This window comes from Streptosporangium sp. NPDC003464 (assembly GCF_053588315.1).
The window spans coordinates 1-46853 of sequence record NZ_JBSFPS010000036.1; the positions used below are offsets into that span (position 1 = coordinate 1).

The 46853-nt window shown below is 72.2% G+C and carries 37 protein-coding genes; 12 read left to right on the plus strand and 25 right to left on the minus strand.

Annotated elements, in window-relative coordinates:
- Positions 1-230: 230 nt before the first annotated feature.
- From ACWDS7_RS11040 to ACWDS7_RS11060, 5 genes are all read right to left on the minus strand, one after another.
- Positions 231-1100 carry a bile acid:sodium symporter gene (locus ACWDS7_RS11040; protein WP_451929117.1) on the minus strand — a complete coding sequence of 290 codons (870 nt, stop codon included), beginning with the start codon at positions 1098-1100 and terminating at the stop codon, positions 231-233.
- Positions 1101-1152: 52 nt separating this feature from the next.
- Positions 1153-2484, minus strand: coding sequence for a Dyp-type peroxidase (locus tag ACWDS7_RS11045; protein WP_451929118.1), 1332 nt, complete (start codon positions 2482-2484; stop codon positions 1153-1155).
- 24 nt (positions 2485-2508) lie between these two features.
- Positions 2509-3537, minus strand: coding sequence for a hypothetical protein (locus tag ACWDS7_RS11050; RefSeq protein ID WP_451929119.1), 1029 nt, complete (start codon positions 3535-3537; stop codon positions 2509-2511).
- A gap of 45 nt (positions 3538-3582) precedes the next feature.
- Positions 3583-4116: a hypothetical protein gene (locus ACWDS7_RS11055; protein ID WP_451929120.1), complete on the minus strand. Its 534-nt coding sequence runs from the start codon at positions 4114-4116 to the stop codon at positions 3583-3585.
- Between the two features lie 214 nt (positions 4117-4330).
- A complete protein-coding gene (locus tag ACWDS7_RS11060; RefSeq protein ID WP_451929121.1) occupies positions 4331-5485 on the minus strand; it encodes a methyltransferase in 1155 nt (384 codons plus the stop codon).
- Between the two features lie 151 nt (positions 5486-5636).
- On the opposite strand from ACWDS7_RS11060, the gene ACWDS7_RS11065 reads away from it, so the two are divergent.
- Positions 5637-6188 carry a DinB family protein gene (locus ACWDS7_RS11065; protein ID WP_451929122.1) on the plus strand — a complete coding sequence of 184 codons (552 nt, stop codon included), beginning with the start codon at positions 5637-5639 and terminating at the stop codon, positions 6186-6188.
- Between the two features lie 250 nt (positions 6189-6438).
- Here the strand turns inward: ACWDS7_RS11065 and ACWDS7_RS11070 are convergent, their stop codons facing one another.
- The 3 genes from ACWDS7_RS11070 to ACWDS7_RS11080 form a co-directional block, all read right to left on the minus strand.
- Positions 6439-7731 (minus strand): erythromycin esterase family protein, encoded by a 1293-nt coding sequence (locus tag ACWDS7_RS11070; protein WP_451929123.1) that lies wholly within the window; start codon positions 7729-7731, stop codon positions 6439-6441.
- 1068 nt (positions 7732-8799) lie between these two features.
- A complete protein-coding gene (locus ACWDS7_RS11075; protein WP_451929124.1) occupies positions 8800-9336 on the minus strand; it encodes an AAA family ATPase in 537 nt (178 codons plus the stop codon).
- A gap of 229 nt (positions 9337-9565) precedes the next feature.
- Positions 9566-9952 carry a DUF190 domain-containing protein gene (locus ACWDS7_RS11080; RefSeq protein WP_451929125.1) on the minus strand — a complete coding sequence of 129 codons (387 nt, stop codon included), beginning with the start codon at positions 9950-9952 and terminating at the stop codon, positions 9566-9568.
- A gap of 296 nt (positions 9953-10248) precedes the next feature.
- Here ACWDS7_RS11080 and ACWDS7_RS11085 point away from each other — a divergent pair, with 296 nt between their 5' ends.
- The 4 genes from ACWDS7_RS11085 to ACWDS7_RS11100 all read left to right on the plus strand — a co-directional run bounded on the left by ACWDS7_RS11085 (position 10249) and on the right by ACWDS7_RS11100 (position 13914).
- Positions 10249-10503 carry a hypothetical protein gene (locus ACWDS7_RS11085; RefSeq protein ID WP_451929126.1) on the plus strand — a complete coding sequence of 85 codons (255 nt, stop codon included), beginning with the start codon at positions 10249-10251 and terminating at the stop codon, positions 10501-10503.
- A gap of 312 nt (positions 10504-10815) precedes the next feature.
- The gene (locus ACWDS7_RS11090; protein WP_451929127.1) at positions 10816-12057 is read left to right on the plus strand and encodes an extracellular solute-binding protein; all 1242 of its coding nucleotides are present in this window, start codon (positions 10816-10818) and stop codon (positions 12055-12057) included.
- A gap of 67 nt (positions 12058-12124) precedes the next feature.
- On the plus strand, positions 12125-13030 hold the full coding sequence (locus ACWDS7_RS11095; protein WP_451929128.1) for a carbohydrate ABC transporter permease: 906 nt from the start codon (positions 12125-12127) through the stop codon (positions 13028-13030).
- Positions 13030-13914: a carbohydrate ABC transporter permease gene (locus ACWDS7_RS11100; protein WP_451929129.1), complete on the plus strand. Its 885-nt coding sequence runs from the start codon at positions 13030-13032 to the stop codon at positions 13912-13914. Before ACWDS7_RS11095 ends, ACWDS7_RS11100 begins: the two co-directional genes overlap by 1 nt.
- A 12-nt stretch (positions 13915-13926) precedes the next feature.
- Here ACWDS7_RS11100 and ACWDS7_RS11105 read toward each other — a convergent pair whose 3' ends face one another.
- Genes ACWDS7_RS11105 through ACWDS7_RS11135 form a run of 7 tightly spaced genes read right to left on the minus strand, consistent with a single transcriptional unit; the run spans position 13927 to position 21499 of the window.
- Complete coding sequence (locus tag ACWDS7_RS11105; RefSeq protein ID WP_451929130.1) at positions 13927-14802, minus strand: sugar phosphate isomerase/epimerase family protein; 876 nt, start codon at positions 14800-14802, stop codon at positions 13927-13929.
- Positions 14803-14848: 46 nt separating this feature from the next.
- Positions 14849-16285 (minus strand): sulfatase-like hydrolase/transferase, encoded by a 1437-nt coding sequence (locus tag ACWDS7_RS11110; protein WP_451929131.1) that lies wholly within the window; start codon positions 16283-16285, stop codon positions 14849-14851.
- Positions 16272-17270: a Gfo/Idh/MocA family protein gene (locus ACWDS7_RS11115; protein ID WP_451929132.1), complete on the minus strand. Its 999-nt coding sequence runs from the start codon at positions 17268-17270 to the stop codon at positions 16272-16274. The genes ACWDS7_RS11110 and ACWDS7_RS11115 overlap by 14 nt, the downstream gene beginning before the upstream one ends.
- The gene (locus ACWDS7_RS11120) at positions 17263-18357 is read right to left on the minus strand and encodes a GntR family transcriptional regulator (protein WP_451929133.1); all 1095 of its coding nucleotides are present in this window, start codon (positions 18355-18357) and stop codon (positions 17263-17265) included. The genes ACWDS7_RS11115 and ACWDS7_RS11120 overlap by 8 nt, the downstream gene beginning before the upstream one ends.
- Positions 18358-18368: 11 nt before the next feature.
- Positions 18369-19214: a carbohydrate ABC transporter permease gene (locus tag ACWDS7_RS11125; RefSeq protein ID WP_306870323.1), complete on the minus strand. Its 846-nt coding sequence runs from the start codon at positions 19212-19214 to the stop codon at positions 18369-18371.
- A 12-nt stretch (positions 19215-19226) separates the two neighbouring features.
- Positions 19227-20180: a carbohydrate ABC transporter permease gene (locus ACWDS7_RS11130; protein WP_306870321.1), complete on the minus strand. Its 954-nt coding sequence runs from the start codon at positions 20178-20180 to the stop codon at positions 19227-19229.
- Complete coding sequence (locus ACWDS7_RS11135; RefSeq protein ID WP_451929134.1) at positions 20180-21499, minus strand: ABC transporter substrate-binding protein; 1320 nt, start codon at positions 21497-21499, stop codon at positions 20180-20182. Before ACWDS7_RS11135 ends, ACWDS7_RS11130 begins: the two co-directional genes overlap by 1 nt.
- A 208-nt stretch (positions 21500-21707) precedes the next feature.
- Between ACWDS7_RS11135 and ACWDS7_RS11140 the strand changes: the two genes are divergently transcribed.
- On the plus strand, positions 21708-24839 hold the full coding sequence (locus ACWDS7_RS11140) for a chondroitinase family polysaccharide lyase (RefSeq protein WP_451929135.1): 3132 nt from the start codon (positions 21708-21710) through the stop codon (positions 24837-24839).
- Positions 24840-24929: 90 nt separating this feature from the next.
- Here the strand turns inward: ACWDS7_RS11140 and ACWDS7_RS11145 are convergent, their stop codons facing one another.
- The 5 genes from ACWDS7_RS11145 to ACWDS7_RS11165 all read right to left on the minus strand — a co-directional run bounded on the left by ACWDS7_RS11145 (position 24930) and on the right by ACWDS7_RS11165 (position 30649).
- Positions 24930-26954: a family 20 glycosylhydrolase gene (locus ACWDS7_RS11145; RefSeq protein WP_451929136.1), complete on the minus strand. Its 2025-nt coding sequence runs from the start codon at positions 26952-26954 to the stop codon at positions 24930-24932.
- 219 nt (positions 26955-27173) lie between these two features.
- Positions 27174-27638 (minus strand): nuclear transport factor 2 family protein, encoded by a 465-nt coding sequence (locus tag ACWDS7_RS11150; RefSeq protein ID WP_451929150.1) that lies wholly within the window; start codon positions 27636-27638, stop codon positions 27174-27176.
- A gap of 364 nt (positions 27639-28002) precedes the next feature.
- Positions 28003-28584, minus strand: a complete 582-nt coding sequence (locus tag ACWDS7_RS11155; RefSeq protein ID WP_451929137.1) for a TIGR03086 family metal-binding protein — start codon at positions 28582-28584, stop codon at positions 28003-28005.
- A gap of 182 nt (positions 28585-28766) precedes the next feature.
- The gene (locus ACWDS7_RS11160; RefSeq protein ID WP_451929151.1) at positions 28767-29345 is read right to left on the minus strand and encodes a hypothetical protein; all 579 of its coding nucleotides are present in this window, start codon (positions 29343-29345) and stop codon (positions 28767-28769) included.
- A gap of 239 nt (positions 29346-29584) precedes the next feature.
- Positions 29585-30649 carry a polyprenyl synthetase family protein gene (locus tag ACWDS7_RS11165; RefSeq protein ID WP_451929138.1) on the minus strand — a complete coding sequence of 355 codons (1065 nt, stop codon included), beginning with the start codon at positions 30647-30649 and terminating at the stop codon, positions 29585-29587.
- Between the two features lie 582 nt (positions 30650-31231).
- Between ACWDS7_RS11165 and ACWDS7_RS11170 the strand changes: the two genes are divergently transcribed.
- From ACWDS7_RS11170 to ACWDS7_RS11190, 5 genes are read left to right on the plus strand one after another with little or no spacing between them, the layout of a single operon-like run.
- Positions 31232-31510, plus strand: a complete 279-nt coding sequence (locus ACWDS7_RS11170; RefSeq protein ID WP_451929139.1) for a hypothetical protein — start codon at positions 31232-31234, stop codon at positions 31508-31510.
- Positions 31420-31854, plus strand: a complete 435-nt coding sequence (locus tag ACWDS7_RS11175; protein WP_451929140.1) for a hypothetical protein — start codon at positions 31420-31422, stop codon at positions 31852-31854. Before ACWDS7_RS11170 ends, ACWDS7_RS11175 begins: the two co-directional genes overlap by 91 nt.
- Positions 31855-31876: 22 nt before the next feature.
- On the plus strand, positions 31877-32596 hold the full coding sequence (locus ACWDS7_RS11180) for a hypothetical protein (protein ID WP_451929141.1): 720 nt from the start codon (positions 31877-31879) through the stop codon (positions 32594-32596).
- 8 nt (positions 32597-32604) lie between these two features.
- Complete coding sequence (locus tag ACWDS7_RS11185; protein WP_451929142.1) at positions 32605-33549, plus strand: UbiA family prenyltransferase; 945 nt, start codon at positions 32605-32607, stop codon at positions 33547-33549.
- A gap of 56 nt (positions 33550-33605) precedes the next feature.
- Positions 33606-34988, plus strand: a complete 1383-nt coding sequence (locus tag ACWDS7_RS11190) for a cytochrome P450 (protein WP_451929143.1) — start codon at positions 33606-33608, stop codon at positions 34986-34988.
- 15 nt (positions 34989-35003) lie between these two features.
- Here ACWDS7_RS11190 and ACWDS7_RS11195 read toward each other — a convergent pair whose 3' ends face one another.
- Entirely contained in the window at positions 35004-38264 is a 3261-nt protein-coding gene (locus ACWDS7_RS11195; RefSeq protein ID WP_451929144.1) for a BTAD domain-containing putative transcriptional regulator, read from the minus strand.
- Positions 38265-38299: 35 nt separating this feature from the next.
- On the opposite strand from ACWDS7_RS11195, the gene ACWDS7_RS11200 reads away from it, so the two are divergent.
- Positions 38300-38473, plus strand: coding sequence for a hypothetical protein (locus tag ACWDS7_RS11200; protein ID WP_451929145.1), 174 nt, complete (start codon positions 38300-38302; stop codon positions 38471-38473).
- 256 nt (positions 38474-38729) lie between these two features.
- Here ACWDS7_RS11200 and ACWDS7_RS11205 read toward each other — a convergent pair whose 3' ends face one another.
- Genes ACWDS7_RS11205 through ACWDS7_RS11220 form a run of 4 tightly spaced genes read right to left on the minus strand, consistent with a single transcriptional unit; the run spans position 38730 to position 46694 of the window.
- Complete coding sequence (locus ACWDS7_RS11205; protein WP_451929146.1) at positions 38730-39458, minus strand: thiamine pyrophosphate-dependent enzyme; 729 nt, start codon at positions 39456-39458, stop codon at positions 38730-38732.
- Complete coding sequence (locus ACWDS7_RS11210; protein ID WP_451929147.1) at positions 39380-41416, minus strand: SWIM zinc finger family protein; 2037 nt, start codon at positions 41414-41416, stop codon at positions 39380-39382. The genes ACWDS7_RS11205 and ACWDS7_RS11210 overlap by 79 nt, the downstream gene beginning before the upstream one ends.
- Positions 41413-45519 carry a DUF5682 family protein gene (locus ACWDS7_RS11215; protein WP_451929148.1) on the minus strand — a complete coding sequence of 1369 codons (4107 nt, stop codon included), beginning with the start codon at positions 45517-45519 and terminating at the stop codon, positions 41413-41415. Before ACWDS7_RS11215 ends, ACWDS7_RS11210 begins: the two co-directional genes overlap by 4 nt.
- Positions 45516-46694, minus strand: a complete 1179-nt coding sequence (locus ACWDS7_RS11220) for an AAA family ATPase (RefSeq protein WP_451929149.1) — start codon at positions 46692-46694, stop codon at positions 45516-45518. Before ACWDS7_RS11220 ends, ACWDS7_RS11215 begins: the two co-directional genes overlap by 4 nt.
- Positions 46695-46853 lie beyond the last annotated feature (159 nt).

Consider the following 46853-nt stretch of genomic DNA (forward strand, 5'->3'; position numbering starts at 1 on the left):
ACGAGCTGTTCCTGGCCACCGACGCCCTCCGGATCGCCCGGATCGCGCGCAACAAACACCGCAATCTACGCTGGTCCGTCAACCTGATCGTCACCGGCATCACCGTCATGACGGTCACGGTCTTCCTGGAGCGCCTGCTCTGACGCCGTCCGGACCCACCGCGGGCCCCTCCTCCCTCGGACCGCTCGCCTCACGCTCAGGCGGCCGGCACCTCGGCGGCACCGCGCGTCTCAGGCGGTGCCGCCGTCCCGATCGCGGCCGAGCACCGCGGCGATCGGCAGGGCCACCGCCAGACCGCTGATCAGCACCGCGGCGAGCGCCCCCAGCACGGCCCGCTCGTTGCCGAAGGCGATCCCGACGGCGGCCAGCGGAGGTCCCACGTTGCGCACCGCCGTGATGCCTCCCATGGTGGTACGGCGCGCCGGCGCTCCGGTGGCCAGCAGCGTGCCGGCGCCGAACGCGACGACGGACAGGACGGCCCCGGCGAGCAGGGTGCGTGAGCCGAGCAGCGCGACGACGTCGTGCCAGCTGCCCAGGATCATGCCCGCCAGCACCATCAGGAACGTCACGTTCGACACCATGGCGGTGGCCGGGTGCCACGAAAGTGCCGTGGACCGCGCGTAGCGGCGCACCATCAGCCCGACGGCGAACGGCACGAGCTGCAGGACGGCCACAGTCCGCACCAGCGCCGCGACGTCGAGGGAGACTCCCCCGCCGACCTCGGCCAGGGCGAGGATGCCGCTGCTCATCGGGCCGAAGGAGAGGCTGCCCACGGCGGCCAGCAGCACCTGCATCGCCGTGCCCGCGACCACGTCCCCCTTCTGCACCATGCTCAGCTTCGCCCCGAACGGCCCGCCCGGCGACGAGGCGACCAGGACCACGGCGACGAAACCCGCGGCGGGCAGGCCGAACAGCGCGGCGATGCCCCAGCCGAGCAGCGGGACGGCCACCAGATTGGCCAGCAGCGCCAGCAGGAGCAGCGGGAGGTCGGTGAGGACGGCGCGCAGCGCCGACAGCGTGGTCGCGAGACCGGCGGCGAACATGGTGGCCACGATGAAGATCACGGTGACCGCGTTGAACAGCGACTGCAACGCGGTCATGAAGCCTCCAGCCCGGTGACGGCCGCGTCCGGGCGGCGCCTGGCGCCGCGCGTCATTCTCTGAGGTCGCCGAGCCAGCGCAGGGCGCTCAGCGAGGGCATGAAGCAGTATTCTCCACCGCGCGTGACCACGAACCGCGGCAGCGCCCGCAGGCACCGCCGCAGTGGCCTACGGGGAATCGTGAAGTCACCGGGACCGTCGCCGGATCCGACGACGGGATCCCTGGCGTCGCCCGCGCCGAAGAAGACGCCGTCGTTCATCCATTCGGACTGGACGAACTCGAACTGCCGCCCCAGGTGCGCCCCGATGAAGGCGAACATCAGCCCGCGGTCGGCTCCGTCGTCCTCCAGGACGCCGTCGGGCAGCGGCGGGCCGTAGACGGTGCCGCGTCTGATCATCCGGTGCAGTCGCGGCACGCCCGCCACCGCCGCGTCGCGGGGGTTGCCCCGGCGGATGTGGCAGCCGCCGGGGGTGATGAACCCCGCCGGGTCGTCCTGCCGGTAGAGGAAGCTGTTGCGGTACGGGTCGGCGTCGAGGGTGGGATCGTCGCGCTCCGGGCTGAGTGCCAGGGGCGCTCCGCTGCGCCAGCGGCCCATGATCTTCGCCGCCAGCAGTTCCTCGTCGGCCGGATCGGTGGCGTTGTCCCGCAGATAGCGGCGGAAGGCGCCGACGCGCTGGTGGAGTTTGCGGAAGGCCGCGTAGCTGCCGTTCCGTCCCAGCACCTCGGGCTGGAGGCTCTGGACGCCGCCGAGCTCATCAGGGTAGCCGAGCACGAACTCCCCTGCCCTGAGCGGCTCCTCCAGCTTGTTGGATCCGGAGATGCCGCTGCCTTCGACGGCCGGATGGCTGATGCCGTCGCGGTAGCCGAAGGGCTCGGTCTCGGTGGGCAGCGCGTGGCAGTCCTGCCGCCAGATCGCCGTCACGCCGGGCAGGGCGTGACAGGCCGGGCGGGCACGGTCGAGGGCCGCCTCCAGGCGCGCGCTGTCGGGCGCGAGGGCCACCAGCACCACGTGGACGTCGGACGTGCCCAGTGGCGCCTCCCAGTTCGCGGGGGCGCTCTCGCCGACGTCGCCCAATGCCGTGGCGCGCGCGGCCATCCCCTGCCGGAACTCCCAGGCGAACGTCTCCAGCGACTCCTGCGGCACCCCCAGTGCCCTGAGTCCGTGACAGGTGAGCGCGACGCTGACCCAGGTCTCGCCCAGGGGGCTCACCGTGTCGGCGGCCGAGGTCACCACCGCGGCGACGCGCCGCATCAGCTCCCGCCCGTGCGCGCGGTCGTCGATGCGGAACAGGATGTAGGTCGCCGCGTACGGGCTCGGCCGGGGGCTGAGCACCCCGCGCTGGATGTCGTCGAGTTCGAGCACGGCTTGCGTCTGTCCGGTCATGAGCACTCACCTCCGCCTGAAGCGTCACTTGGACGAGACGATGTTCTTCCAGAAGGCGCGCAGGCTCTCATCGCCGCCGAACAGCGAGCTGAAGATCGTTGAGTCGGCCAGGAGCACGTCGCCGGCCCGCTCCCCGCCCGGAGGCATCCACAGGAACATGTTGAACTCGGTGTTGCCGGCCTCGGTGAAGGGGTGCGGTGGCCGCGACAGGTCGATCGGCTGCCTGCCCAGCACGTGAACGGCGTCCGGGTCGTCGGTGGTCACGGCGTAGTGCGGCAGGTGCATGTGGAAGTTGAAGCTGCTGACCCCCTCCAGCCATCCCTTGGTGTCCAGATCCCTGGCGACGGACAGCGGAGCGATCTCCCTGGGCGCCCGCACCGCGGGCCGCAGCCCGTAGCGATTCTCGACCGGCACGCCGAGCTCCCGCATCACGGACCGGAGGTATCGGGCGAAGCGTTGCTGCCGGGGGACCAGGGCGTCGCCGTGGTGGTGGTGTTCCATGTCGCGCACGGCCAGGTCGTCCGAGGCCCCGACGTCGTGGTGCGGCCCCAGGACCAGGCAGGTCCCCTCCCGGGTGAGGAACTGCCGCAGCGCCTCGATCTCCCCGGGCTCGGGCTCCTGGCCGGTGATCATGTGATCCAGTCCGAACACGAGCAGGGTGTCGGTGTCGGCCAGCACCCGCTCGTCCAGCGGAGTGTAGAACCCGGCCTGGTCGATGCGCTGGTAGACGGGCACGGGGTGCCCGGTGGTCTCCTGGGTGAACCGCTGGAACGGCAGCCAGCCCCAGAAGAACAGCTCCAGTGATCCCGCGATGCCCTGCTGGAACCGGAGCGGGTCGGACCACTTGGGGTCCTCGTAGGCGGGCCAGGTCGTCCGCCGCACCTCGGTCATCGTGGAGAAGCGGTTGTCGAGCTCGGCCGGGTCCCGGCCGGCCTCGGCCGGGTAGCTCCACGAGACGTAGATGCTCACCCGTCGCCGGCCGGGGGTGTATTCGCGCGGCACGTGGTCCTGGTTGTAGGTGCGTGCGGTCCTCAGTTCGTTCATCTCGCTCATCTCGTCTCCCGGTCGACAGCGGAGCACGCGGGCCGCGGCCCGATCTCACTGCAGTTGGTCGAGCATCTCCGACAGGGCGCTCTTGATCCGCAGAGCCTTTTTGATCTCGTCGGCGGTGACGTACGGATACTCGCCGTACTCGATGAAGCTCGGGCAGTGGTGCTCACGGACGAATTTGACGAACGCCTCGGGATTGGTCCTCCAGTCCTCGGGGAAGCCTTCGAGGTTCTCGAATGCCGTGCTCACCCCCGCCTGGGTGAACAGCGCGATGGCGTCCTCGGTGTATTTGTCGAAGTCGGTGTCGAAGATCCCCTGATACATGAAACGCGTGTCGCCGTCGAAGAGCACCCAGCGCAGGTAGTGCAGCTTCAGCGGCGCGAGGAGGTTCGGATCGCCTTCCAGCGCCTTGGCCAGCGTGTGACCGTAGTTGCGGATCGCCTCGGCCCGCCCCGGCTTGACGTCCGCGATGATGGTGAACCCGTAGCACGCCGGAGTCCTGGGGAAGATGGGGCCGTATTTGCCCTGTTCGAGCTGGTCGGTCTCCTTGGGAATGACGACCGCCTGAGGCGTTATGTCCATGCCTGCTCCCCTTTCACCCTTAACCCAGCAGAGTCAGAGGGGGAACAGGCCGGAGCCGCCTGACCACAGAATTATCCCATGCCCCGATTGCGATCCGGCGCGCCCCGCCGTACGGCCCGCACCCACCGCTCACGGCGCGGACCGGACACCGGCAGGGCGCGGGCCGGACGTCGGCAGGGCGCGGGCCGGACGTCGGCAGGGCGCGGCCGGCCTGTCAGTTCCTGACGGCCCGCAGGATGACGAACTTCGGGTTGCTCGCGACGACCTCGCAGTTGCCGAAGAGCCGCCGCAGCTTCACGTGGTATCCGAGGTGCCGGTTGCCGATCACCCACAGCTCGCCGCCACGGCGCAGCGCGGCGCGCGACCCGGTGAACATGCGCCAGGCCGTCGCGTCGGTCGTCGCCTGATGGGCGTGGAAGGGCGGATTGTTCAGCACCAGATCCACCGACCCCGCCGGCACCCCCGACAGGCCGTCCCCCACCACGAACCACGCCGTGACGTCCGCGGCGACGTTCGCCCGGAACGTGGCCTCCGCCGAGGCCACCGCCTGGTAGGACTCATCGATGAACATCACCTCGGCTCCGGGACCGGCCAGCGCCGCGGCCGTCCCGACCACCCCGTTGCCGCAGCCCAGGTCCACCACACGGGCACGGCCACGGCGCCGGGGCAGGTTCTGCAGGAAGAACCTGGTGCCGATGTCGAGGCGGTCGGCGCAGAAGACACCCGCGTGGTTGGTGACGGTCAGGCCGGAGACCGCTCCCACGTCGTCGGGCAGCGCGTAATCTCGCGGCCACGGGCTGGCGGACCGGGCGAGCCCGGGATCCGGCGAGCAGAAGATCAGCCGCGCCTTCTTGGCCGCCAGTGACGTCCGGGTCGGCCCGAGGATCTGCTCGAACAGCTTCAGCGTCGAGGTGTGGATCTCGGTGACCATCCCGGCGCCGACGACGACGGTGCCCTCGTGCACACCGGGCGCGAGGCGGTGCAGCTGATCCTCCAGGAGCGCGAGGCTCTTGGGCACCCGGACCAGCAGCACGTCGATCCGCTCCGGCGGCGTGTCCCTGGTCGACAGCAGCCGCACCATGCCCGCCTCGACCCCGTTACGCCCCAGATTGGCCCGGGTCGCCTCCTGGGTGAGGAAGGAATCGGTGATCTGCACGGGGCGGTGATCGGCCAGGGCGGTGACCAGGGCGCCCCACCGGTCGCCCACCACGACCACGGTGCCCGACAGGTCCGTCGGCCCGCCGTCGATCCCGGCCAGGTGCCGTAGCAGGTATTCGTCGGCGGCGTCCCAGGCGCGGAGCGCGTCACGCGGGCCGTCGGGGAAGCGGGCGAGGTCGAACTCACCTCTTGACGTCGTGAAACGGTTCATCGTGCCCACAGGCTAACGGAGTCCCCAGGCGCACCGGCCAATCCGAGGGGCGGCGCCCGGCCCGGCGACCGCCCGGGGCCGCCCGCCGGGAGAAGCCCGCCGCGGCGAAAACCGGTGGCACGGCGGCCGGAGACGATGACAATCTCCGGGGATGACCGCAACCCGCGTCGATCTTCTGATCCGACAACTCGACATCGCCTGGTCCCTGTTCGAGTATCACCTGAAGGACCTCGACGATCCGCGCTGCCTCTGGGAACCGGTACCAGGCTGCTGGACCGTCCGGCCGGACGGCCAGGACCGCTGGGTGGCCGACTGGGAGACGCCCGAACCGGATCCCGCGCCGGCCGTCTCGATCGGCTGGCTGACCTGGCACATCGGCTTCTGGTGGACGACCACCCTGGGCCACTGCTTCGGCTCCGGAGCGCCCGCGCGCGAGGAGATCACCTGGCCGGGCACCGCCGCGGCCACCGCCGACTGGCTGCGCGGGCTGAAGGACGGCTGGCGGGCGAGCCTGCTGCGGCTCACCGACGCCGACCTCGACTCCACCGACAGGACCGCCGGACTGCCCTGGGGACAGCACGAAACGCTGGTGAACATCGCGGGCTGGGTCAACGTCGAGCTGACCAAGAACGTCGCCGAGATCGGCCTGCTGTGCAACCTTCACGGAGCGCGGAGGCATGGCTCCGGCGACGCTTCTGTGTGAGCGCCCGAGGCGGCCGGGGCCGCCGTCCCCGACGGCCCCTCTATGCAGGTCAGGTCTCGGTGAGGACCTTCGAGCACAGCTCGGAAGGGGTTCGCTGACCTGCATTGACCTTGTTTCCCGCACCGTCGCCACCGGGATCCCGTGATCACCGTCGCCGAGATCGAGCGGCCGGAGGAGAGCTGCTCCCGGAGCGGGAAGGTCTTCCCCGCAGGTCAGGAGAGGTCGGGCGGCTCATGCCGGGGCCGGGCCGTCACGGCTTCAGTTTGTCGGCCTCCCGGACGTCGTGGAGGTGGATGAGGACGTCGAAGGAGCGGGCGGCCGCGAGGTCGACGGGCGGGTAGGGGTACTGCGTGCCGATGTTGCGCGTGGGGCGGGCGACGTCCAGCCAGGCGCGCGCCGCGGCCGGGGCGTTGCGGATGTCCAGGTAGTAGTCCTGGTGACGGACCTTGTCGAGGGTGTACTCGTTCATGCCGGGCTTGGCCGCGCCCACGGTGAACTTCTTCCAGTCGCCGCCGAGAGCGGTGTCCTTCGACAGGAAGGAGCCCTGGTTGAAGGTGAAGCCGATGGGGAGGTACTTCTTGCCCAGTGTGTCGCGCAGGAACGATCCCTGGGTCTTGGGATACATCTTGGACGCGCCGGCCACGTATCCGACGTGGTCGTTCTGCGCTGACAGAAGGATCTTGTCGCCGGTGCGCCGCTGCCACCAGGTGATGTTCTGGGCCATCACCTTGTCACGGAAGCGTTGGAAGGTGGGCATCGAGTCCGGGTCTTTGACGTCTATGGTGAAGAACTCAGCGGTCTGGGCGATGGATCGGGCGTTCTGCTCGGCCCATTCGAAGTCGTCTCCGCCGGAGCCCTTCTGGCTGCTGATCAGTTCCAGGGCCTGCTGCGCCTTGGCGGCGAGCTGCTGTCGTTCCGCGAGGGGCTTGCCCAGGTAGGCGAAGACGTCATCGATCGGGCGCAGGCCGGTGTAGAGCTCGTTGAGCCGCGGCAGCGACTCCGGGTGGTGCTTTTGCACGTAGCCGGTCACCCGGCCGAAGAACTCGTCGCTCAGTGTGGGGGCGCCGAGGTCGTCGCCCATGAAGTGGACGGTGCGGCCGGGGTGGCGGCGGTTGTAGTCCCGCATCCACTCGATGAGGCTCACGAACTCCTCGCGGTCCCACGGCGAGTTGGCCAGCGCCTCCTTCGCGATCTTGCGTGCGTCCCCCTTGCCGGTCTGAAGGTAGTCGTCGATCTGGAGTCCCGCGGACCAGCTCAGCTCCAGGGCAAAGGTGGTGAAGCCCTTCTCCTCGACGAGGTAGCGGAAGACCCGCTCCTTCATGGTGAAAAACTCGTGCGAGCCGTGGGTGGCCTCACCCAGGCCGACCACCTCGGCGTCGCCGATCATCGCGCCCAGGGCTCGCAGGTCGGCCGTGTTCCTCCCGGGCTCGGTCGAGCGCAGCGGGTGCGCCGCCTGCTCCAGTGCGTGGACCGGGTTCTGCTTCCCGCCGGCCGTGTCGGCCAGGGCCACCTGAGCCGTCACGGGGACGAGGACCGCTCCCATCGCGATCACCGCCGTTGCCGACAGCCGCCGTCGGCTTACGCGCTTCCGGTCCCTGGCCATGCTGTTTACCCCTTTAACTTGCGTATTGCCACGTGAGAAGGATCAGACCTCGCGGTGAGATCCATACGTCGACGAGATTATGGCTACGCGAGCGCGCCCCCCATGACGCTGACCAGCGTCTTTCGGCTGAGGCGGGCTGGTGTGCCCGGGGTAGGGCGGGCCCTACCCCGGGCCGCTACGAGCCGGCGCGCCGCTTCAGGTCGGCGGCGAACTCCTCGGCCCGGCTCAGCCGGCCGCGCAGTGATTCGCAACGTTCTTGGGCGGCCTGTTCGAACCGGCCGAGCCGTGCCGGCAGTTGCCCACGCTCGGCCGCGTTCAAGGCCGCCGTGCCGGTGGCCGATTCTCGTCTTCATGGCGCAGGTGCCCGAGCTCGTCGACGTCCCGTGGATCGTCTATCCGCTGGTCGGCGGCGCGCTCGCGCTGATGGTGTCCCTGCCCCGCCCGACCAAGGCGGTCCCGGCCCCGCTGATCTCCATCGCGGCGCTCACCGCGCGCACCGTCGGCGCCCACCTGGCCGTGCCCAACGTGCCACTGCTGGAATTCGGCCCCACACCCGCCGGAGGACTGGAGGGCCTGGCAGGTGGGTGGTGGTACATCCTGCTGCTCAGCGTGGCCGGCGAGGCGGCGGCCTTCCTCGCCGTCGGCCTGGAGCCCTCTGCTCGCTCTGGTGGTCGTGCACTACTACCGCCGCCGCGCTGCCTCACCCCGCGGCCTCTCCGTAGGGTCGCGTCGCCAAGGGCCTGTGCAGAGTTCGGATCTTCAGGCGGGATGGAGGCCGCGGATCCACATGATGGCTCCGCGGAGATGAAGGCCGGCGAGGTAGCTGTCGGGAATCTTGTCGAAGCGGAAGGCCGGGCCACGCCATTCCTTGATCCGATCGATGCAGCGTTCGGCTGTGTTGCGCTCCTTGTAGATGTCTTGATCGTTACTGACCGGGCGGCCACCGCGCGAGCCGCGGTTCTGAGCAGAGCCGGACTCGCGCGACCGAGAGCTGTCGCGATACGCGGTCTAGCTGGAGCTGATGGTGAGCTCGTGGGCCCACCCGAGCACCTGTGCTGCCAGCCCGGCATGATCTGCGCCGACGGCATGGAACACGGGCGTGATCAGCTCCCGGCCCTGCGCCGCGTCCGCCAGGGCGTCGTCGATCCACTCCCGCGGCGTGCCGCGCTCCCGCAGCCGGCGTTCCCGCTCGGCGTTCGGGCAGTCCAGTAGGGCCCAGTGGACCGGCCCGTCCCATCGACCGAACACCGACATCTCGTCGGCGTCGGGGATCGGACACATCAGCAGCACGGGATGACCGGCCCGGCGCACCATGGTCACGATACGTCGCCACATCCGGTCGTAGGCAGGCCAGATCGGCGCCGCCTCCGGCTCCGCGATCGGCACGCCGATCAGCTTGCCGTCCTCGAGCAACTCGTCCATGTCCATCACGACCAGCCCGTCCGCCGCGCGAAGGAGGTGCGGCAGCAGCGTTGTTTTGCCCGCACCGGGCGCGCCCGCGAGCAGGCACAGGGGCGCGTCAACGCCCTTGAAACGATCTCCCATCCAGCCGATGCTAGCCAGTCGGATGCTGACTGCCACCTGGTTAAAAGGGCGACGGAGTTCCTATACGCGAGTGGGTGACCCACACGGCCAGAAGACGATGCTTCCAGACTCATGCGCATGACTGAAAGCCGGGCCGTTCCCCCACTGACGACGTATGACGCGTAACACCAGGCGAGACTCACCCTGGGTAACTGATCATCGGGAGTGAGCCGGAGCCTGGTGCCGGGGTTCAGCGCGGGAACGCATCGCCCGCCATCGTGGCGTCGGCCGGGGCCTGTTGGACGGGGTGCCTGACGTAGTGGATCGCCTCGACCTGCTCGAGGGTCACCAGGCCCTCGGACATGAGCTCGTCCAGCTGCGGCAGGAAGGCGCGGATCCGGTCTTCGGAGTCGATGATGGTGATCGCGACCGGCAGTTCGTCCGACAGAGACAGGATGCGGGCCGTGTGGATGCGGGAGGATGCGCCGTAGCCCTCGATTCCGCGGATCACGCTGGCGCCGGCGAGCCCGCTGCGGTGCGCGCGGTGCACGATCTCGAAGTAGAGGGGCTTGTGATGCCAGAGGTCGTTCTCGCACACCAAGATCGTCAATCGCATGGCGGGGCCGTGGAGTTTCATGGCCGCCTCCTACCAGTACCTAGGCGGAACACCACTGGTAGGGACCGTTGACGAAGACGCACTCCGTGGTTGTCCCCGCGCGTGGGCGGAGGCGGCGGGCCCCACCGCCGCAGCCCCGGAAAACCGGGTTTCACCTGGCATTATATCGCTGGAGAGACCGATCCCGTCGACCCCGACGTCGATCTCGCCGAGGCGCGCCGGCGTCGCGGGTTGCGCCGGGCCCGCTACGGCGTGGTGGCGATGGCCGCCGCAGGCGGCGCGATCGGAGCAGGCGCCCGCTACGGCGCGGCCCTGCTGTGGCCGACCGCGGCCGGTGGCGCGCTCCGCCGGCCCGTACGGCGAGCGGCCCGGCCTTCCTCGGCGCCGGGGCCGGTCCGAACCAGTGCCCGGCCGCGGGCCGCCGGATCTTCCTCAAGTGGGTCCGCGTCGATCCCGGCAGGCGGGTGGTCGCGGCCAGGCTGCCGGACGCCGCGGCGGTCCGCGTCTCCGCCATGGCGCCGGGCGACAGGCCGCCGGAGTGGACGACAAGATCGCGGACCGCGGCCCGGTGACGTCGGGAATCATCGCCGACCCGGCCGCCGGGAGGTCCGGCCGCGCCCCGTGAACCCGTCGGGTCCGGGAGGGTGCGCCGCCCGGACCCGACGGCCCTTCCGGCGTGGAGCCACCCGGACCCGGCGGACCTTCCGGTATAGACCAGCACCCCTATCTGTCGCCGGGTCGTTGCGAATCCGATATCTGCTGGTATAGACCGACCATTTGCTGTCCACTTACGCTGGCGGAGCCGTACGCCGGGGGCTCCCTTCCCGCCCCTCCCCAACCGGTACGGACCAGCACTCCCCCAGTTCAAGGTGGTAATACCCGTGATGAACAAGAAGATCGCCGGCGCGACCACCCTCGGCGTGGCCGCCTTGCTGGCCCTGTCCGCCTGTGGCTCAGGCGGTGACGACGACGGCTCGGTGACGTTGAAGCTGGTCGCGGCGGACTACGGCGCCGGCCCCACCGCGCCCGACAGCGGCGAGAAGTTCTGGAAGGGCGTCACCGACGAGTTCACCGCCGCCAACCCGAAGATCAAGGTCGAGGTCCAGGTCATCAACTGGAACGACATCGACAAGCAGGTCGCCACCATGGTGCAGAACGGGCAGATGCCCGACATCCTGCAGACCGGCGACTACTCGGGCTTCGTCAAGGACGGCCTGCTCTACAAGACCGACGAGGTGCTCTCCTCCGGCACCCAGTCGGACCTGCTGGCGAAGTTCGCGGAGTTCGGCAAGGTGAACGGCGCGGCGTACGGCATCCCGTTCGTCTCCTCGGCCCGGGCGCTGTTCTACAACAAGGACCTGTTCGGCAAGGCCGGGATCACCGAGGCGCCCAAGACCTGGGACGAGGTCAAGGCCGCGGCAGAGAAGCTGAAGAAGGCCGGGGTCTCCCAGCCCTTCGGCCTGCCGCTCGGCCAGGAGGAGGCGCAGGCCGAGTCGTTCCTGTGGTTCCTGGGCAACGGCGGCGGCTACAAGGACGCCGCGGGCAAGTGGACGGTCGACTCGCCGCAGAACGTCGAGGCGTTCACCTTCCTCAAGGGCATGGTCGACGCCGGCCTGACCACCCCGAACCCGGGCACCAAGGACCGCAAGAAGGTCTGGGAGGACTTCGCGGCGGGCAAGGTCGGCATGGTCAACGGCGGCCCCATGTCCATCCCGATCTTCGAGAAGGGCGGCCTGACCAACTTCGGCGTCGCCCCGATCGCCGGCAAGACCGGTCCGCTCGACACCACCCTCGGTGTCATGGACTGGATCATGGCCTTCAACAAGAACGGCCACAAGGAGGAGATCAAGAAGTTCTTCGACTTCTTCTACTCCTCCTCCGCCGTGCAGAAGATCAGCGACACCTACAAGCTGCTGCCGGTGACCACCTCGGGCATCGAGAAGCTCTCCTCCGACGAGAAGCTCAAGCCGTTCCTGGACGCGCTGCCCAACGCCACCTTCTACCCGTTCACCGACCCCAAGTGGTCCGATGTGAACACCCAGATCAAGCAGACCGTCGGCAACGCCGTCACCTCCGACCCCGCGGCGGTGCTCGGTTCGATCCAGAAGGTCGCCGAGGCCGGCTGATCCAGCGGTACGGCCTGCGCCCACATCCCGCGGCGCAGGCCGTACCTCCTTGTAGGAAGCAGGAGTTATGCAGCAGATCTCCACCCTGAAGAGGGTGGCCCGAGCGCTGGGACCTCTCGCCTGGATCGGCCCGGCGGTGGCGCTCATCGGCGTGGTGGTCGTGTGGCCGGTCGTCACGATGATCCAGTCGTCGTTCCTGAGGATCAGCCGGTTCGGTGTGGTCCAGGGGACGAACGGGCTGGACAACTACGGCAAGCTGTTCGACGAGCCAGACTTCGGCGGAGTGATGTTCCGCAGCCTGATCTGGGTGGTGGCCGTGGTCACCCTCACGGTCCTGCTCTCGCTCGGCCTGGCCCAGCTGTTCAACCAGAAGTTCCCCGGCCGCCGGGTCGCGCGCTGGGCGATGATCGCGCCGTGGGCGGCCTCGGTGCTGATGACCGCGATCATCTTCAAGTGGATGCTCGACCCCGAGGTCGGCCTGATCAACATGATCCTGCGCGACCTGGGGCTGCTCGACGCCCTGGGCGGCGCGGACGCCGATCCGCTCGGCGACGCCTCGACCGCGATGCCGTGGCTGATCGCCGTGGCGGTGTTCGTCTCGCTGCCGTTCACCACCTACGCCCTCCTGGCCGGCCTGGCGACGATCCCGGCGGACGTCTACGAGGCGGCCAGGATGGACGGCGCGGGCAGGCTGCGGATCTACTGGTCGATCACGCTGCCGCTGCTCCGTCCGGCGCTGACCGTGGCGACGCTGATCAACGTGATGAACGTCTTCAACAGCTTCCCCATCATCTGGGCGATGACGCACGGCCAGCCGGGCTACTCCACGGCCACCTCCACGATCTTCATGTACATCCTCAAGGGCTCCGACATCGGGGAGTCGGCCGCCATGTCCGTCGTGAACTTCGGCATGGTGATCGTCCTGGTGGCGATCTTCCTGAAGGTCAGCAACTGGAAGACCGAGGTGTCCTGATGACCGTCACCCAGACCGCGCCCGTGAGCCGGGCCACCGGCCGCACCGCGTCTCCGGCGCCGGTGCGGAGGCTGCCGTCGATCAAGACGGTGATCGTCGCGGCGAGCGCCTACCTGATCGCTTTCGTCTTCCTCTTCCCGTACCTGGTGATGGTCCTCACCGCGCTGCGCCCGCAGGAGGACCTGCGCACGGCGACCTACCTGCCGGACTCCTTCGCCTGGGAGAACTTCACCGGCTTCTGGTCCGGGGGGCTGGCCGACAACCTGCTGGTCACCCTGGAGGTGGCCGCCGGGTCGACGATCCTGGTCCTGCTGGTGGCGCTGCCGGCGGCCTACTACACCGCCCGGCACGAGTTCCGGGGCCGCACGGCCTTCCTGGTGCTGGTGCTGATCACCCAGATGTTCCAGCCGACCGCGATGCTGGTCGGCATCTACCGCGAGTTCTTCCAGTTCGGCATGGTCGACTCGATCTGGTCGCTGATCCTGGTCAACGGAGGCTTCAACCTGGCCTTCGCGGTCTGGATCCTCAACGCCTACTTCTCCTCCATCCCCCGCGAGCTGGAGGAGGCGGCGTTCATCGACGGCAACGGCCGTTTCGGCGCGCTGTTCCGGATCACGCTGCCGCTGGCGGCGCCCGGCGTGGTCACCGCGCTGATCTTCACGTTCATCGCCGCCTGGAACGAGTTCGTCGTCGCCCTGACGCTGATCACCTCACCGGCCAAGCAGCCGCTGCCCGTGGCGCTCAACTCCTTCATCGGCCAGTACGAGGTCGACTGGCAGAACCTGTTCGCCGGCTCGGTGATCGCCACGGTCCCGGTCATCATCCTGTTCGCCCTGATCGAGAGGAAGGTCGTGGGCGGCCTGACCGCCGGGTCCATCAAGTGAGGCCCGTGCGGCTCACCCCTCGGAGGGCGTGGGCCGCACGGCACCCGGGCCGGAGAGGGAGAAGCGGCGCACCCAGGCCACGGCCCCGGGAATCACCTCTTCCAGGGGCGCGACGTGCGGGTACCACGTCCGTTCCCACTCCAGCGACACCCAGCCGTCGTATCCCCGCCCGCGCAGCAGCGTCCCCGCCTCTTCCAGCGGGACCACGCCCTGTCCCATCGGGACCGGGGTCAGGTCGGGTCCGGCGTCCTTGACCTGGACGTAGGCGAGGTGGCCGCCGAGGGCCGCGAGCGTGTCCGCCGGGCTCTCACCGTGCCGCCAGGGGTGGAGCAGGTCCCAGATCGCCCCGGTGACCTCCGGCTCGTCCGCCCCGTCGAGCAGCCGCGCCACGGCCGCGCCGGTGGGCATCGCGTCGTGGGTCTCCACCAGCATCCGCACCCCCAGCCGCCTGGCCTCCGGCGCGACCGCCCGCAGCCGCCGCGCCCCGACCGCCGGGTCCTCCCCCCTGGGGAACACCCGCACCCCGGGCGCCCCGAGGTCGGCGGCGAGGACCAGCTCGGCGGTCAGCGCCTCGACCACCGGCCCGTCGTCCCCCGGCTCACAGATCCCGGTGTATCCAGCCAGGGCCGAGATCTCCAGCCCGGCGGCGGCCACCGCCGCCCGGACCCGGGACCGGTCGCCGGGCGGCTCCGCCCGGCCCTGGTCTCCGGAGCCGCCGGAGGCCCGCGGTGCGGTACGGCCGCCGCCCGCCGCCGGCAGGCCGACGTGGACACCGGTGTCGGGGTGGAGGCGCAGCTCCAGCCCGTCGCACCCGTGCGCCGCCGCGATCTCGATCGCCTCGGGCAGCCCCTCGCCGGGCAGGCCCAGCGTGCTGAAGGACAGTTTCAATCCGGCTCCATCTGCTCTCGGGCGGGCATCGTATCGGGTCGGCGGATCATCCGTACCGGGGGACCGTCGGGAACGGCGCCGCCTCGAAGGCCCCGAGCCCGGAGCCCGGCCGTAGCGGCGCGCTCTGGCCGGACCCGCTGACGGGCAGTCCTCTGCCGTCGGCCACCGGGTCGGCGTACCGGGCGAACCAGGCGTCCAGTTCCGCGGCCAGGCCGGCGCGGACGGACGCCGCCCCGGGGGCGCCGGCCAGGTTCCGCCGCTCGCCCGGGTCGGCCACCAGGTCGTAGAGCTCGTGCGGGCCGTGGGGGTGCCGGTGCACGTATTTCCACTCCCCGGTCCGGATCATCCGCACCGGACCGTACTCGTCGAAGACCACCACCCGCTGCCGGTCCTCCTCCGGCGAGCCGGCGAGGAGGCCGGCGAACGAGCGTCCGGGTCGGGATCCGGCGGGGAGGGGCAGTCCGAGATGCTCCAGCAGCGTGGGCCGCAGGTCGTAGGCCGACAGCAGCGCCTCGCAGACCCGGCCCCCGGGGACGCGCCCCGGCTGGCTCACGATCGCCGGGACCATGACCGAGCTGTCGTAGACGTTCTGCGGGAAGGTGCCGTTGCCCTTGCCCCAGATCCCGTGGTGGCCGCAGTTGAAGCCGTTGTCGCTGGTGAAGACCACCAGCGTCGACTCCGTGAGCCCCAGCTCCGCCAGCCGGGACAGCACCCGGCCGATCCCGGCGTCCATCGCCGACACCGCGGCGAAGTAGCCGGTCAGCGCGGCGCGCACGTCGGGCTCGCCGCCGACCGGGGCCCCGTCCGGGCCCACCGGCTGCCAGGGGTGCGGCGGCTCCTGTGGGCAGGAGTCGAACGCGCAGCCGTCGTAGAGCGCCTCGAACGCCCGTGGGTGCTGCCCCTTCCACGGCGTGTGCGGCGCGGTGTAGTGCAGTGACAGGTAGAACGGCTCCGCGCGCCCGGCCTCTCCCGACAGGAACGCGCACGCCTCGTCGGTCAGCACGTCGGTGAGGTATCCGGTGGCCGTGACCCGCTCGCCCCCGTCGTAGAGGACCGCGTCCCGGTACGGACCACCGCCGCTCTCGTGCGCCAGCCAGCGCACGAATCCCGGCCGGGGCCGGTCGTTGGCGCCCAGGTGCCACTTGCCGACGAGACCGAGCCGGTACCCCGCGTCGTGCAGGTCGTCGGTGAGGAGCCTGCGTCCGGCCAGGAAGTCCGTCCCGTCCTGGCCCACGTGCCCCCGGCTGATCCAGTCGTGCACGCCGTGCTGGGAGGGGATCTCCCCGGTGAACAGCGAGGCGCGGGCCGGCGAGCACACCGGGGAGGCGCAGAAGAACCGGGACAGCCGCACCCCCGAAGCCGCCAGGGCGTCGAGCGCGGGGGTGTGGATGTCGTCGTTGCCCGCGCAGCCCAGCGCCCACGGGCCCTGGTCGTCGCTCAGGATGAGCAGGACGTTGGGGCGTCCGGGGTCACGGCTGGCCAACGGGGCACCCCGTCCGCACCGGGGCCCCGGCGGCCGCCGAGGAGTAGGCGGCCAGCACGACCTCCAGCACGTGCCGGGCGTGCGCGCCGCCCACCGTGGGGTCCCGGCCCTCCCGTACGGCATCGGCGAAGTCGGCGAGCTGGGCGGCGAAGGCCGCGGGGATGTCGTCGGGGTCCGGCCGGTGCAGCCACCTCACCTCGCCGTCCCTGTGCAGCGCCGTGCCGAGGTGGGGGGAGATCGACAGCGTGCCGCTCTCCCCGACGACGGTGACCTCGTCGTGCGGGGCGGGCGGGCCGGTGCCGGTCACCGCGATCTGCGCCGTCAGGCCGCCGGACAGGGCCAGCCTGACCAGCGCGTCGGTCTCGATCGGCGAGCCGTTCACCGAGGCCTCCACCTGTTCGACCCGGCGGCCGGACAGCCACAGCAGCCGGTCCACGCAGTGCGCGCCGATGTTGATGAACACACCGCCGCCCGACAGCTCCGGATCGAGGAACCAGCCGGGCCGCGAGCCCGGCCGGTAGTCGGAGCCGCGCCGGTCCGACATCAGCAGCGGCTCGCCGATCTCCCCGGCCGCCAGCGCGGCCATCGCCGCGACCTTGTCGGGCAGGAAGCGCTGGATGTGCCCGACCGCCAGCCGCACCCCGGCGGCGGCGCAGGCGTCGATCATCAGGTCGCAGTCGGCCAGCGAGGTGGCCATGGGCTTCTCGACCAGGACGTGCAGCCCGGCCGCCGCCGCGTCGCACACGATCGCGGTGTGCAGCGCGTGCGGGGTGTTGACCACCACCGCGTCCACCTCGCCCGAGGCGATCAGGTCGCGGTGGTCGGTGTGGACCGGCGCGCCGTGGGGCGCGGCGACCCGGCGCGCGACCTCCGGGTTCAGGTCGCAGACCGCGCCCACCCGGAGGCCGGCCACCCGCAGCGACGCCTCGGCGTGCAGCACACCGACGGCGCCCGCGCCGACCAGGCCCAGACGGAGTTCAGTCACTTGTCATCTCTCCCGAGGAGGCGCCGCATGATCGGCGCACGACGATGCGGGGGCGGAGCCGTACCTGGTGCAGGGGCAGGTCCGGCTCGCGCAGGCGGCGGAGCAGGAGCTCGGCCGCGTGGCGGCCGAGATGGCGTTTGGGCGGGGAGACCGCGGTGAGCGGCACCTCCGCCAGGTCGGCGATCTCGTCGTCGTAGGCGACGATCGCCAGATCGCCCGGTACGGACAGGCCGGCCCGCCGGGCGGCGGAGACCATCAGGGTGGCCTCGCGGTCGCCGAAGCAGACGACGGCCGTGCAGCCGGCGGCCACGACGCGGCGCACCTGCCCGTCGGCGACCCCGGGGTCCCAGTCGCGCTGCGGCGCGGAGAACGGCTCCGCGGCCCTCAGGCCCAGGTCGGCCACGGCCGCCGCGAAGCCCTGGCCGACCGGCGCGCTGGTGGGGTTGCCCGAGCGGGTGAGCAGGGCCAGCCGGGTGTGGCCGAGCGCGACCAGGTGGCGCACGGCCGCGTAGCCTCCGGCCGCGTGGTCGGTGCGGACGTGCTCGCTGGGGTCGTCGCCGCCGTCCAGGCCGCGCTCGATCAGCACGACGGGCACCGGCAGGCCGGTGAGGCGGCCGACGACGGCCACGGGGTCCGCGTGGCCGATGAGCGTGGGGACGACGAGCAGACCGTCCACCCCGGAGTCGAGCATGCGCCGCAGCGCGGCCTCCTCCTCCGCCGGCTGGTAGCGGGAGCAGGCCAGCATCAGCCGCGCTCCGGCGGCGGCCAGCGCCTCCTCGATGCCCTCCAGGACCTTCGGGTAGTAGAGCGTGGTGTCCGGCACGACCACGCCGACCAGCGCGGCCTGGCCCCGGACGGCCGGGGCGTGCTCGGCCACGAAGGTGCCCGCCCCCTGCCGCCGGATCACGAGCCCCTCCTCGACGAGCTCGTCCACCGCGCGGCGGACCGTGGTGAGGCTGACCTCGCGGGTGTGGGAGAGCTCCTGCTCGGTGGGGAGCTTCGCGCCGGGCGCCCAGCGGCCCGAGCGGATCTCCGCGCGGAGCCCGGCGGCGAGCCTGCGGAACTTCAGCTCCCGCGAATCCGACATGACGTCCGCCCTCATTTCACTGAACCGAGGGTCATGCCCTCGATGATCCGTCGGCCGAGCCAGATATAGCAGGCGAGGACGGGCAGCACGACCGTGCAGACCCCGGCGAACAGGCCGCCCCAGTCGGCGCCGTTGTACTGCATCCGCTGCAGGAAGCCCAGCAGGGCCAGGGAGAGCGTGGCCTTCTCCTCGCTCTGCAGGAAGATCAGGCCGAACAGCGTCTCGCCCCAGTGCTGGATGATGTTGAGGATCATCGCGGTGATGATGCCGCTGCGCGCGAGCGGCAGCATGATCTGCCAGAAGGTCCGGTTGGCGGAGGCCCCGTCGAGTGCCGCGGCCTCCTCCAGCTCCCTGGGCAGCGAGCCGAAGAAGCCGGTCAGGAAGAAGACCGTGAACGGCATCGAGGTCGCGACGTAGAGGATCCACAGGCCGGTCAGGCTGTCGACGAGGTAGAGCTCGTTCATCATCACATACAGCGGCAGGATGATGACCTGTGCGGGGATGCCCAGGCCGAGCGCGAAGAACGCGGTGATGCCGCTGTTCCAGCGGGTCAGGATCCGGCTGAGCGCGTAGGCCGCGGGGGCCGACAGCGCGATCGTGGCGACCGCCGTGCCGACCACCAGGACCACCGTGTTGAGGGTGGCCCCGGCGAAGTCGCTGGCGGTCCACGCGCGGGCGTAGTTGTCCCACTGCGGGCTGGTCGGCAGCGACCAGGGCTCGGCGAAGATCGCGCGGGTGGATTTGAGCGAGGTCAGCAGCATCCATCCCGCGACGGCCACGCTGAACAGGGCGAACAGCCACGCCAGCGGCGCGCCGAGCAGCTTGGACGGGCCGGGGAACCTACGGGTCGTGGCCATGGGAGTCCCCTTTCAGAACTGGACCGGGTCACGGCGGAAGAGCCGGCGCAGCAGCACGACCAGCACGCCGACCAGGGCGAGCATGACCATGCCGGTCGCGGCGGCGGAGCCGTACTTGGGCACGCCGCTGGCGAACGCCTCGGCGTAGGCGTACAGGGCGGTGTTCCACACCTTGGTCGGCGGGAGCTGGCCCGCCGCGCCCGCGAAGGCGTAGATGAACTCGAAGATCTTGATCGCGCTGATGCTCCAGAGCACCGCGCAGACCCCGACGACGTCCCACATCAGCGGGAGCGTCACGTTCCGGAACCGCTGCCAGGCGTTGGCGCCCTCCAGGTCGCACACCTCGTAGAGGTCCTTCGGGATGCGGTCCACGGCGGCCATCAGGATCGTGGTGAAGAACCCGGTCTGCACCCAGACCAGGCCGATCATGATGACGGAGAAGAGGTTGTCGGTGCCCAGCCAGTTCGGCGGGCTGTCCACGCCGAAGGCCCGCAGCGCCTGGTTGACGACCCCCTCGGCCTGGAAGAGGAAGCCCCACAGGATCGACAGCACGATGCCGGAGACGATGTTGGGGAAGAAGATGATCGCCCGGACCGCCTTACGCCCGGCCATGTCGCGCAGGATCATCGTCAGCAGGAAGCTGAGCGCGAAGGTCGCGCCGCCGACGACGAAGAGGATCGTCAGCGTGTTGGCGAAGGAGTCCTGGAAGACCGGGTCGAGCAGCAGCCGCCGGTAGTTGTCGAGCCCGGCGAACTCCATCGGCCCGGCCCCGGCCCACTTGTTGAGGCTGATCCAGCCGGTGGCGAGTGCCGGCAGGACGTAGAAGACGACGTAGAGGACGAGCGCGGGGACGACGAACGGCCAGAACAGCCGCCGCCTCCCCCGGGTGAGCGGGCTGCCGCGCTCCGCGGGGGCGGCCGGCTGCCTCCGGGTGGGCTCCGTCGCGCGGACGGCGGTCGCGGCCATCAGCCGTTGAGCTTCCAGAAGTCGACCGAGGTGCTCTTGAGCTTGGCCACGAACTCGGCCGCGGAGACCTTGCCGGTGATCAGCTCGGTGTTGGCCGGCTGGAAGACCTTGGTGTACCAGTCGGTGTGGTCCATCTTCACCCCGTCGAGCGCCGGGTGGGTCCGCGCGGTGTCCAGCGTCTTCTTCACGTCGGCCAGCACGGCGGGCGCCTCGACGTCGGTCCGCGGCGTGATGTTGTCCGCCTCGGTGGCGATCTTCGACAGCCGTTCCCTGTTCATGAAGTAGGCGATGAACTTCTTGGCCGCCTCGGCGTTCCTGGCCCTGGCCGGGATCGCGAACCCGATCAGTGAGATCTCCTGGGTCTGCTCGCCCCTGGCACCGGCGGGGAAGGGGAAGGAACGGTACTGGAAGCCCTCCTTGGCCGACGGCTTGGTCTCGCTCGGCGCGAAGGTGCCCAGCAGCAGGAAGTCGGCGCCGCCGGCGGCCCACTTCTGCTGGACGGCCGGGTATTTGCTGCCGTCGTAGCCCTTGACGAAGTAGCCGTCCTTGACGAGCTTCTCGATCTTCTGGACCGCGGCCACGAACGCCGGGTCGTCGAACTTGGCGCCGGTCGCGTCGGTCGCGGCGGCGCCGAACGCGCCGGGCCCGAGGTCGCGCAGGACCGCGTGGTAGGTCCAGAAGGCCGAGTAGTCGGCGATGTCGGCGTCCAGCGCCAGCGGCCCGTCGCCCCGCGCGGCCTTCCGCGCGGCCAGCAGCGAGACGAAGTCGTCCCAGGTCTTCGGGGGCGCGGCGGCCACGTCCTTGAGCGTGCCGCCGTCGTACCAGATCTGCTCGGCCAGCACCTCGTAGGGCACCAGCCAGGCCCTGCCCTCCGTGGTGGCGTACTCGCGGTATTTGGCAGCGATCACGTCGCCGACCTTCTTGCCGCTCTCGCCCGGGATCTCCAGGTCGTACACCGGGGAGAGGTCCAGTCCCTGCCCGGTGGCGAAGAAGGTCGACTTCACGAAGCGGTCGGCGGAGTCGACCAGGTCGGCGGGGACGTTCCTGGTGTTGAGCGTGGGGGCGAGCTGCTTGGCGACGTCGCGCCCCTTCCACTCGACCTTGACTTTGACGCCGGTCTCCTCGGTGAAGGAGCCGATGGCCGATTCCAGCACCTTGGCCTGGGGCTCACCCGCCTTCCACATCGACCAGTAGACGAGCTCGTCGGAGGCTTCGCCGGTGGAACCGGCGCCGCAGGCGGCGGCGAGGCCGAGCAGGCCGGCCGCGGTCACGGCGGCCACGGCCCTGAGCACCCGGCGGCGAGGGAGGGATCCGTTCATCGAACACTCCTGGGGAGGGGGTGGATGTCGGAATCCTGGAGGGAGAGTCATCCCTAAGTCAACGCAATGAATTAGGGATGAATCCTGTGGAACAGGCGGTTTTTCCCGGCCGGCCAGGGGAACCGGTCATAAAAAATCTTGAATTACTTCTTTATTCATCACTTTTGCCTCGCATTGGATACGGCTGATCCGATCCGAAGGAGGGGCTGTGCTGGAGATCACGCGTAGGGCCGCGCTCAGGACCGGGGCGGCGGGTGTGGCGGGAGCGGTGTTCCTGCGGCCCGGTACGGCGTCCGCCGCCGTGGCCGGGGACCTGGAACAGCGGGCCCTGGCCATGAGCCCGCCGGTCTTCCTGCTGGAGACCGCCGTCCCCCCGCAGCTGACCGCCGGACCGGGCTCGACTCTGAGCATCACCGACCGGGCCGCGATCTGCGGGAGCCACTCGCTCCGCTGGGAGCACGGCCGCGGCTCCACGATCACCGTCACCGCCCCCATCGGCTTCGCCCCCGACCCCTACCGGCCGATGGACGACCAGGCCTGGCAGGGGACCGTGGACACCTTCTCGGTCTGGATCTTCAACGAGACCCCGGTGGACGACGTGGTCCGCTTCGAGTTCGGCCGGGGGGAGCGGACCGACGCCTGGTTCGAGTTCCGGCTCGGCTTCACCGGCTGGCGGACGGCCTGGGTCCGCTACGACTACGACATGCACGGCCGGCCGCACCCCGGCATGGACACGCTGCGGATCATCGCACCCGGCCGCGCCGGGACGCTCCATCTCGACCAGCTCATGCTCAACGTGGCGCTGCGGCCGGACGCCCCCACCCGTGACGCCCAGGTGCCGGACATCGCCAAGGAGGGCGAGTACTACGACAACCAGCACTGGCAGGCGCTCCACCGCTACGACGACCTGCTGACCGGGGTCCGGCCGGACACGGCCGCGCCGTCGGCGGAGGAGACGGCCTCGCTGCGCGCGCTGGTCGCCCGCTACCGGGACGAGTACCTCTTCTCGCCGGTGAAGGTGGACGACGCCTCGGTGGCCGCGCTCACCGGCCAGGTCGCCGCGCTCGGCGTCCCCGAGGCGTCCGCGAGCGGGGTGGGCCGCCCGGTCTTCTCCTACCAGTCGCAGATCTACCCGCCGGAGATCGCCGCCGAGCTCAAGACGTTCGTCAACGCGGTGACGCTGCGCGCCTACACCGACCTGATGAGGACCGTGGCGCTGGCCTTCGCCTCGGCCGGCGCGGCGCACAGGCCGGCGCTCGCCGCCCTCTACACCCGGATGATCGTCCACCTGCGCGACCAGGGCTGGACCCGGGGCAGCTGCCAGGGCACCATCCACCACCTGGGCTACGACGTGCGCGGCTACTACGACTCGGTCTACCTCATGAAGGACGCGCTGCGCGAGGCCGGGCTGTTCGAGCAGGTCCGCGCCGACCTGGCCTGGCTGAGCGGGCTCGGCCGGATCTTCCTGAGCTGGAAGCACCGCAGGGCCTACGGCAGCGTCGCCGACATCCTCAACACCACCCTGCGGGGGATGCTCGCGGCCGTGCTGCTGGGTGACACCGAGGCCGGGCAGATCGCCTACCTGCGGGCGCTGCGCGGCTGGCTGAACCGGGCGCTGCTGCCCAGCGCGGGCATCCAGGACGGGCTCAAGACGGACGGGGCCACCTTCCACCACGTCGGGTTCTTCCCCGACTACGCCCGCGACGGCTTCACCGGGCTGGCCCCGCTGGTCTACGTGCTCAGCGGCGGGGTGTTCCGGCTGGCCCCCGACTCGCACGCCTCGCTCAAGCGGGCGGTGCTCACCATGCGCCTGTACGCCAACAAGAACCACTGGCCCATCTCGATCAGCGGGCGCAACCCCAGCGGGCTGACCGCCCTGTCGCCCGTGCCCTACCAGTGGCTGGCGATCTCCGGCACCCCCGACGGTTCGAGCGAGGTGGACCCCGAGATCGCCGCCGCGTTCCTGCGCCTGCTGCCCGCCGCGCCGAGCGCCCAGCAGAAGCGGGTCGCCGCCCAGCTGGCCGCGCGCGGCATCGTCGCCGAGGCCGACCCCACCGGCAACTGGACGATCAACTACGCCGCCCTGGCCGTGCACCGGCGGGAGAACTGGCAGGTCACGGTACGCGGGCACAACCGCTACCTGTGGAGCACCGAGATCTACCACGGCGCGAACTGGTACGGCCGCTACAACACCTACGGCCAGATCCAGGTGCTGCACCGGGGCGACCCGGTCAACAACGCCGACAGCGGCTACGCACAGGCGGGCTGGGACTGGAACCGCAGGCCGGGCACGACCGTCGTCCACCGGCCGCTGGAGGAACTGCGGGGAGACCTGACCGGCGCCATCGAGGAGATGCTGCTCACCGACTCGCGCTTCGGCGGGGCGCACACCATCGACGGCCGCAACGGCATGTTCGCGATGGAACTGCGCGAGCACCCGAAGTACGAGGGCTCGCACCGCGCGCTGAAATCGGTCTTCCTGTTCGACGACCGGATCGTGGCCGTCGGCACCGGGATCGAGAACGGCTCCCGGCGGGAGACCGAGACCACGCTCTTCCAGACCCGCCTGCCCAGCCAGGCGGCCCCCACCTACGTCGACGGGACCGAGCCGATCACGGCCTTCCCGCACGACGCGCCGGATCTCACGCCGCGCTGGCTGCTGGACGACAAGGGCATCGGCTACCACCTGGCGGCCGGGCAGCGGGTCGGCCTGACGCGCTCCACCCAGAGCTCGCGCGACAACGCCACCGAGGCCCCGACCAGCGGCGACTTCGCGACCGCCTGGATCAAGCACGGCACCGCGCCCCGGGGCGGGAGCTACTGCTACGCCATGGTCGTCAACACCACCCCCGAGCGGATGGCCGCGTTCGCCGAGGCGATGGCCGACCCGGCGCGCGCGCCGTACGCCGTGCTGCGCGCCGACACCTCCGCGCACGTGGTGCGCGACCGGGCGACCGGGATCACCGGTTACGCGGTCTTCGCGCCCACGGAGCTGGCCGAGGGGCCGGTCCGCAAGGTCGACACGGCGTCCATGGTGCTGACCAGGGACGACGGGGACGACGGCCTGGTACTGGCGGTGTGCGATCCCGATCTGCGGCTCTACAGCGGGATCGACCACGACCAATACGAGCGCGGCCGGTACGTCGGCCACTACAGTCCCTGGTCGCGGCCGTGGCTGACCAGCCCGAGCCATCCCCACCGGATGCGGGTGACCCTGGAGGGACGCTGGCGCGCGGACGGCGACCAGCCGTGCGAGGTGCGGGCGCAGGGCGGGCGGACCGTGGTCGAGTTCGAGACCGTGGACGGGCGGCCGGTCCAGGTGCGCCTGCTCCGGGGATGACGCGCGACCTCTCCGGTGCGGCGGAGCCGTCACCCGGGAGGTCCGCGCCCTGCCGGTCCGGCGGCCTGGCCGCCGGACCGGCGCGGCGGGTCACGGGCTCGGCGCGTAGGCCTCGATCTCGTAGAGCGAGACGCCCCACCCGGTCGCCCGGACCGTGGTGTTGACGCGCAGGTAGCGGCCGGTGCCGTTGAGCCCGGTGAGCTCGTCGACCCCGCCGTCGCCGGCGGTGGTGGCGTAGAGGTCACGCCAGCCGGCGCCGTCGTCGGAGACCTGCAGCTGGTACGCCCTGGCGTAGGCGGTCTCCCACCTCAGGACGGCGCGGTCGATCCGCTGGACCGAGCCGAGGTCGATCCGGATCCACTGCGGGTCGCTGTAGGCGGAGGACCACCGGGTGGAGGCGTCGCCGTCGTTGGCGTTGGCTCCGCCGAACCGGTCGACCTCGGTGCTGGAGACGGTGACCGGCCGGAAGGCGGCGAGGTTGCCCCGGCCCGGCCAGGGGATCTGCTGCGAGGCGTAGTAGTTCACGCCCAGGATGTCCCAGCGCGGCCCCTGGGCGGCGAGCCGGCCGCGGAACCCGGTCCAGTCGCGGGCGGCCTGCGGGGACCAGCCGACCTCCGCGACCGCGGCCACGCGGGGGAACGCCATGAACTCGATGTCCTTCAGCGTCCTGACCGTCTCGCTCCACAGCGGGGCCTCGACGCCCAGGACCGCCGCCTCCGGGACGCCGGTCACGTATGCGGCGGGGTCCCAGTCGTAGGCGGTGCGGACCTCGATGTATCCGGCCCAGGTGAGCCCGATGGGGGTGGAGGCGTTGTACTTCATGTCCATGTAGGTCTTGTTCGCCGGCGACATCACGACCTTGTTCCCCCGCTGGACCGCCTGGGCGAGCGAGGTGTTGGCCGTGCCGGTGCCCCAGTACTGCGGCACCGTGGAGACCGGCGGGCCGACCTTCGTCACCTCGTTCCAGCCGACGGCGCGCTTGCCGTACTTGGCGACGATCGGCAGCACCCGGTTCATGAAGGTGGCGTAGTCGGCGTCGGTGGTGGCGTGCGCCTCGTCGCCACCGATGTGCAGGTAGGGGCCGGGGGTGAGTTCGGCCAGCTCGCGGATGACGTCCTCGACGAACCGGTAGGTGGTCTCCTTCGAGATGCACAGCGAGCTGAATCCGACCCCCGTGCCGGTGTAGAGCGGCGGGGCCGTGCCGTCGCAGTTCAGCTCGGCGTAGGAGGCCAGGGCCGCGTTGGTGTGGCCGGGCAGGTCGATCTCCGGCACGATCGTGATGTGGCGGCTCTGGGCGTGGGCGACGATCTCGCGGTACTGGGCCTTGGTGTAGTAGCCGCCGGGGCCGCCGCCCACCTGGGTCGAACCCCCGTACTCGGCCAGCCGGGGCCAGGAGTCGATCTGGACGCGCCAGCCCTGGTCGTCGCTGAGGTGCAGGTGCAGTGTGTTGATCTTGTAGAGGGCGAGCTCGTCGATGTACCGCTTGACGGCGTCGACGCCGAAGAAGTGCCTGGCGACGTCGAGCATCGCGCCGCGATACCGGAAGCGCGGCCGGTCGGTGATGATGCCGCCCGGCACCGTCCACGGTCCGGGCCGGACGGTCGGGTGCTCGATCGCGGCGGGCAGCAGCTGCCGCAGCGTCTGCACTCCGGCGAAGAGGCCGGCGGGCGCGTTCGCCCGCAGCGTCACGCCCGTGCCGGTCACCTCCAGCCGGTAGCCCTGGTCCCCGAGAGCGGCGTCGGCGCCGGACAGCAGGAGCGAGACGCCGCCCGAGACTCCGGCCGAGTACGTGGCGAGGGGCAGCGCGTAGCCGGTGGCCGGGCGGAGCAGGCCGCGGAGATACTCACCGATCTTCGTGGCCTCCGGCGAGCCGTCCTGCACGTAGATCCTGGCCTGACCGCCGAGGGTGAAGGTGGCGGCGGAGGATTCGACGTGAGCCGGCGCCGGCACCACGGTGGCGGCCATGCCGGGCGGATCGGCGGCCAGCGCGCCCGCCGGGGTCCAGGCTGTCCCGGACAGGCCGCAGGTACCGGCGGTCAGGATGAGCGCGAGCCGGCCGGCGAGCCGGCGCCAGGGGCGCGGCCGTGGGCGGGGGTTCTGGGGGGTGGTCCGCACAGGTGTCCTCCAGGGGAGTGGGCTGCGACGCGCATGCACAGTGGAGACGGTGCGAATATCGAATAAGACATGCCCTAAGGCGGATTATGGAGATATATGCCGAGAGATGTCTGATATTGAGCAGTGTTGCGCAGGAAACGCGGCTTGTGAAGCCCAACCGGTCTGGCGTCTCCCCTGGACCGGAGGCCGGCCCGGGTCCGGCCCGGACGCCGGGTGCCGTCAGAGGCCGAGATCGCTCAGTCCCGGATGGCCGTCCGGGCGGCGCCCCAGGGGCCAATGGTATTTGCGGTCCGAATCCCTGATCGGAAGATCGTTGATGGAGGCGTGTCTCACGCGCATCAGGCCCTGCCCGTCGAACTCCCAGTTCTCGTTGCCGTAGGAGCGGAACCAGTTTCCGGAGTCGTCATGGCATTCGTAGGCGAAGCGCACGGCGATGCGGTTTCCCGCGAAAGCCCACAGCTCTTTGATGAGCCGGTATTCCAGCTCTCTCGACCATTTCCGGCGGAGAAACTCGATGATCTCGTCACGGCCGTCGACGAACTCGGCGCGGTTGCGCCAACGGGAGTCAGGCGTGTAGCCCTGCGCCACCTTCTCGGGGTCTCGGGTGTTCCACGCGTCTTCCGCCAGCCGGGTTTTCTGGGTGGCGGTTTCGAGGGTGAACGGAGGGAGCGGAGGACGTGTCATCTCGTCATCTCCCTGGTCGTGTCGCACGTGGTGAGAGGAGGTCCGCGATGGGAGGAGGCCCGCGTTTCCCGTCCGGCGGGACCGTGGCGCACCGGCCGTCACCGGATGCCGGCGCCGCCACGCGTGACCGGCGCATGCCGTCTGTGCCATTTTACGGAACCAGCCGGTCGCGCACATGTCACCGGAGTATGCATTCGATTGATCCTTGGCATCCCGGCGGCCGTCGCGTCGGGCGGTGAACGACGGCTCCCGTCCGCCGTACGGCCGGATCCTCGCCTGGTCGGCGCCGCCGCCGGGCGGGGTGTGGCGCGCGCCCGGCGGCCGACCGCGGCGGATCCGGCGGCAGCGCTCTGACGCCCTCGTGTCACGCGGACCAGTGGGGGTCGCGGCCGAGGAGTCCGAGGACGCGATGCTGGAGCGGGGCGTCGTCGGGAACCTCGACCTTGGGGCCGAAGACGACGACGCCGGGACGGACGGCCCCGGGGATGCGCAGCTCGTCGGGGATCTGCTGGACGCCGGGCCACATCGCCGCCAGCTCGGCCGGGTCGATCGTGTCGTCCTGCCCGGTGGCACGGGCGAGGTCCCAGCCGTGGAGGACCATGTCGGCGCTGACGACCTGGTCGATGTGCTGCTCGGTGGTGACGTGCCCGGCCGGGCTGTCGACCCCGCTCGCGGCGGCGGCGGGGTCGGCGAGCAGGGCCTCGACGTCGGCGCGCGCCGAGGCGAACGCGGCGAGCGGGTCCTCCTCGACGGTGGGGGCGGGACTGAGCGACCTGCCGAGGGGATAGAGCATCGCGCCGTGCATCTCGACGATGTGGCCGACGACGTCTCTGGCGGTCCACTCGGTGCAGGGGGAGGGGTTGGACCACTGGTCGGGCCTGACGGCGGCCACCTTGGCCGCGAAGATGTCGGCACGGGTCCGGTAGCGGGCGGCGATCTCGCTCATGGGCGCTCCTGTTCTCGTCGGTCTCGCTTGGACGGTACAGCGGATCCATGACAAGATCCGGCCGGTCCGTCAACCCGTGACAGGCGGGTCCGGCACCGGCGGGGCCTTGCGGGACGGCGATGAACCTCCACCCGCGGCCTCAGTCCTGGCGGTGGGCCGTCATGGTCGCCGACGAAGGCCGGTCACTCGATCGAGGACGTTGAGACATCCGAGATCAATCGGTCCTGCTCGGCGAGGTGCAGGGCGGCCAGCCGTACGGCCCGGCAGATGGCCGTCGGAGCGTACAGCTCCTTGTCCTGCCACAGGGGAGGGTGCCTGTCGGGGTCTTCCCCCCGCAGGAAGGCGTGGCCACGGGCGGCGGCCCGACGCGTCCGCGGGTCGGCCCGCCCGGACCGGGTGCGCAGCAGGATGTGAACGGCGTAGGCGGTCTCTTCGCTGGTGGCTCCCCACCTCCCCCATGAGCCGTCGGCGTTCTGGGTGGCGAGGGTCCACTCGACCGCCCGGCGCACCGCGTCCCCGGCGCCGCCGTCCGTCATCGGGTCCAGGGCGAGCGCGCAGTGGGCGGTCGCGTAGCAGGGAGAGGCGTGCCATTTGTCCGACCAGGAGCCGTCCTGGTGCTGGGCATCCACCAGCCATCTGACGATCCTGGCCATCGCGGCGCGGTGGCGTCCGGTGCCGTCGGGGGTCCGCGCGACATGCTCGGCGAACGCCGATTCCAGGTAGGCGATCGAGGCCGGCTCGTCGGCCGGCGGGTCGCCCAGCCACGCCGCGGTGGCGGCCGGAGAGCAGGAGACCGCGCCGCCACCCCGGGGCGAGCGGGAGGCCGATCCGGCCGGCCCACGCCCGCAGGTGGCCGACCAGCTGGGCGGCGGTCACCGAGGCGTCCGCCGCGGCCCGCACCTCCATGGAGCCGTGCGCGTCCACCGCTCCGGCGAGCACGCCGTCCACGGCGGACCACCGCGGGTCCGGCGGGCCCTCGCCCACGGCGGGCGGGACTGTCTCAGCGGTCACGGCGCACCGCCCAGGACGCGATCATGGCCAGTTCCGCGCGGGCCGCCGGGCCGGGCTCGGCGCGGTCCAGACAGGCCAGCGCGGCGCCGATCTGGGTCTCCGCCTCCGCCTCGGCCTCGAGCCGGCCACCGGCCCGTTCGACCAGATCGGTCATCAGCACGCACTCCTGCGGGCTCGGGGGCTGCGGCCGGTGGTACATCTCGGCGAGGGAGCGGCCCGCCTCCCCCGGGTGGGCCAGCGCGGCGAGCACCGGGAAGGTCTTCTTTCGCGCGGCGATGTCGCTGCCCACCGGCTTGCCCGTGCGCTCGGCGCGGCCCCAGATGCCCAGCACGTCGTCGGCGCACTGGAAGGCGATCCCGAGGTGCCGGCCGAACCGCCCGAGTTCCTCCGCGCGGTCCGCCGACGATCCGCCCAGGAGCGCTCCGATGGCGCACGCCCCGCCGAGCAGCGCCCCGGTCTTGCCCTCCGCCATCGACCGGTACTCCTCGACGGTGATATCGCCGCGGTTGGCGAACGCCACGTCCTGGCTCTGTCCGCGCATCAGGTCGGTCAGCGTCCGGATCAGCGCCTCAAGTGCCGCCGCGTCGTGCGTCTGGCTCAGCGTCCGCAGCGCCAGTGCCCACATTGCGTCACCGGCCAGTACGGCCTGGCCCATTCCGAACCGCACCCACGCCGCGGGGCGGTGCCGCCGCACGCGGTCCTCGTCGATCACGTCGTCGTGCAGCAGGGAGAACTCGTGGACCAGCTCCACGGCCACCGCGCCCGGGACCGCGCGCCGTACGTCTCCGCCGACGGCACGGCATCCGGCCAGCACCAGCGCCGAACGCAGCGCCTTGCCCGCGGCGACGGCGGAGCCGCCGGACAGGCCGAGATGGTAGTCCGCGACCTGCCGGACCGGTTCGGGAAGGGTGGCGACGGCCTGGCGGAGAGCCGGGCGCACCAGCTCGTCCACGTCCACGGGGGCGGTGAGGCGGGGATGGGTGTCACACGGCCGTGGGGACGGTATCCGGCCGTGGATGTCGGGTGTCGACGTTCTACCGTGCTCAAGAAACATCGGGAGTCTCCTGGGAGCGGCCCACTGGAGGGCGAGAACCGGGCATGACGGGACGGGTCACGCTGTCTTACGGTTCTTGTGAACCGTTTGGAGTGACCGGGAGCGCTTCCTCGCCCGGCCGCCGAAAGGGGGCGGACCGGGCTCACCGGCGGAGCCGGCCGGCGGGAGCTTCCGGCGGGCCGGCGCTGCCCGTCGTCGTGCCGGCCCGCCGGCGACCTTCTCCCACAGGCCGTCCCAAGTCGTCTTGAGCGGTTCCCAAGCGCACGGGGAGATCGTGTGCCGGTCGTCCGGCCCCGTGAGATCCGCGGAGGTCCCGGCATCTGCAGGCGTTTCCCGACCGCGAAGAGCGAGCCGAAAGGAAAGCGCACGACCGTGTTGGCCGATATACGCGCACCCGGAGATCTGCGAGCCCTCACCCCGGCGCGACCGGCTCGAATCAGCATGGAGATTCGGGAGGTCCTGCGCGCACTCGCCCGCCACGCGCATCCCGACGACGTCCTCATCAGCCTGTGAACCCTTGCGAACCGGTTCTCACACCTTGTGAACCGGACTTCGAAGCCGTGTGTGAAGGAGGCGGGGGCGATGAGTCCCAAGCGCGTGCTACCGGCCAGGCCGCACGGTTACTGCGCCGGTGTGGACCGCGCCGTGCAGGCCGCGGAGAAGGCCCTCGACGTGTACGGGCCACCGGTCTACGTACGTAAGGAGATCGTGCACAACCGGCACGTGGCCGAGACCCTGAAGGCCCGCGGCGCCACGAGACGATGCAGGCGGTGGAGCGGCTCAGGGAACGCTTCCCGCTCCTGCAGTCGCCGCCGAGTGACGACATCTGCTACGCCACCCAGAACCGGCAGCAGGGGGTGAAGCAGATCGCGCCCTCCTGCGACGTGGTCGTCGTCGTGGGCTCGGGCAACTCCTCGAACTCGCTGCGCCTGCGCGAGGTGGCCCTCGGCGCGGGCGCCCGTGCCGCGTACCTGGTCGACTTCGCCCACCAGATCGACGAGGCGTGGCTGCTGGAGGCGGACACGGTGGGTGTCACGGCGGGCGCCTCGGTCCCGGCCGGACTGGTCGAGGACGTGCTCGACCGGCCGGCCGGCCACGGGTTCACCGACGTGTCGGGGGTGGCCGCCACGCGGGAGACCACCGTGTTCGCCCTGCCGCAGGAACTCAGAGCCGACATCCGCAGGTCGCGGACCCGAGAAGACTGATCGCACCGGATCGGAAGAGGAAATGGACATCTACCAGGTCCCGGAAGTGCTGACCAACATCGACGCGCATCCGGCGATGGTGCTCTTGGCCGGGGCGATCGCCAACACCGGCGCCTACCTGCTGTACATCGAGGGCATCCGGCTGGGGTTCCGGCACAGGACATTCGCCGTCCCGGTGTTCGCCAACATGTATTTCTTCGCGCACGACGTGCTGTTCGTCGCCCTCTTCGACCACTGGTTCAACGAGGTGGACCACTGGCTGTTCAAGATGTTCTGGGCCGCTCTCCTGGTCTTCAGCGTGCTGGAGTGCGTGGTCCACTACCAGACGCTCAAGTTCGGCCGCCGGGAACTCCTCCCCGGCCTCGACCCGCGTCAGTACGTCGTCGCCTACGCCGCGATGCAGGCGGCGGTCATCGTGCTGCTGTGGTTCGTCTACACCCACCTGGGCGACCCGCTGTTCCTGCTCACCTTCTCCACCACGATCATCGTCGCCATCGTGTGGTACATCCCCCTGCTGCTCAGGCGGCGCAGCCGCGAGGGACAGTCGTTCCTGATCGCGATCGCCCTGGTGCTGTTGAACGCCTACTTCTTCATGTTCCTGCCGCTGATGTCGGACGCCTTCGCCGCCCCGGTCTACCACGCCGCCGGGACGGTCACGACGGCGCTGAGCGTGATCTACCTGTGGCTGCTCACCCGCTATCCGGCCTACGTGGGCCGGGATGCGCCGCAGCCGGTGGGGTGAGGCGACCCATGACTTTCTCGAGCGGAAGCGGACGGGCGGTGACGGTCGGCTCGCGACAGGCGCACCGATCCGCCGCCCGCCCGGCGGCGCTCTCCCGGGTGGTCCACGAGGCCGTTGTGACCTGGCGGTTCGTCTACCGGGATCTCAGCAGCACGGTCATCCCCGTCTGGCTGTTCGGGGGCGCGGCGGCCGTCCACCACGGGCTGCCGCCGGCCTCCGCTCTGGCGGCCGCTGGGAGGAGCACTGTGTGGGCGCTCCTGTACCTCTACACCTTCTGCGTGTCCAACCAGATCTCCGGGGTCGAGGAGGACCGCGTCAACAAGCCGGACCGGCCGCTGGCGAGCGGGGCGGTGACCGTCGCGGGCGCGTGGCTCCGTTGGTGGGCGGCGACGGCCGCGTTCGCTGTCACGGGGCTCCTGCTCGGCGTGCCCGGATGGACGTTCGCGTGGCTGGCGGTGACGGTCCTGCACAACTTCGCCGGCTGGAGCCGCTGGGGGCCCGCCAAGAACCTGTGCATGGTCCTGGGCACGATCGTCCAGCTCGCCGCCGCCTGGACGACGGCCGGTCCGCTGGACGGCACCGCCTGGCGGTGGATCCTCGCCGTATCGGTGATCATCGGGGGCGCCGGGATGCACGTCCAGGACCTGCGGGACATGGCGGGTGACCGGCTGGCAGGCCGCCGGACGCTCCCCCTGCTGTTCGGGGAGGACGCGACCCGGCGTCACCTGGCGGTGGTCATGGCCGCGATGCCGCTCCTGCTCGCGCCCGTCCTCTACGCGCCCGAGGGGGAGCCCCTCACGGCCGCCGTGTGCGCGTTCTTCCTCGCCGCCGTGTGCTGGAGGATCGCCTGGCGGGTCATCCGGCTGCGCGGGGCCGGAGACGACCACCGCACCTACATGCTCTACACCTACATGTTCTGCTACGTGCTGCTGAGCGGGATGTCCGTGCTGTGAGAAGACCCGGGCGGTGGATGTCTCCCGGGAGGCGACGACGAGGATGCGGGGAGAAGATGTCCGTCCATGACGGTGGTGACACGCTGGTCCGGCGGGCCGCGGCCATCCCTTTCCACCGGGTGCTGCGGAGGCTTGCGAGGGGCCCGTTGAACGCGCTCGCCGAGATCGGCGGGGAGGCGCGGGGCGAGGTGGTCCGCCTCGGTCTCGGGCCGTTCCGGCCTTACCTGGTGACCCACCCCGACCACGTGCAGCAGGTCATGCGCGGCGGCTGGTCCGAATTCGCGCGGGAGGGGATGTTCTGGCGCCCGCTCCGGCGCGTTCTCGGCACCACCGTCATCGGAGAGGGGCCGGCGTGGGAGTCCAGCCGGAAGATCCTTCAGCCCTTGTTCACCGCACGGTATGTGGCGTCGCTGGCGGAGGGCCTGGCGGGTGCCGTCACGGAGTCCGTGGACGAGCTTGACGAGGCGGCCGGGTCCGGGCACCCGATCGACGCCGCCGAGGAGATGGCCGCCATCGTGAACAGGGCCGTCGTCCGCGCTCTGTTCGGGGACAAGATCTCCCGCGCGGACGGTGAGCTGCTGGCGCCGGCGCTCGACGCGGCCGCCACTTCGATGGGGCTGCGACTGCTCATGCCGTCCATCCCGTATTCGGTGAGGGTGCCGGGAGATCGGGCGGTGACGGCGGCCACCGCGCTGGTGGACGGAGTCGTGTACCCGCTGATCTCCAAGGCGCGGGCCGGGCACGACGGGGGGCCGGACATCGTCTCCGCCCTGTGCCGGGCCCGCGCCGCTGATCAGGACGGGGACCGGCGCATACGGGACGACCTCGTCGGGGTCTACGTGGGGGCCACCGAGACCACGGCGATGGCCCTCACCTGGCTCTGGCCGGTGCTGAAGGACCACCCCGAGGTGTACGCCCGGCTCGTCGACGAGATCGACCGCGTCGTCGGCCCCGGCCCGGTCCGCCCGTCACATGTTCCGGAACTCCGCTACACGAAGAGCGTCCTGCAGGAGTTGCTCCGCCTGTATCCGGTGGCCTGGCTCTGGTCGCGGACGGCCGTCGGACCCGCCGAGCTCGGCGGAGTGCGGATCGAAGCCGGCGCGCAACTGCTGATCAGCCCCTACGCCACTCACCGGCTGGACGAGTTCTGGGACCGGCCGGCCGACTTCGACCCGGAACGCTTCGCGCCCGGCGCCGCCACCCGCCGTCACCGCTACGCCTACTTCCCGTTCGGCGGCGGCCCGCACCAGTGTCTCGGCCGGCACCTGTTCTACCTGGAAGCTCCCTTGATCATCGCCGCCGTCCTGCGCCGCTTCCGACCGGTGGTGCGCGGTGCCGGGCCCTTCACCCCTTTTCCCGCCGTGACGTTGCGCCCCAGGCAGAAGGTGGAGCTGGACCTCCTCCCACGCACGCCGCGGGCTCGGGACCCGCTGATCTGATCTCCCGCCGCGGGCTCAGCACCTGCTGAGCTGGTAGGAGGCGCCCGCCGACAACCGCCGCAGCATCTGCTGCCCGGCCTCGGCGCGGTCGCGCCACCAGGTGAGCCCGTTCCGCTCCGCCAGCCGCATGAGCCCGGCGAGGTGCCGGCCGGTCGCGTCACGGTCGCCCATGGCGACGGCGAGCAGGGTCAGGTACCACTCCACCGGGCCCATGCAGGCCACCGCCGACAGCGCCGAGATCCGTCCCCTGTAGGGCAGCAGCCTGGCGTAGGTCTCGCGGCAGGCCGTGAGATCGCCGACCCTCGCCTGCGCCGCCCCTTGCAGGCAGGTCATGGACAGCCATGACCAGTCGAAGGGAGGAGCCGTCCAGCCGCGGGCCGCCAGTGCCTGTGCCTCCGTGAGGTCACCCCGGGCGCACAGGTGCAGGATCCGGGCGTCGTGCTCCATGGTCGGGTGGACGCCGGCGATCGCGTCGACCAGCGGCCCGGCCTCGGCCATGGTGCCCTGCGCGCAGCGCATCGCGATGCGGCCCATGGCCACCGCCTTGCGCGCGTGCCACACGCCGATGCGCTCGGCGTGCCGTCCGGCCTGGTCGTGCAGTGCCCCCGCGTCGTGGAACCGGCCGGCCAGGGCGAGCCGGTTGGCCTGCCACAGGGTGTGCTGGAAACGGGGCCAGGGAAGGGAGAGCCGCTCCAGCAGCGCCTCGCAGCGGGCGGCCGCCCGGTCGGCGCCGGGCAGGTCGGCCAGCTCCAACCTGTTGTGGGTGTACATCATCTGGGCGAGCAGCTCGAACCCCGGCATCCGGCTGCGTACGGCCAGCTCGTGGATCTCGTCGGTGATCTTCAGCAGCTCGGGGACGTGCAGGGGCTGGGGCAGCGACAGGTGCCGGGCGTTGAGCATCTGCATGAGCAGCAGGGGGTCGTCCAGGCGGCGGGCCATCGCGACGGCCCGCGCGGACAGGGCATGGCCGCGCGGGTCGTCGCTGCCGTCGTAGAACTCCTGGGCCAGGCCGCCCAGCAGGCGGGCCCGTAGCGGGCTGTCCGCTCCGGGGAGCTCGTGCAGCGCGATCTCGAAACGGTGCACCAGCCGCAGTTCGACCGCCTCGTAGGGGTCGCGGAGCGTCCACAGGGCGGGGGCGTCGAGCGCGGTCAGGGCGCGGGCGGTGAGTTCCGGGCCCGTCTCGGCCCGGCCGGCCGCCCGTACGGCCTCCGCCCTGACCCGCCGCGCGCCGATGGCGTCGCCGGCCTCCAGCAGCGCGTGCACCTGCCGCAGCAGCAGCTCCACGTGCTTGTCGGGGTCCCCCGCCGAGGAGTCGTGAGCCTTGATCGCCAGGTTCCACCACGTCGCGGCCTCCTCGTAGGCCAGGCGCAGGCCCGCCTCCTCGGCCGCCGCCGAGGCCCAGCGCACCGCCTCGCCGTACGCCGCCGGCCCGGCCTGCACCGCGTGATGGGCGATGACGGCGACGTCGGTGCCGGGCCGGGCCGACAGGGCGGTCATCACCTCGCGGTGGATCGCGGCTCTGCGCAGCGGGAGGATGTCGCGGACGAGGGTCTCGCGGACCAGGTCGTGGGCGAAGGCCATCCGCGTGGCGCGCGGCACGAGCAGCCCGGCCTGGACCGCCTGGTCCAGGAGGTGGTACGCCTCGGCCCGGGCGACCTCCGCGACGACGGCGGGGTCGAAGTCCCGGCCGATCACCGCGGCGACGCCGAGGACCTCCCCCGCCTGCGGCCCGAGCCCGGCGAGCCGCTGCCGGACCAGCTCGGCGACGGCCACGGGCACCGTGTCGGGGGTGTGTCCCTGGACCATCAGCCGGGCCGTCTCCCGGACGAAGAACGGATTGCCACCGGTCTGGTCGGTCAGGCGGCGGGAGGCCTCCTCGTCCATGTCCGCGCCCATGTCCCGTGCGACGGCCCGCACGGCGTCGGAGCCGAGACCCGTGAGCCGGATCCGCAGCAAGTCGTAGCGGGCGAGCCGGCCCAGCGCGTCATGCGCGGACTCGTTGGGGAAGGCCGTGTCCCGCAGGGCGGTCACCAGCGTGAGAGGGACGGCGTCCGCGCGCCCGCGGAGCAGTGTGATCACGTCTCTGAGCAGTTCGAGCGAGGCCGGATCGGCCCACTGCAGATCGTCCAGGATGATGACGAGGGGCTGGTCGGCCGCGGCCGCGGCCAGCCACTGCGCGATGGCCTGGTTGCGGCGGAGCAGCGCCGCGTCGGTGGACCCGGTGGGCCGCTCGTCGTCGAGCAGACCGGCCATGGCCCGCCGGTCGGGGGCCGGGTGGCACTGGTCGAGCGCTCCGAGCACCTGCGACCACGGCCACAGGGCGGGCGTGCCCTGCGTGTCGTGGCAGCGCCCCCAGAGCACGAGGTGGCCGAGATCTGCGCACCGGTCGCCGAACGCCTCCAGCAGGCTGGTCTTGCCGATGCCGGCTTCACCGCTCACCGTGGCCAGCGACAGGCCGTCGTGGACCGGTAGCGCGGCCAGCTTCGCGAACTGCTCCTCCCGGCCGCGCAGTGGGTGAGCCGCAGGGGTGAGGTCGACCTGGGCGACGGTGATCGGGCTGAGCGCCTCGACCTGCCGGAGGATGTCAGCCTCCAGAGCGCGCAGCTCCGGTCCCGGGTTCAGGCCCAGCTGGTCGACCAGCACCTTCCCGGCGTGACGCAGTACGGCGAGCGCGTCGGCCTGGCGTCCGGTGCGGTACAGGCCCAGCGCGAGCAGGCACCACAGCCGCTCGCGCAGCGGGTTCGCGGCCGTCTCCACCTCCAGGTCGGGAATCAGCGCCTGCGGACGGCCGAGATCCAGCAGCGTCTGCGCCCGCCGTTCGATCGCCACCAGCCGCAGCTCCCGCAGCCGGTTCACCTCGGTGACCGCCCAGATCTCGTCGGAGAACTCCCCGTACGGCGTGCCTCGACACAGCCGCAATGCCTCGTCCAGCGAAGCCAGCGCCTCGGCCGTGGCGCGGGACTCGGAGCGGTTCACCAGATCGGTGAAGCGGATCGCGTCGACGTCCGCCGCCGCGAGGAGATACCCGGGCGCCCTCCCGATCAGCAGCCGGGGCTGGGCACGCGGGGGACGGTGCGGCTCGATGACCCGGCGCAGGTTGGACACATACGACTGCAACGTCTGCAGCGCACTCGGCGGTGGGGCGTCGCCGTACAGGTCGTCGATCAGCGTGCCGCTGGAGACGATCCCGCCACCGGCGGCCAGGAGCCGGGCGAGTACGGCGCGCTGCCGTGGTCCGCCGAGGTCGACCGGGGCCCCGTCGTGGTGAACCTCCAAAGGACCAAGAATCCGGAACTCCACCTTTACCACCTATGGATCGGCACTACGAACGGAGCCACTTCGACGGAACGCCTGCTGCCCGCACCGACGGTGCCGTCCCGCATGAATCTCCTCCGGTGCTGGGCTTACCGCTGCTCAGCGGCCCCTACAGCCTGGGGGCCGCGATCGGGACCAGCCGCCGCATGATCCGCATCGTGCGCACGTGACGCTCCGTCGATCTCGAGATCAGCATGCGCAGTGTGGCCGGTGCGTCCTGCAAGGCGGTGGGAGATGACTGGGAGCCGGCTTCAAGCGGCGGCTCAGCCGTAAGCCCCGCCGGAGCGGGCGCCGATCGCGATCAGCAGGTCCGAGCACTGCGACTCCGTGGCCGGGACCTCGCGCACGGGAGCGGAGCCGGCAAAAACAGCCACAAATCACTCACATATCCTCCTGGCCGGGAATGGCCGCTCAGTCGTCGCCGTCTCAGACGGGCGCCATGTCCCTGGCGTACTTGATGTCATCGTTACCGGTGCCCGCGGCGACCATCGACCGGACCGCGGTGGCCGGGCGGCCCAGTTCGGGTCCCGTCGCCGCGGGGACGGCGGAGCCCATGGTTCCCGCGCCTCCGGAGTCGATGAACGTGCCCGGGTGTCCGTAGCCGATGAACCGCGCCACCCACATCCGGTGCTGCCCGACGCCCGCGGTGTGGATCGCGTCCAGGCCGACGAGGGCGGATCCGGGGCGGCGTACTCCGTCAGCCGCCCGCGCGCCCGCGAAGTACGACGAGCATCCCTCTGCGACGCGTGGTGGTGACCATGGCTGCTCCCGACGAAAACGGACCTGCTCAGATGAGCACCGGGGCCGCGGCCCTCCGTCTCCGCGTAGGAGGCGGAGGGCCGCGGCCCCCGCTTCTGCTCCGACCGCTGGAAGAACGGCGGAGCCTTGCTCCCTTGCGCGCCGTCCCTCCAGCGGCAGCCATGATGCCGACCGGCACTTGTGGCCGACTTGTAGCCGTTCCCAATGGCCTGCGACCGTCCCCGGCGTACGCCGACGGCCCGGGTCGGAGATCCGCGGGCCCGGCCGAGGACGGTCGCGGGCCCGCGGGACCGCCGGTTCCGTGCCGAGGCGGTCGGTCAGGCCTGGGCGGCCTGCCAGGACGCCTCGACCAGGGCCTGCTCCGCGGCCGCGAGGTGGATCGCGGCCGCCAGCCATGCCCACGCGTACCCGTCGGGGCCGGAGTCCGTCAACCGCCCGAACACGTCGCGGCCTCGGCGGTCGGCCTCGGCGGTGAGCGCGGCGGCCAGCTCGGCGGCGGCGGCGAACCCCGCCCGGCGCAGCGGAACCCCCTGGTCGCGGGAGTCGCCGCGCGCGCTCTCGGCGACCGCCCGCCGGCCCCCGGCGACGGCGAGCTCGACCAGCCGCCGGACCCGCCACAGCGGGGCGTCGGCCACCGGGTCCGCCGCCGCCTCGGAGTCCGCCTGCCACGGCGGGCAGACGTCAGGCGGCGGGAGATGAGCGCCCTGCAGGCGGTCGTACCCGAGGTCGGCGTGGCCCTGCCATTCGGCGGGGAGCCGCAGTGTCGCCTCGGCCCCCGGCACCGGTCCGACCGCGAGCGGGCGCAGGGTGGCCGCCCGGTCGGGGTCCAGCCTGGCGACCACCCGTACGAGCGTGCCGGGCCGGGAGGCGAGCTGCCGCAGGTTGGCGACATGGGCCAGGGACGGATGGGAACCGGCCGCGACGAGCCGGATCAGCGGACCGTCGGACCGTACGGTCGTCGGCGGCTGCCGCGCCGGACCGTCAGCCTCCGGATCGGATCCCTCCGGCGGCGCGCCGGCGGGCAGCAGCTCACGGGCGAGCACGTGATCGCCCGCGGCGCCGACGATCACCAGATCACACCCGACCGGTTCTCGGACTCTCTCCTCCATCTCCGACTCGCTCCAGGCGCTCGCGGAGAGCCGCGCGCCGACCGCCGCGGCCAGTGGCCGGGCGAACATGGCGGCCAGCGGTCCCGCTGTCCACGACATGCCGGTGATCGGGGTGGCGCGCACGCCGCCACCCGCCCCGAGACGGCCGTCCGCCGAGACCGTCGCCCCGGCGATCAGCAGGCCCGCCCGCGCCAGCTGCGCGTGGTTCAGCGTGGCCGGGCCGATGGCGACGGGCGCGGTGGCGGCGCCACGGGCACGGGCCGGCCCGCCCGGCTTGACGTCGGCCACCGAGAACCAGCGGCCGTCCTCCGTGACGAGGTGGGTGACCACACCGCCGTAGCCGGTGCCACTGATCACCGGCTCCCGGAAGACACCGTGGACGCGCAGGCTCCCGCCCGGCTGGTAGCTCCGGCGGACGTCGCCGATCAGCGCCGGGTCGGGGTCGGCCGCGGCCAGCCGGCCCGCGGTGAGCAGGAGGTCGCGGAGTGCGGACACCAGGTCCGCCAGGCGGTGGCCGTCGTGGCGGCCACGCGCCGCCCGCAGGTCGCGGACGGCGCGCAGGGCGGCGGCCTCGGCCCTGGGCAGCCCGGCCAGGCGGGCGGTGTGAGCGGCCCTGAGCAGTTCCGCCTGGGGTACCGCGCCGGCCGCGGGCACCCCGGCCGACAGCACGGCGGCAGCGGCGGCCCACAGGCCCGAGGCGGCGGCGACCTGCGCGGCGGTGGGCCCCGCGGCCGCGCCGCTCCCGGTCCCGCCGGGGGACGGATCGGCACGCGCGACGGGGTTCCCCGCCCCGGAGCCGCGGTCGCCGAGCGGTCCGGGCACCGCGTCCGCGGCCGCGCCGGTGCCGGCGGCTGTGTCTGTGCCGGCGGCTGTGTCCGGGGCCGCGGCCACGCCTGTGTCCGCGTCCGCAGCCGCGTCGGCGTCGGCGTCGGCCACCGGGCAGGCGCTGAGCACGGCCGCGCGGTGCAGGCACCGTGGTGCCAGGAGGCAGCTGCACCGCGCCTGGCCGTCGTCGACGATCGCGCCCGACGCCCCGGGCGAGAGGGTGACCACCGCGTCCTCGCCGCAGCCGATCCGGATGTCCGCGCCGTCGGCGACGGCGGGCGTGGCGGCATACTGCTCGATCGCCGCGTCAAGCTTCTTGCGGAGCCTGGAGGTGAGGCTCTCGACGGCCGCGGCGACCACGTGCGGCGCCGCCGGTGGGAGCTGTCCGGCCGGGGTGACGGTTGATGTGGGGGAATTCACCGGGGTTCTCCGCGGAGGCGGTCGCCCACCCATCGGGCGAGGGCGAGCGGGCTGAGGGCTGCGACGGGCATGCCGGCCGCGACGAGCTGCCGGGCGACGGGGACCGAGTAGCGGGGGACGCCGCTGTCGTCCAACGCGGCACAGCCCAGCAGATGAACGCCGGAACCGGCCAGGGAGCGGACCTCGCCGAGCAGACCTCCGATCGGGTAGCCCTCCTCGAAGTCGCTGACGACCACGACAAGCGTGCGGCTCGGTACGGTGACCAGCGAGCGGGCGTGGGCGAGCCCCGCGGCGATGTGCGTTCCACCGCCGACCCGCACCTCGAGCAGCAAGGAGAGCGGGTCGGCGACCCGGTCCGTCAGGTCGATCACCTCCGTGGAGAACGACAGGAAATGGGTGGAGAGCGTCGGCACACCCGCCAGGACCGCGGCGGTCAGCGCGGACCAGATCACCGACGCCTCCATCGAGCCGGACACGTCGACCACCAGGATCAGCCGCCAGTCGGCCTCCCGGCGGGCCCGGGTGCTGAACACCGGCCGCTCCGGGACGACCACGAGCCGGCCGTCGTCCATGCGGCGCGTGTACGGCAGGTTGGCCCGCAGCGTGCGCGGCAGGTCGAGCCGGCCGCCTGGACGGCGGGTCGGGCGCGGCGTCGCCAGCCCGCTCAGGGCGGGCCGCAGCCGGGTGGCGAGTTCTCGGGTGAGTTCGGCGACCAGGCGGCGGACCAGCGGCCGGAGCTTGGCGAGCTGCTGCTCGGGCAGGCCGCCCGCCAGCGACAGCACGGAGGTCAGCAGCTCGACCGAGGGCCGTACCGCGGCCGGGTCGAGTTCGGCGAGCACGTCGGTCCGTCCGGCGTCGGCGGCCCGGGCCAGCACCTCCTCGCGCACCTCGGTCCCGAAGAGGGCCTCCAGCTCCCGCGCCCACTCTCGGGCGGTGGGGAAGGACTCTCCCCGGCCGCCGGAGTCGCCCCCTCCCCCGGGGCCGCGCCCGAAGTCGTCCGCGCCCTCGCCCCGGCCCGCTCCGTACAGCTCGTCCAGCGCGCGTGCGTAGGGGCGGGCACCGGCCGGGAGCCGCTCGGACTCCCGGCCGAGCAGCAGCCGCCACCGGTCGGCCGGCGGGAGCCTGCGCGGGGCGGGATCGTCGTCCGTCACCGCGCAGGCCTCCGGCCGCGCCGGCTGCGGGTCCCGCGTCTGCCTGCCGTCCCGTGCGGTCCGGCGGTCCGGCGCAGGTGGTCGCGGCGCGTCGGATGACGTGCCGGCCAGGGCGGGGACGGGGAACCGGAGCGCCCGCAGCGCGGCCAGCCCGGCGGAGTCGGCGGCGCTCCAGAGCGCGAGCAGCGCGGGCGGAGCGCTCAGCGCCAGGTCGAGCCTGTCCCCGAGCCGCTCGGACACGGCCCCCAGCAGCCGGGTACGGCCGGCGGGGGTGAGGGTGTCGAACCCCCCGCGCAGCGCCGGCAGCCGGTCGAGGAACTCCTTGTCGGTGAGGCCGTCGACACGGTCCATGAGCGGGTCGAGCGCCGCCGGCGCCGACTGGAGCAGCGGTCCGGTGGCCGTGAGCACGCCGGTCAGCAGGCGGCTCAGGCGATGGCGGCCGTCCGGGCCGGTGGCGGCGCCGACCCATCCGGCGGCCCGGGCTCCAAGAGTGTCCGGACCGTCCAGGTCGAGCAGGACCCGGGCGGCCAGGGCCGCACCCTGTATGAGGGGGGAGGCGGTGCGCGCGAGCGCGGCCAGGGCGTCGTCCATCCGCAGCCCGAGGCGCTCCTCGCCGACGCGCGTGGCGAGGGCGACCAGGGCGGCCGCGTCCTGCGGCTGATCGCTGCCGGCCAGGCCCGGAAGCGCGCGGACCGCGGCCTCCAGCAGGGTGCCGGCCAGCTCGACGGCGCGCTCGCGACCCTCGGGCGTGGTGCCGGGGAGGTGCCGGCGGCGCAGCGCCTCGAGCAGGTCGAGAGCGTCGAGCAGTTCGGCGAGCGTGGCGGTGGCGGGGAGCGCGACGGCGGCGTCGGCGAGGCGGTCGGCGACCAGGTCGGGCAGGTCGCAGCGGGCCGCGGCGCGCAGGCCGCCGAGGATCAGGCCGCAGGTGGGCCCCCCTTCGGCGGACTCGCGGCGGAAGGTCTCGCGCAGCGTGCCGGCGGCGGCCTGGGCGAGGGTGACGCCGCGCACGCCCGCCAGGTCGAGCCGGGCCGGGACCGCGGGGGTCCAGGAGAGCCGCCACCGGGTGGTGAGCGCGGTGGAGTCACCTGTCCCGGTCACCTCGACCGGCTCACCGTAGCCGACGCCGCAGACCAGCAGTCGTTGCAGCACGACCTCCCGGCGCGCGTCCAGATCGGAGCGGAGCGGGTCCAGGCGTACTTCACGTCGCTCGGGGCTGTCCGGGCACGGGAGCCGGAGCGCGGCGAGATCGGCCTCGACGGCGGGTCCGAGCCCCGAACGCGGCGTGCCGGGCGCGATCCGGCCGCGGCCGGTACCGACGAACACCGCGTCGAGGGCCCGAGCCAGGGCCCGCCCCCGGCCCAGGGGCTCGCCCTGGCCGAGCACGGTCGTCACCGCCTCCAGCAGCTCGCCCCGGCCCGGGGCGGGCAGCCCACGTAGCTGCGCCAGATCGCAGGCGAGCCGCAGCGTCTCGACGGCCTCCCCGGTGCCCGCGGTGTGGCCGGCGGCGCGGAGCTCCCGGCACAGGTCGGTGATCGCACGGGCGGCGCCGTCCCTGACGCGGTCCGGGTCGCCGCCCGCCATGAACACCGCCTGCTGCCAACGCGGGTCACGGATGCCCGCCGGGTAACCGGACCGCGAGTCGAGCAGGTCGAAGGCGTACGGAACGAGCGAGGTGGCGGACGGCGCGCCGCCCCCCGCAGACGGGGTGGCCGCGAGAGAGGCGAGCCCGTCACCCATGCCCGGCCGCCCGGGAGCCGGGTGATCGCCCGCTGCCGCGGAGAGCCGCCCGGGAGCCGCGTGGCCGCCCGCCGCACCAGGCGGTACGGCGGTGCCGTCCGCGCCGACCCAGCCTGGCTCCACGGCGTCGGGGACGAGGTCGGCGGTGCCGGGGGTGATCAGCGCGGGAGCGTGGAAGGCGCCGACCACCGCCGCGACGCGCCGCCCGCCGGCCGCGGCGCCGGCGAGGACGCGGCGCATGTGCGCCTCACGCGCCATGTCCCTGGCCGGCACACCGCCTGCGGCCTCGGCGTCCCTGCGCAGCGCCCAGCCGACGCCGAGGGCGGCGCGGCGCACCGCTTCGGGTCCGCATCCGGGAGCGAGGGCCTCCACGGCCCGGTCCCACATGTCGTCCCCCTCGCGGCCGGTGCCCGAGGCGGCCAGCGCGTCGGCGAAGGACCTCCCCCGCGAGACCACCGCATCCGTCAGGGCCGCCGGGGCCGGGAGCGCGTCCGGGCCGGATCCGTCCGGCACCGGGGCGGGATCCCGATCCACCGGCGCCGACGGAGTCAGGACCGCATGGGGACCCGCGTCCACCGGCGCCGTCGAAGTCAGAGCCGTGTCGGGACCCGCGTCCACCGGTGCCGGGACCGGATCCGGGCCGGCCGGCCGCGCCGTACCGGACGCCGGGGTGGTGTCGGGCGCGTGCCAGCCGGGGTCGGCCAGCGGGAGGTCGCAGCAGAGCACCTCCGCTCCGCGCTTCCAGGCCCAGCGGATCGCCACCAGCTCCGGGGAGAAGTCGGCGAACGGGTAGAAGCCGAGACTCCCTTCCCCCGCGGCCCCGGCGAGGGCGACCGGCGCGAGGGTCCCCGGGTCGGCCAGGTATGGCAACCACGGCTGGAAGTCCACCGGCAGCTCGACACAGACCACTTCGGCGTCGGCGGCCTCCAGCAGCGCGGGAAGGACCACGGCCAGCGCGGGACTGTGGTGGCGCACCCCCAGCAGGTACGGCCGGGCGGAGGAGGCCAGTGCGTCGACCGCCCGCCGGGGGTCGGCGCCCCACGCGTCGTCGATGTCACAGGCTCCGCCGGCGTCACGGTCGGAGGACCGGACGTCGCGGGCATCACCGGCGTCGTGGCCGGAGGGCCGGACGTCCCGGGCGTCGCGGGCATCACCGGCGTCGTGGCCGGAGGGCTGGGCGTCCTGGCTGGGCCCGGGTCCGTTGTGGCCGGTCAACGGAGGTTCTCCCGCAGGTCCCAGAGCCTGCGCCACATCGCGGAGCCGTCCTCGGCACGGCGGCGCACCGGGCCGTCCCAGTAGCCGAGCAGCCGCCCGTGGTCGGCGGGGTCGTCCTTGCGGACGACGCCGAGCAGGTGTCCCGGCAGCAGGTCGAGGACGTCGCCGCCCGGCAGGTAGGCCGCGGCGACCCCCAGTGAGGCGGCCACCTGCACGGCCTCGGCGGTGGACATCACCGTGCCGGGCCGCTCCACGTCCCATCCCTCGTCCGAGCGGCCGGAGCGCAGGTCGCGGAAGACCGTGACCAACGCGTCGAGCACGGCGTCGTCCACGCCGAAGGCGGCACCCGCCCGCTGGACGACCGAGGTGGCCTGGCGGCGCACCAGGGAGGTCTCCGCCTCGGCGTCCGAGATGGGGTCGACGGTCTCGAAGTTGAACCGTCGCTTCAGCGCCGCCGACATCTCCGAGACGCCGCGGTCGCGCAGGTTGGCCGTGGCGATCACGGTGAAGCCGGAGGCGGCCGCCACCTGGGCGTCGGCGGTGCCGGCGAGTTCGGGCACGCTGAGCCGCCGGTCGGACAGGATCGACACCAGGGCGTCCTGCACCTCCGGCAGGCAGCGGGTGATCTCCTCGACCCGGGCGACGCGTCCCGCGCGCATGGCCGTGAGCACCGGGGAGTCGACCAGCGCGTCCCGGCTGGGGCCCTGGGCGAGCAGCAGGGCGTAGTTCCAGCCGTAACGGAAGGCGTCCTCGGTCGTCCCGGCGGTGCCCTGGACGGTGAGCGCGCTGGTCCCGCACACGGCGGCGGCCAGCAGCTCCGACAGCATCGACTTGGCGGTGCCGGGCTCGCCGACCAGCAGCAGGCCACGCTCCCCCGCGAGGGTCACCACGCACCGTTCGACCAGGGCGCGTTCGCCGACGAACTTGGCGGCCACCCGCAACCGGGCCGGAACGCCGTCGTCGACCATTACGCGCCGGCTCTTCGGCAGCTCCAGCGTCTCGTCGCCGCTGCCGCAGACGAAGGTCACCACCGCGCGTGGCGTCAGCGTCCAGCCCGGCGGGCGGGGCCCGTCGTCGTGGGCGGCGAGAAAGGCGAGTTCGGTGGCGTACCGCTCCTCGGCCGCGAGCACCTGCCGGGCCGGAGGGACCGTCGTCTGGTCGTCGGTCAGGGTCATGAAGTGAAGTCCTCGTGCTCTGGATGATGGATCTCTGAAACGCCGCCCGTGACGGGCGGCCTGGTGCTGTCGTTGGCGACGAGCACCGGCTGCCCGAACGTCCTGCCCAGATGCCCGGGGAGGTCCACCCCCGCCCAGTCGGGGATCGCGTAGACCGTG

Coding starts and splice junctions, on each gene's coding strand:
- ACWDS7_RS11165 (WP_451929138.1), bottom strand. CDS start 30,649: ATGTTTCTTGAGCACGGTAGAACGTCGACACCCGACATCCACGGCCGG.
- ACWDS7_RS11070 (WP_451929123.1), bottom strand. CDS start 7,731: ATGGGAGCGGTCCTCGTCCCCGTGACGGCTCAGGTGGCCCTGGCCGAC.
- ACWDS7_RS11155 (WP_451929137.1), bottom strand. CDS start 28,584: ATGAGCGAGATCGCCGCCCGCTACCGGACCCGTGCCGACATCTTCGCG.
- ACWDS7_RS11065 (WP_451929122.1), top strand. CDS start 5,637: ATGACCGCAACCCGCGTCGATCTTCTGATCCGACAACTCGACATCGCC.
- ACWDS7_RS11060 (WP_451929121.1), bottom strand. CDS start 5,485: ATGAACCGTTTCACGACGTCAAGAGGTGAGTTCGACCTCGCCCGCTTC.
- ACWDS7_RS11045 (WP_451929118.1), bottom strand. CDS start 2,484: ATGACCGGACAGACGCAAGCCGTGCTCGAACTCGACGACATCCAGCGC.
- ACWDS7_RS11205 (WP_451929146.1), bottom strand. CDS start 39,458: ATGGCTGGCGGCCGCGATCCACCTCGCGGCCGCGGAGCAGGCCCTGGT.
- ACWDS7_RS11100 (WP_451929129.1), top strand. CDS start 13,030: ATGACCGTCACCCAGACCGCGCCCGTGAGCCGGGCCACCGGCCGCACC.
- ACWDS7_RS11125 (WP_306870323.1), bottom strand. CDS start 19,214: ATGGCCACGACCCGTAGGTTCCCCGGCCCGTCCAAGCTGCTCGGCGCG.
- ACWDS7_RS11200 (WP_451929145.1), top strand. CDS start 38,300: ATGGATCGGCACTACGAACGGAGCCACTTCGACGGAACGCCTGCTGCC.
- ACWDS7_RS11120 (WP_451929133.1), bottom strand. CDS start 18,357: ATGTCGGATTCGCGGGAGCTGAAGTTCCGCAGGCTCGCCGCCGGGCTC.
- ACWDS7_RS11075 (WP_451929124.1), bottom strand. CDS start 9,336: ATGGGAGATCGTTTCAAGGGCGTTGACGCGCCCCTGTGCCTGCTCGCG.
- ACWDS7_RS11095 (WP_451929128.1), top strand. CDS start 12,125: ATGCAGCAGATCTCCACCCTGAAGAGGGTGGCCCGAGCGCTGGGACCT.
- ACWDS7_RS11130 (WP_306870321.1), bottom strand. CDS start 20,180: ATGGCCGCGACCGCCGTCCGCGCGACGGAGCCCACCCGGAGGCAGCCG.
- ACWDS7_RS11190 (WP_451929143.1), top strand. CDS start 33,606: ATGTCCGTCCATGACGGTGGTGACACGCTGGTCCGGCGGGCCGCGGCC.
- ACWDS7_RS11170 (WP_451929139.1), top strand. CDS start 31,232: ATGAGTCCCAAGCGCGTGCTACCGGCCAGGCCGCACGGTTACTGCGCC.
- ACWDS7_RS11055 (WP_451929120.1), bottom strand. CDS start 4,116: ATGGACATAACGCCTCAGGCGGTCGTCATTCCCAAGGAGACCGACCAG.
- ACWDS7_RS11185 (WP_451929142.1), top strand. CDS start 32,605: ATGACTTTCTCGAGCGGAAGCGGACGGGCGGTGACGGTCGGCTCGCGA.
- ACWDS7_RS11040 (WP_451929117.1), bottom strand. CDS start 1,100: ATGACCGCGTTGCAGTCGCTGTTCAACGCGGTCACCGTGATCTTCATC.
- ACWDS7_RS11080 (WP_451929125.1), bottom strand. CDS start 9,952: ATGAAACTCCACGGCCCCGCCATGCGATTGACGATCTTGGTGTGCGAG.
- ACWDS7_RS11220 (WP_451929149.1), bottom strand. CDS start 46,694: ATGACCCTGACCGACGACCAGACGACGGTCCCTCCGGCCCGGCAGGTG.
- ACWDS7_RS11090 (WP_451929127.1), top strand. CDS start 10,816: ATGAACAAGAAGATCGCCGGCGCGACCACCCTCGGCGTGGCCGCCTTG.
- ACWDS7_RS11135 (WP_451929134.1), bottom strand. CDS start 21,499: ATGAACGGATCCCTCCCTCGCCGCCGGGTGCTCAGGGCCGTGGCCGCC.
- ACWDS7_RS11050 (WP_451929119.1), bottom strand. CDS start 3,537: ATGAGCGAGATGAACGAACTGAGGACCGCACGCACCTACAACCAGGAC.
- ACWDS7_RS11150 (WP_451929150.1), bottom strand. CDS start 27,638: ATGACACGTCCTCCGCTCCCTCCGTTCACCCTCGAAACCGCCACCCAG.
- ACWDS7_RS11180 (WP_451929141.1), top strand. CDS start 31,877: ATGGACATCTACCAGGTCCCGGAAGTGCTGACCAACATCGACGCGCAT.